The organism is Clostridium sp. cel8 (genome assembly GCF_014050525.1).
Taxonomy (GTDB): Bacteria; Bacillota; Clostridia; order Clostridiales; family Clostridiaceae; genus Clostridium_B.
The window spans coordinates 1-57671 of the sequence record NZ_JACGAG010000011.1; the positions used below are offsets into that span (position 1 = coordinate 1).

General features: G+C 29.7%; 54 protein-coding genes and 1 riboswitch (1 of these 55 running past the window's edge). Of the genes, 21 read left to right on the forward strand and 33 right to left on the reverse strand.

The genetic code is table 11. The annotated features are described in order from the left end of the window. Positions 1–227: 227 nt before the first annotated feature. Genes H2684_RS09765 through H2684_RS09775 form a run of 3 tightly spaced genes read left to right on the forward strand, consistent with a single transcriptional unit; the run spans position 228 to position 3765 of the window. On the forward strand, positions 228–1196 hold the full coding sequence (locus tag H2684_RS09765) for a glycosyltransferase family 2 protein (RefSeq protein WP_182089224.1): 969 nt from the start codon (positions 228–230) through the stop codon (positions 1194–1196). Continuing rightward, positions 1180–1599 (forward strand): GtrA family protein, encoded by a 420-nt coding sequence (locus tag H2684_RS09770; protein ID WP_182089225.1) that lies wholly within the window; start codon positions 1180–1182, stop codon positions 1597–1599. Before H2684_RS09765 ends, H2684_RS09770 begins: the two co-directional genes overlap by 17 nt. A gap of 12 nt (positions 1600–1611) precedes the next feature. Further along, a complete protein-coding gene (locus tag H2684_RS09775) occupies positions 1612–3765 on the forward strand; it encodes a glycosyltransferase family 39 protein (protein WP_182089226.1) in 2154 nt (717 codons plus the stop codon). Positions 3766–3844: 79 nt separating this feature from the next. Here H2684_RS09775 and H2684_RS09780 read toward each other — a convergent pair whose 3' ends face one another. The 8 genes from H2684_RS09780 to H2684_RS12435 all read right to left on the reverse strand — a co-directional run bounded on the left by H2684_RS09780 (position 3845) and on the right by H2684_RS12435 (position 12235). Then, on the reverse strand, positions 3845–4678 hold the full coding sequence (locus tag H2684_RS09780) for an HAD-IIA family hydrolase (protein ID WP_182089227.1): 834 nt from the start codon (positions 4676–4678) through the stop codon (positions 3845–3847). Continuing rightward, positions 4679–6058 (reverse strand): sn-glycerol-1-phosphate dehydrogenase, encoded by a 1380-nt coding sequence (locus H2684_RS09785; protein ID WP_182089228.1) that lies wholly within the window; start codon positions 6056–6058, stop codon positions 4679–4681. Positions 6059–6111: 53 nt separating this feature from the next. Then, a complete protein-coding gene (locus tag H2684_RS09790) occupies positions 6112–6969 on the reverse strand; it encodes a PTS system mannose/fructose/sorbose family transporter subunit IID (protein ID WP_182089229.1) in 858 nt (285 codons plus the stop codon). 25 nt (positions 6970–6994) lie between these two features. After that, entirely contained in the window at positions 6995–7753 is a 759-nt protein-coding gene (locus H2684_RS09795; protein WP_182089230.1) for a PTS sugar transporter subunit IIC, read from the reverse strand. 51 nt (positions 7754–7804) lie between these two features. Continuing rightward, positions 7805–8278, reverse strand: a complete 474-nt coding sequence (locus H2684_RS09800; RefSeq protein WP_182089231.1) for a PTS sugar transporter subunit IIB — start codon at positions 8276–8278, stop codon at positions 7805–7807. Positions 8279–8299: 21 nt separating this feature from the next. Continuing rightward, on the reverse strand, positions 8300–8731 hold the full coding sequence (locus tag H2684_RS09805) for a PTS sugar transporter subunit IIA (RefSeq protein ID WP_182089232.1): 432 nt from the start codon (positions 8729–8731) through the stop codon (positions 8300–8302). Positions 8732–9062: 331 nt separating this feature from the next. Continuing rightward, the gene (locus H2684_RS09810) at positions 9063–11681 is read right to left on the reverse strand and encodes a sigma-54-dependent transcriptional regulator (RefSeq protein ID WP_243159321.1); all 2619 of its coding nucleotides are present in this window, start codon (positions 11679–11681) and stop codon (positions 9063–9065) included. 431 nt (positions 11682–12112) lie between these two features. Beyond that, positions 12113–12235, reverse strand: a complete 123-nt coding sequence (locus tag H2684_RS12435; RefSeq protein ID WP_279286880.1) for a hypothetical protein — start codon at positions 12233–12235, stop codon at positions 12113–12115. A gap of 881 nt (positions 12236–13116) precedes the next feature. On the opposite strand from H2684_RS12435, the gene kduD reads away from it, so the two are divergent. Together kduD and H2684_RS09825 are read left to right on the forward strand one after the other, a co-directional pair. Further along, complete coding sequence (gene kduD / locus H2684_RS09820) at positions 13117–13899, forward strand: 2-dehydro-3-deoxy-D-gluconate 5-dehydrogenase KduD (RefSeq protein WP_182089234.1); 783 nt, start codon at positions 13117–13119, stop codon at positions 13897–13899. A 45-nt stretch (positions 13900–13944) separates the two neighbouring features. Further along, positions 13945–16077, forward strand: coding sequence for a DUF4962 domain-containing protein (locus tag H2684_RS09825; RefSeq protein WP_182089235.1), 2133 nt, complete (start codon positions 13945–13947; stop codon positions 16075–16077). Positions 16078–16169: 92 nt separating this feature from the next. Here H2684_RS09825 and H2684_RS09830 read toward each other — a convergent pair whose 3' ends face one another. From H2684_RS09830 to H2684_RS09860, 7 genes are all read right to left on the reverse strand, one after another. Further along, a complete protein-coding gene (locus tag H2684_RS09830) occupies positions 16170–17453 on the reverse strand; it encodes an O-acetylhomoserine aminocarboxypropyltransferase/cysteine synthase family protein (protein WP_182089236.1) in 1284 nt (427 codons plus the stop codon). Between the two features lie 122 nt (positions 17454–17575). Further along, positions 17576–17680: riboswitch (SAM riboswitch) on the reverse strand. 126 nt (positions 17681–17806) lie between these two features. Further along, positions 17807–18637, reverse strand: a complete 831-nt coding sequence (locus H2684_RS09835; protein ID WP_207719437.1) for a Cof-type HAD-IIB family hydrolase — start codon at positions 18635–18637, stop codon at positions 17807–17809. Between the two features lie 416 nt (positions 18638–19053). Then, positions 19054–20307, reverse strand: a complete 1254-nt coding sequence (locus H2684_RS09840; protein WP_182089237.1) for a PTS transporter subunit IIC — start codon at positions 20305–20307, stop codon at positions 19054–19056. A gap of 176 nt (positions 20308–20483) precedes the next feature. After that, positions 20484–20786, reverse strand: coding sequence for a PTS sugar transporter subunit IIB (locus tag H2684_RS09845; protein ID WP_182089238.1), 303 nt, complete (start codon positions 20784–20786; stop codon positions 20484–20486). Positions 20787–20857: 71 nt separating this feature from the next. Then, on the reverse strand, positions 20858–21328 hold the full coding sequence (locus H2684_RS09850; protein ID WP_182089239.1) for a PTS sugar transporter subunit IIA: 471 nt from the start codon (positions 21326–21328) through the stop codon (positions 20858–20860). A 68-nt stretch (positions 21329–21396) separates the two neighbouring features. Continuing rightward, the gene (locus H2684_RS09855) at positions 21397–22446 is read right to left on the reverse strand and encodes a 2-dehydropantoate 2-reductase N-terminal domain-containing protein (RefSeq protein ID WP_182089240.1); all 1050 of its coding nucleotides are present in this window, start codon (positions 22444–22446) and stop codon (positions 21397–21399) included. 588 nt (positions 22447–23034) lie between these two features. Then, a complete protein-coding gene (locus H2684_RS09860) occupies positions 23035–23994 on the reverse strand; it encodes a sugar-binding transcriptional regulator (RefSeq protein WP_182089241.1) in 960 nt (319 codons plus the stop codon). An 886-nt stretch (positions 23995–24880) separates the two neighbouring features. Between H2684_RS09860 and H2684_RS09865 the strand changes: the two genes are divergently transcribed. Both H2684_RS09865 and H2684_RS09870 read left to right on the forward strand, forming a co-directional pair. Continuing rightward, entirely contained in the window at positions 24881–25528 is a 648-nt protein-coding gene (locus H2684_RS09865) for a class II aldolase/adducin family protein (protein WP_182089242.1), read from the forward strand. Positions 25529–25590: 62 nt separating this feature from the next. Beyond that, positions 25591–26640: an alcohol dehydrogenase catalytic domain-containing protein gene (locus H2684_RS09870; protein ID WP_182089243.1), complete on the forward strand. Its 1050-nt coding sequence runs from the start codon at positions 25591–25593 to the stop codon at positions 26638–26640. Between the two features lie 114 nt (positions 26641–26754). On the opposite strand, the gene H2684_RS09875 is transcribed toward H2684_RS09870, so the two are convergent. Next, positions 26755–27111 (reverse strand): PTS glucitol/sorbitol transporter subunit IIA, encoded by a 357-nt coding sequence (locus H2684_RS09875; RefSeq protein ID WP_182089244.1) that lies wholly within the window; start codon positions 27109–27111, stop codon positions 26755–26757. 160 nt (positions 27112–27271) lie between these two features. Between H2684_RS09875 and H2684_RS09880 the strand changes: the two genes are divergently transcribed. Further along, a complete protein-coding gene (locus tag H2684_RS09880) occupies positions 27272–27886 on the forward strand; it encodes a histidine phosphatase family protein (RefSeq protein WP_182089245.1) in 615 nt (204 codons plus the stop codon). A 4-nt stretch (positions 27887–27890) separates the two neighbouring features. Here H2684_RS09880 and H2684_RS09885 read toward each other — a convergent pair whose 3' ends face one another. Beyond that, entirely contained in the window at positions 27891–28415 is a 525-nt protein-coding gene (locus H2684_RS09885; RefSeq protein WP_182089246.1) for a phosphatase PAP2 family protein, read from the reverse strand. 212 nt (positions 28416–28627) lie between these two features. Between H2684_RS09885 and H2684_RS09890 the strand changes: the two genes are divergently transcribed. Further along, positions 28628–29131, forward strand: a complete 504-nt coding sequence (locus H2684_RS09890; RefSeq protein WP_182089247.1) for a nitroreductase family protein — start codon at positions 28628–28630, stop codon at positions 29129–29131. 85 nt (positions 29132–29216) lie between these two features. On the opposite strand, the gene H2684_RS09895 is transcribed toward H2684_RS09890, so the two are convergent. Genes H2684_RS09895 through H2684_RS09915 form a run of 5 tightly spaced genes read right to left on the reverse strand, consistent with a single transcriptional unit; the run spans position 29217 to position 35256 of the window. Beyond that, positions 29217–30254 carry an aldose 1-epimerase family protein gene (locus H2684_RS09895; RefSeq protein ID WP_182089248.1) on the reverse strand — a complete coding sequence of 346 codons (1038 nt, stop codon included), beginning with the start codon at positions 30252–30254 and terminating at the stop codon, positions 29217–29219. Position 30255: 1 nt separating this feature from the next. Then, positions 30256–31803 carry an FGGY-family carbohydrate kinase gene (locus tag H2684_RS09900; RefSeq protein WP_182089249.1) on the reverse strand — a complete coding sequence of 516 codons (1548 nt, stop codon included), beginning with the start codon at positions 31801–31803 and terminating at the stop codon, positions 30256–30258. A gap of 48 nt (positions 31804–31851) precedes the next feature. Further along, positions 31852–33117, reverse strand: a complete 1266-nt coding sequence (locus tag H2684_RS09905) for a 2,4-dienoyl-CoA reductase (RefSeq protein ID WP_182089250.1) — start codon at positions 33115–33117, stop codon at positions 31852–31854. A 44-nt stretch (positions 33118–33161) separates the two neighbouring features. Then, a complete protein-coding gene (locus H2684_RS09910) occupies positions 33162–34250 on the reverse strand; it encodes a Gfo/Idh/MocA family oxidoreductase (RefSeq protein ID WP_182089251.1) in 1089 nt (362 codons plus the stop codon). A 13-nt stretch (positions 34251–34263) separates the two neighbouring features. Then, complete coding sequence (locus H2684_RS09915) at positions 34264–35256, reverse strand: sugar phosphate isomerase/epimerase (RefSeq protein ID WP_182089252.1); 993 nt, start codon at positions 35254–35256, stop codon at positions 34264–34266. A 286-nt stretch (positions 35257–35542) separates the two neighbouring features. Between H2684_RS09915 and H2684_RS09920 the strand changes: the two genes are divergently transcribed. The 4 genes from H2684_RS09920 (at position 35543) to H2684_RS09935 (ending at position 39745) form a co-directional block, all read left to right on the forward strand. Then, positions 35543–36433: a PAS and helix-turn-helix domain-containing protein gene (locus tag H2684_RS09920; RefSeq protein ID WP_182089253.1), complete on the forward strand. Its 891-nt coding sequence runs from the start codon at positions 35543–35545 to the stop codon at positions 36431–36433. Between the two features lie 163 nt (positions 36434–36596). Further along, positions 36597–37523, forward strand: a complete 927-nt coding sequence (locus tag H2684_RS09925; protein WP_182089254.1) for a sugar-binding transcriptional regulator — start codon at positions 36597–36599, stop codon at positions 37521–37523. A gap of 147 nt (positions 37524–37670) precedes the next feature. Next, positions 37671–38327, forward strand: a complete 657-nt coding sequence (gene deoC, locus H2684_RS09930) for a deoxyribose-phosphate aldolase (protein WP_182089255.1) — start codon at positions 37671–37673, stop codon at positions 38325–38327. Positions 38328–38488: 161 nt separating this feature from the next. Then, positions 38489–39745, forward strand: a complete 1257-nt coding sequence (locus H2684_RS09935; RefSeq protein WP_182089256.1) for a hypothetical protein — start codon at positions 38489–38491, stop codon at positions 39743–39745. Positions 39746–39823: 78 nt separating this feature from the next. Here the strand turns inward: H2684_RS09935 and H2684_RS09940 are convergent, their stop codons facing one another. Continuing rightward, the gene (locus tag H2684_RS09940) at positions 39824–40453 is read right to left on the reverse strand and encodes a flavodoxin family protein (protein WP_182089257.1); all 630 of its coding nucleotides are present in this window, start codon (positions 40451–40453) and stop codon (positions 39824–39826) included. A gap of 76 nt (positions 40454–40529) precedes the next feature. Further along, entirely contained in the window at positions 40530–41030 is a 501-nt protein-coding gene (locus tag H2684_RS09945; RefSeq protein WP_182089258.1) for a nitroreductase family protein, read from the reverse strand. Between the two features lie 130 nt (positions 41031–41160). Between H2684_RS09945 and H2684_RS09950 the strand changes: the two genes are divergently transcribed. Beyond that, entirely contained in the window at positions 41161–41511 is a 351-nt protein-coding gene (locus H2684_RS09950) for a helix-turn-helix domain-containing protein (RefSeq protein WP_182089259.1), read from the forward strand. A gap of 137 nt (positions 41512–41648) precedes the next feature. On the opposite strand, the gene H2684_RS09955 is transcribed toward H2684_RS09950, so the two are convergent. The 7 genes from H2684_RS09955 to H2684_RS09985 form a co-directional block, all read right to left on the reverse strand. Further along, a complete protein-coding gene (locus H2684_RS09955; protein WP_243159322.1) occupies positions 41649–43424 on the reverse strand; it encodes a methyl-accepting chemotaxis protein in 1776 nt (591 codons plus the stop codon). Between the two features lie 162 nt (positions 43425–43586). Further along, positions 43587–44858: a dihydroorotase gene (locus tag H2684_RS09960; protein WP_182089260.1), complete on the reverse strand. Its 1272-nt coding sequence runs from the start codon at positions 44856–44858 to the stop codon at positions 43587–43589. A 215-nt stretch (positions 44859–45073) separates the two neighbouring features. Beyond that, entirely contained in the window at positions 45074–45661 is a 588-nt protein-coding gene (locus H2684_RS09965) for a cytidylate kinase-like family protein (RefSeq protein ID WP_347707546.1), read from the reverse strand. 22 nt (positions 45662–45683) lie between these two features. Next, the gene (locus H2684_RS09970) at positions 45684–46418 is read right to left on the reverse strand and encodes an amino acid ABC transporter ATP-binding protein (RefSeq protein WP_279286881.1); all 735 of its coding nucleotides are present in this window, start codon (positions 46416–46418) and stop codon (positions 45684–45686) included. Further along, the gene (locus tag H2684_RS09975; protein ID WP_243159323.1) at positions 46415–47035 is read right to left on the reverse strand and encodes an amino acid ABC transporter permease; all 621 of its coding nucleotides are present in this window, start codon (positions 47033–47035) and stop codon (positions 46415–46417) included. The genes H2684_RS09970 and H2684_RS09975 overlap by 4 nt, the downstream gene beginning before the upstream one ends. Positions 47036–47092: 57 nt before the next feature. Beyond that, a complete protein-coding gene (locus H2684_RS09980) occupies positions 47093–47956 on the reverse strand; it encodes a transporter substrate-binding domain-containing protein (protein ID WP_182089263.1) in 864 nt (287 codons plus the stop codon). Between the two features lie 172 nt (positions 47957–48128). Beyond that, complete coding sequence (locus tag H2684_RS09985; RefSeq protein ID WP_182089264.1) at positions 48129–49013, reverse strand: LysR family transcriptional regulator; 885 nt, start codon at positions 49011–49013, stop codon at positions 48129–48131. A 196-nt stretch (positions 49014–49209) separates the two neighbouring features. Here H2684_RS09985 and prdC point away from each other — a divergent pair, with 196 nt between their 5' ends. The 7 genes from prdC to H2684_RS10020 all read left to right on the forward strand — a co-directional run bounded on the left by prdC (position 49210) and on the right by H2684_RS10020 (position 56542). Beyond that, positions 49210–50526: a proline reductase-associated electron transfer protein PrdC gene (gene prdC / locus H2684_RS09990; RefSeq protein WP_347707547.1), complete on the forward strand. Its 1317-nt coding sequence runs from the start codon at positions 49210–49212 to the stop codon at positions 50524–50526. A 20-nt stretch (positions 50527–50546) separates the two neighbouring features. After that, a complete protein-coding gene (gene prdA, locus H2684_RS09995) occupies positions 50547–52268 on the forward strand; it encodes a D-proline reductase (dithiol) proprotein PrdA (RefSeq protein WP_182089266.1) in 1722 nt (573 codons plus the stop codon). Further along, positions 52261–52446: a CBO2463/CBO2479 domain-containing protein gene (locus H2684_RS10000; RefSeq protein ID WP_182089267.1), complete on the forward strand. Its 186-nt coding sequence runs from the start codon at positions 52261–52263 to the stop codon at positions 52444–52446. Before prdA ends, H2684_RS10000 begins: the two co-directional genes overlap by 8 nt. 54 nt (positions 52447–52500) lie before the next feature. Then, positions 52501–53226, forward strand: coding sequence for a D-proline reductase (dithiol) protein PrdB (prdB, locus tag H2684_RS10005; RefSeq protein ID WP_182089268.1), 726 nt, complete (start codon positions 52501–52503; stop codon positions 53224–53226). A gap of 21 nt (positions 53227–53247) precedes the next feature. Then, positions 53248–54321 (forward strand): proline racemase family protein, encoded by a 1074-nt coding sequence (locus H2684_RS10010; RefSeq protein ID WP_182089269.1) that lies wholly within the window; start codon positions 53248–53250, stop codon positions 54319–54321. 31 nt (positions 54322–54352) lie between these two features. Continuing rightward, positions 54353–55567, forward strand: coding sequence for an acetylornithine/succinylornithine family transaminase (locus H2684_RS10015; RefSeq protein WP_182089270.1), 1215 nt, complete (start codon positions 54353–54355; stop codon positions 55565–55567). Positions 55568–55687: 120 nt separating this feature from the next. After that, positions 55688–56542, forward strand: a complete 855-nt coding sequence (locus H2684_RS10020) for an EamA family transporter (RefSeq protein WP_243159324.1) — start codon at positions 55688–55690, stop codon at positions 56540–56542. Positions 56543–56577: 35 nt separating this feature from the next. On the opposite strand, the gene H2684_RS12365 is transcribed toward H2684_RS10020, so the two are convergent. Both H2684_RS12365 and H2684_RS12370 read right to left on the reverse strand, forming a co-directional pair. Next, complete coding sequence (locus H2684_RS12365; RefSeq protein ID WP_182089271.1) at positions 56578–57198, reverse strand: hypothetical protein; 621 nt, start codon at positions 57196–57198, stop codon at positions 56578–56580. Positions 57199–57494: 296 nt separating this feature from the next. Continuing rightward, a protein-coding gene (locus H2684_RS12370; RefSeq protein ID WP_243159325.1) for a hypothetical protein crosses the window boundary here: on the reverse strand, positions 57495–57671 show its 3' portion. 204 nt of this gene lie beyond the right edge of the window; only the last 177 of its 381 coding nucleotides appear in the window; its start codon lies beyond the right edge, outside the window; its stop codon occupies positions 57495–57497.

A 57671-nucleotide genomic window follows, 5' to 3' on the forward strand; every position in this document is an offset into this window, starting at 1 on the left:
AAATTTTTAACTTTTATTTTTCAATCTATAATATTTCCTTTTTCTTGTATTTAATTTTTTAATTATGCTCATATCTACTATTATATAGGATACACTATATTTATTAAATTACATATATAATATTTAAATTTATTTTACATTTATTCATATTTATTTTAAGGCTTTTTTAAGGTTATACATTCAAAATAATAAATAAGATAAGACAATTTGAATTGAGGTGAATAAAAATGAAACAAGATATAATTTATTCCGTTGTGGTTCCACTATATAATGAAGAACTTGTTATCGATCATAGCTACTTTCGTTTAAAAGAGATAATGGACTCTACTTGTGAAAGTTATGAAATAATATTTATAAATGATGGAAGTTCTGATAAAACCCGTGAAAAATCAGAATATATATGTAGCAAAGATAAAAATGTAAAGCTAATTAATTTTTCAAGAAATTTTGGTCACCAATGTGCAATAACTGCTGGTATGGAGTATGCGTCAGGTAAGGCAGTTGTTGTAATAGATGCTGATCTTCAAGACCCACCTGAAGTCATTCTAGATATGATTAAAAAATGGAAAGAAGGCTATGATGTAGTTTATGGAAAGAGAGCTAAAAGAGAAGGCGAAAGCTTTTTTAAAAAATTTACAGCTCAAACATTTTACAGACTACTAGACAGTATTACTAGCATAAATATTCCTGTAGATACTGGGGACTTTAGACTTATAGATAGGAAAGTATGTGACACTTTAAACTCGCTGCCTGAAAAAAATAGATATGTGCGTGGACTTGTAAGCTGGGTTGGATACAAACAAACTTCAGTAGAATTTGTGAGACATGAAAGATTTGCAGGTGAAAGTAAATATCCTCTTAAGAAAATGATTAAACTAGCATTAGATGGCATAACATCTTTTTCATTTAAGCCTTTGTTTATTTCTGGATATTTAGGTTGTATTTCATTGTTTATAGGATTAATTTCATTAATATGGATTTTTATAAAGCATATAATTTCAAATTCTGCCATAATAAATTTTGGATTTCTACTTAGTATTAATTTAATGATGTTTGGAATAGTACTAATATGTATGGGTATAATTGGCCAATACATCGGAAGAATTTTTGATGAAAGTAAAAATCGACCAAACTATATAATTGAAAGTATAATAAATAAAGATAAGGTAAGTGATGAACATGAATCCTTTAATTAAAACAGTAGACTATATATTTAATGGAAATCTGAAATTATTAAGTCGTTTTTCTGCAACAGGAGTGTTAAATACAATTATAGATTTTTTAACTTTTTCAATATGCAATAGTATATTAGGTATATATTATACTTCAAGCCAAATAATTGGTTATAGCTTTGGAGTCATAAACAGTTTCATATTTAACAAAAAATGGACTTTTGAAGCAAATAATTCTAAAAAAGAACTTTATAGTGAATTGTTCCAATTTATAATAGTCAACATTCTTTCTCTGTCTATTACAATAATACTCATGAAACTACTAATAAATAATTTTAATTCTAATGTATATATAGCAAAAATAATCGTAACATTTGCAGCCCAAGCAGTTAACTTCTTATTATATAAGATTTGGGTATTTAATTAAGGAGGAAAATGTATGAAAAAAATAAAATTCACAAAAGAAAAAATCGCCATATCATTAATTTTAATACTATCTGCAATATTAAATTTCACTAATTTAACGATACAAGGGTATAGCAATCTGTATTATGCTTCTGGCGTAAAAAGTATGCTTTTAAATTTCACAAATTTCTTTTTTGTTTCCTTTGATCCAGCAGGCTTTGTATCTATAGATAAACCACCACTTGGATTTTGGATGCAAGCCATATCAGCAAAGATATTTGGTTTTAGTGGAGTAAGTATACTTCTTCCTCAAGCTCTTGCTGGCGTTATATCTGTAGGATTATTATACTATCTAGTTAAAAGATCTTTTGGACCTACTGCCGGAATATTATCTGCTTTATTTCTTGCTATAACACCTGTTTTTGTTGCTGCAAGTAGAAACAACACAATAGATAATCTGTTAGTTATGACTTTGTTATTTGCATGTATATTTTTATCAAAAGCAGCAGAAAGAGGTAAATTTAAATACTTAATAATAAGCTTGATACTTGTAGGCATAGGTTTTAATATAAAAATGCTTGAAGCTTATATGATAGCTCCTGCTATGTATATAACTTATCTTATATCAACTGCTGCACCTATAAAAAAGAAGATAGTTCATTTGATTGTTGGAACAATGGTACTTGCTGTTGTATCTCTATCATGGGCATTTGTAGTTGATCTTGTTCCATCTCAAAACAGACCTTATGTAGGAAGCAGCACAAATAATACTGTTACAGAACTCATATTTGGCCATAATGGTGTTGCTAGACTCAGTAGCTCAAAAGGCGGAGGCGGAAGAGGCGGAAATGGCCAACGTCCTGCAATGATGAATAAAGCTAAAACTTCTGATACTTCCACAGATTCTAAACAAAACTTACGCGCTAATGGTCCTAATTCTGCTAGTATCCCTAATGCTAACAGTGGCAATGCTGCTAATTCTAGTGGGATTCCTGGTCCTGGTAACGGTGGCGGTACTCCTGGCGGTGGTGGCGGTGCTCCTGGTGGTTCTTCTTCACTATCTGGAAATTTTGGAGGACAAACACCATCAGGTATTACAAGATTATTTTCTAAGAATATATTGTCTGATCAGATATGTTGGTTTATTCCACTGGCATTTTTAGGCTTTATAGCATCACTATTGGCTCAAAAATTCCGTTTACCTTTTAACAATAAAAAGAAATTAGATCTAGTGCTATGGATTTTCTGGCTACTTCCAGAGTTTATATATTTCAGTTTTACAACAGGATTGTTCCATCCTTATTATTTAACTATGATGGCTCCTCCAATTGCTGCACTATCAGGAATTGGAATAACATCTATGTGGAAATTATATAAGGAAGGTGGAATAAAGTCCTATCTTCTTCCAGTATCATTTATATTAGAAGGTATTTTGCACCTTGTTATGCTTTCTTACTTTATAGACAGTATATCAAGTACAATAACAATGATTATTATAACAGCTGCAGTATTGAGTTTTATATCATCTATAGGGCTTATAATCTATAAACTTGTAAAACAACAAGATTCTTTTAATGGTAAAAACTTTAAGTTTGCTAAAACCCTTACTGCTCTTGCACTTATAGGAATTCTAACAACCCCTGCAATAGGTTCAGCTGCTGTAATAAATCATGCAATCAATGGATCAATGCCAGCTGCAGGATTAGAGCTTTTGTCAGATGAAGTATCTAATGATTCATCACTTAGCATAAATACTAAGCTTATAGAATTCATCAAATCAAATGCTCCTAATACAAAATATCAACTTGTAGTATCTGACTCACAAAGTGCTGACAGTATAATACTTGGAAGCGATGTATCTGTAATAGCTTTAGGTGGCTTCTCAGGATCAGATAATATATTGACTTTAAGTGAATTTAAGGAATTAGTTAAAAATGGAGATGTTAGATATGTTCTCTCAAGTGGATCCAGCGGAAGAAGTTCTATAATGCAATGGGTTCAGGAAAATGGAAAAGAAGTTCCAAAGAGTGAATGGAGTAACACTTCAAGTAATACAGATAGTAGTACAAATACTACAGAAGAAGAATCAATTAATGCTAAGGATTCAAAAGCAAATAGATTTGGTAAAGACATGAAAATGGGAATGAATTCTCAAACATTATATGATTTAAAAGGTACAGTAAATTAAACAATAATAAAAATTAAAAGGATGCCTTAAAATGAATTATTAATCAAATTTAGGCATCCTTATTATTTATAATATTTTTCTAATATATCCTATTAAATATATCCTTTAATTGTTTCAAAGAATCAAATATAAGAGTTGGTTTTACATCGGATTTTTTCAAATCATCTTCTTTTGCTTCTCCTGTTAATACAAGTATTGTAATTACATTACTTCCTTTACCTATTGCAATATCCGTATACAGTCTATCTCCAACAAATGCTATATCATTTTCATCAAATCCTGTATCTTTAATAATGTATTTCAATGTATATTTAGATGGTTTACCAAAAAACTCTGGTTCCACACCTGTAGACGCAGTTATCATCGCACATATAGAACCACAATCCGGTATAAATCCATCCTCAACAGGACAATTAAGATCAGGATTTACTCCCAAAAACATTGCTCCATTTCTTATGAATTTACATGCTTTAGATACATTTTCATATGCTAAAGAAGTATCAAACCCAACTACAACTATATCTGCATTTTCTTCTACTAATTTTATGCCAGCCTCTTTAAAATCTTCTTTTAAATAATTATTTCCTAATAAAAATACATTTTTATGGGGAAATTTTTCTTTAATATAGTTTATTATAACTTGATTTGAAGTCAACATCATATCATTTTTTAAGTTATATCCCATGTTTTTTATTTTTTCTATATAAACTTTAGCATTTTTAGAAGAATTGTTAGTAAAAAATTTAAATTTTATATTATTTTTTTCTAGTAGTTTAAAAAAGTCTATAGAACCATAAATAAGTTTATTACCTAAATAAATAGTTCCATCTAAATCAAATATAAAGCACTTTATTCTCTTTAGTAAATTTACACTAGCTTGTTCATAGCCTAATATCTTACTTGTATCATTCATCTAATCTCTTACCTCATTTAAATATTTTTCTATATGATGTGCAAATTCTTCTAATAATCCAAGATCCGAAATCAGACTCAATACTGTATATCTAGTTCTTATTTCTTTTGACATCGTTAACGCATTGAAAATAGATTCATTTTTTATTCCAATTTCTTCAGGTAGAGTTGGAGCTCCCACTTTTATTAAAACTTCTTTAATTTCTTCAGTAGATGGAACGCCCTTCAATATTTTTTTGATTTCATCTTGGTGTTCCCTAATACTACTAATTCTTTTAAGTCTTTTTTCAATTGAAGTTGTTTCATCTTTTTTACTTATTTCAATAATACCACTTGCTGCTTCTTTAAAAATAGAATTAACTCTTTGTGTCCATTTATTTATATCAAAAGATTTAGCTTTAAATATAGCATTATCAAAGTCAATATCTTTATCAGATAACATCTCTCTCAATTTTGTAGTTATAACTGTATTAACTCCAACCTTTCTTCCATGAAGTATAGCTTTTTTATTTTGAAATAAAAACATCATTTCAAAATAGTGGGCCAAATGATGTTCAGAACCAGAAGCAGGCCTAGAATTTCCAACAAAACTCATTGCTATTCCAACTAAAATCAATGCTTCCATTAAACTTTTTATTGCTTGAGGTTCTCTGTTTTTTATTCCTTCTGCATTATTTACACACTTTTTTAAAGAATTTTCTACCATTTTGGCTGTAACACAACAATAATATTCTTGATTTATAACTTTGCTCAACTTCCAATCATTTAAAGCTGAATACTTACCTACTATATCTCCAAAACCGGCTAAAATCATATCTTTTGGAGATTTTCTTAATACATTTACATCACCAATAATTGCTTTTGGAACCGAAGCATTATAAGTTATTTTTAAATTTCCAACTATAAGTGCAGCACCATTTGATGCAAATCCATCCATGGATGGAGCAGTTCCTACAATAATTGATGGAATTCCTAACTTATTACTTACAAACTTTCCTAAATCATTTAAAGTTCCAGTACCTACTGTAACTATGGCATCTATATCTTCATCTATTTGTATAATTAATTTTCCTACTGCTTCTTCATCAGGAACAAGTTCTTCTTCAACTTTAAATATAAATTCCTTATATTTAAAATTATTCTTATATAAAGTTTCAGCAACTAATTTTCCTGCTGCTTCATAGGTATGTGTATCTGAAACTATTAATACTTTCTGAAACTTATACTTTTTTAATAAATCTGGAATTTTTTTTATAGCATATTCTTCGACTATTACATCTTCTAATCCAATTGAATGACTTTTTCCACATTGACACCTTAAATCATCCCTTAAAAAATCCTTCAATTGCAATTTATCTATATTTTCTATTGTCAAATTCATACTTAACACTTCCTTTTAATTGCTAAAAATATCAATTAATTTTTTAATGTGTTTTAAAATATACCTAACATACCAGTAACAACCCCTATAATTATAAGAATTCCCATTAATTTTATTGGTGATACACCTTTCTTTACCAAATGTAAAACCCATAAAGTTAGTACAAGAGGTATTAATCCTGGCATTAATTTATCTAATAGATCCTTTTGAAGACTAAAATTTACTTTTCCCATTTTAAAAGTTATAAAAGCTTGTAAATTTACAAATCTACCAACAAGTCCACCCATTACAAGAGTTCCTAAAATTGAAGCTGCTTCAATTACTTTATTAATTTTCCCACCTTTTAATATTTCTTCAACGGCTTTTTTCCCAAATTTATAACCATTCGTCCACATAGTAAAAGAAATAGTTGTCATTATAATATATTGGGCTATTAAAAATATTATAGGTCCTACTATATTTTGTGTATTAGTTATACCAATACATATAGCTAGTACAATTGGAGTAATGACTCCTTGAGTAAGAGTATCTCCTACTCCTGCTAATGGTCCCATAAGACCTGTTTTTATAGCATTTAAACTTTCATCAGTTATTGGTTTATTATTTGACTTTTCTTCTTCCATTGCTATGGTTATTCCATGGATAACAGAGCCACAAATTGGTTCAGTATTGAAAAACGCAAGATGTCTTTGCATTGCTAATTTTCTTTCTTCTTTAGATGTATACAACTTTTTTATAACTGGCATCATAGAATGTGCAAAAGCCGTAGCTTGTAATCTTTCATAGTTATAATTAGATTGTGCAAACATAAACCATCTAATCCAACTTTTAATTATATCTTTCTTTGTAAGCTTTTTTTGATTTTTAGTATTATCACTTTTATCATCAACTAAAACATTTACATCGTTCATAAAAATTCCTCCTTTAAATTAATTCTTATGCCTTTGCAGCAGAGTTTGTATTTTTTATAGATGTTATAGTTAGTGCAAGTACTATGCCTATTATAGAAATAATGACTATATCTAGTTTAAAATATACAGACATTAATATTCCAAGAACGAAAAATGGCATTGTAAACGAATTACCTATTAATTTTAAGTTCATTGCAATTCCAAGTGCAGGTAGCATAGCTCCTATTACATTAAATACATGTAACACATTAGGACTTAAAACTTTAAGCATTCCATTCATTGCATTTGGACCATAATAAGCTACTAACATTGCTGGAATAAAACTAAGTAAAAACAATACTATTTGAGGAGGAACTATATTTATAAATGCTACTTTATCAATGTTATCTTTCTCAACTTCTTTATCCGCCCAGTGGACAAAGAATGAATCAATTGTCATTTTACCTATCCATAGGACTGTTGCTATAGTTCCAAGTGGAACCGATATCGCCATAGCAGTTTTTACATCTAAATTAGATGCTATTGCTAATGCCGTTCCAATATAACCTGCAAATGATGGATCTCCCATTTGGGCACCTCCAGCAGATATAAATCCTAAATAAATAACATTTATTCCTGCTCCTATTAATGCACCTTCAAGCGGTTTACCCAATATTATTCCAGTTATAAATCCAGCAAGTAGTGGCCTGTTAAATGTAAAGAAACCAACATAAGTAAACCATGGACTCCATGAAATGTAATAAAAAATACCAATTAATATTGCTTGTAATAAAGTAATATGCATTTAATTTTCATCTCCCTTAACTTATATATATAAAATATTATCATTATTAAACTATAGTAATTTAGATACATCAATCTGCTTAGCATCTGGAACTATTTGAAGAAATATATTTACATTTTTATCTATAAGTTCTTTGAATGCAGCTCTTTCTTCTTCTGAAATTGAAATATTCTTATATAACTGTTTTCTACCATGTTTTGCACCCATACCTCCTAAATTCAATTCTTTTATAGTAACTCCTGAATTTATAAGAGAAACTATAGTTAGTGGTGTCTTCACAAGTATTATTACCTTCTCCCCAGTATCATCACTATTTATAACATTTACAGCATCCTTTACTGAAAGTACATCAACAGATATTGAACTTGGTGCTGCAGACTTCAAAACCATTTCCATAAACGAATCTTTTGCCACCTCATCATCTACTACAATAATCCTATTAGCCTTAGTAACTTTACACCATGCTGTAGCAACCTGACCATGAATTAATCTATCGTCTATTCTTGTAAGAACAATGTTTAACATAATACTTCAACTCCTTAACTTTTAATTATTTTTTAATAATTTAGAATTTATTTTAATTTCATGAAATAATTCTTTTATTCCTTGACTTCCACATTTTATACATGATTCGGTTAAATCATCTAAGTTACACACATCTCTAGTAGTAAATGCTTTTAAAAGCATTGGTAAATTAACTCCAGTTATGCATCTAAACTTTGTATTTTTAACTTTATTTGCACTAAAAGCTGCTGCATTATATGGACTTGCACCAAAAAGATCTGTAAATATTAGAACTCCATCCCCTTTATCAAGAGATACTATAGTATCTTTAACTTTTAAACGAAATTCTTCAATACTATCATTATATTGAAGCCCTAGAGAAACCGTTTGATTTTGTTTCCCTATAATTAGTTCCACTGTTTTCAAAATCTCAGCTGCAAAATTTCCATGCGTTATTACTAATATTCCAATCATTAAATCACCACTTTCTATATCTTAGTCTATATAAAGCTAAATATATATTTAACTTCAATAATTTAATAAGCAATATTTATGCCAAAATATTATATAAAAGTGTATCAAATTTTTTAAATATATTTTATATTGATAATCTGAAGAAATATAGGTAAATTTTTATTAATTTTTGTTTTATATATTTATTTCAATATAAATTATTTTTATGATAATAATTAATTTATTTAAACGTGTGTCAATTAATTATATATGTGTGTCATATATGTATCAAAAAAAATATACAGATGCCAACCTTTATATCTGTATATTTTTTTATATTATTTAATTGTATTTATATATCAAAATCTATATTTAACATTTCTATAATATATGCAAATTCCGAATCGGGAATTTTTATTCCAAAAACTTCTTCTACAATAGTAAATTCATCTTTTACTATATAAAAAAGTTCCTTATTTTCATTCTTTATAATCTCAACATTTTTATATGGAAGTATATCATTTCTTATAACTCTTTCAACCATACATGAACAATGAAATAAGAACTTTACGAATAATATATCGGATACAATTTTATTATAATGATTTGCTATGTTTACAATTACTTTATTTAATACTTGAGATATTTTCCTTACATCAAGGAAAGTAAGCATATCCTCAAGCATATTAACTATCCTATCCTGATATTCTAATTTTAAACCATCAATCTTGATTGGTGGATTATCAATCTTTATTCTTTGTCCTATCAACGGACTTACATTTTTAACACTATCAACCAATACATCTAAATTCATATTAGGTTCCATAGCCTTTCGTGCTGCTTCAATTACCATAGGAGTACTTACCATTTTTATATACCTTGTAGGTATACCAGTTCTATCTGTAATTATACTAGAAAATGTAGTTAATGACCCCATATCTACAAGAAGTAGTACTCCTTTTCCTCTATTAATCTTTTTGACAATTTCAATTGTCTTTTCTAAAATAACTTCTACTCTTTCTTCTAAGGGCATATCTAGTGCATAAATGCAATTATATCCTAAAAGTGTCTTTGCAACTTCAACCATACTTGTAGCAGTACTATATCCATGTGTTATAACTAAAACTTGTATGTTACCTTTAGATTTGCTTTCATTTACCCAATATATAAACATAGTCATAAATGCTATTTCATCTTCTGGAATTTTAATAGAAAATTTATCCTCAAGTTTTCGTTTTATATTAACCGCTATATTATATTCTCTTTCATGTTCCTTATAAGTCTTTTCTATATTAGGGTATATAGCAATTTGATTTAATTTAATTCTCTCTAATAACGTTTCTATATGCAATGCAAGACTATATATTATTTTAGGATCCATTTTATCAAAATTATATTTATTTTCTTTAAAAGATTTTTGGACAATGTCTACAATTTCCGGAGTAACTATTTTTGATAGTATCTCTTTTTTAAGTTTAACTTCTTGTGGTATTTTCTGAGAATTAAAACTATTAAAATATTCTTTTATCTTTTTATTTATATTTTGTTTAATCTGATTTGTAGTTAAGCCATTTTGATAAAATCTCTGCGCATCTTGAAGTATAGTTTCATATAAATCTTGTTTAATTTTACTATTGTCATATACAAATATATTATTTATTCTTGTATTAATTTTATCATTCTTTCCATCAAAAATTATATTACCAAAATCATTAAGATTAAAATCTTGTGCTAATTCATATCTCTTATCATCAATTGTAAGCAATCCATATTTAAATTTATTTGGTAATTGGGATATTTTTACTTCTACATAATTTTTATTTTCAGTAATATAATCTAAAAATGCATTTGCACATATAAGTTTAATATCATTCTTTAATTGTCCTATATTTCCTGGACATTTATATAAAAGCAATACTTTTAAAACTTCTTTAGAAACATTAATTTTTGCTTTTATTCTAAATGATTCCTCACTAAAAAACCTACATATAAATTCCATCCTTTCTTTTAAGCTCCTCTCTTCTAATCCTGGAACTCTTATTACTAACTGAATTCTTCTTAAAAACGTATTCAACATAACTGACTTAGGATCTTCAGTAGTAGCTGCAATTATAAGCACATTAGCTTTTCTCATATTTTCGGATTCCCCAAGTCTATTATAAGTTCCTCTATCCATTATTGAAAAAAGCATTTCTTGTCCTTCAGAAGGGAGTCTATGAACCTCATCTAAAAATAATATACCCCCATCAGCTTTATCTATTAATCCCCTTTTATCTGTATCTGCCCCTGTAAAAGCACCTTTTGAATGACCAAAAAGATGCGACAACAATAATTGAGGATTTTCAGCATAATCAGCACAATTAAAAACAACATAAGGTGAATTTTTATTTAATCTTCCTTTTTCTATAGCATATTCATACATAACTCGAGCAAAGGTTGTCTTTCCTACACCAGTCGGTCCAGTAAGCAATGTATGCAATCCATTAGGTGGATATAATATAGCTGCCATTGCCTGTTTTACTTGTGATTTCAAACTGCCATCAAACCCAATGAGTTCTTGAAATATTCCATATTTGTTTATATCACTAGTTTGAATTTTATATACGGTATTATGGTTCTTTTTTTTATCATGTTTAATAGTATTATGTCTTATAATTTCATTAATATCTTTTATTATTGGATTAGTAATATTTACATCAAATTTCTTCTCTAAACATTCTTTGTCAATATATAATACCGGTTTCCCATGTATTTTAACAACCTTTCCTTCCCTTACAAGAATATTTAACTCTCTACTGGCATTATTCCTATTTATATTTAATAGATTTGCTATATATTGTGTTTCAACTCCTACTTTATCTAAATCTTCAATTTTAATATTATTATGAAATATATCTTTACTTAATTCTTTTAACTTTAAATATACTTTTTTCTTTCTATTAAACTTAACCGTATTAGATATTTTTCTCATAAACATTCCCCTTTGTATATCTAATTTATAATATAGTAATCATAAAATGTATTATAATATTATTATACATTTGACATATATACTGTACTTTGAAAAAATCTATAATAATTCTATTTTACTATAAGTCACTTGGATTTTATACTAATTCAAATTTTCATAATTTTATCTTATGTAAAAAAACTATAATCTTTTAATTAAAATTATATATTAAAATTTACTGTATTAAATATAATAAATACGTTAGTATTAGTGTACTTAAAAATTCCATGGATATTTTCTAGATTTTATTCATTATTTCTTTTTGTTAAATTCATCTATTAAATAAGCTAAAATATCTCATTTTATATGACATTTATAGCTATTCTTACCATAAAATCTTATATACTCTAAGTTATATAAAACTTTTAGTACAGAAAATAGTTGCTCTATGTTTATCCTTCGCTTATATAAGCTACTGAATCAATGAATACTGAATTTTTATATCTAAGTTTATCAGTAAATGACTTAATGCTTTTTAATTTATACAGCATATCTGAAACCTGATTATTATACACATTTGCAGTAAGTTAAATAAAAAGATGTGTATCTCTTCCGCACTTAGCTTGACTATCGTATTTTAAACTTCTTAATGTGGCAGTATCAATAGCACAAATTCTTACTGATAGATCTATAAGTTCAATAAATATTGCATGAAAAACATAATATACATACTACTCAAGGGATACCAACATTAAACAAAACGTTGAATAATCATGAACTTGATATAAGTTTATTATATTTTTTAAAACTGTATCTTGTTTAATTTTATATTCGAGCTCTCTCAAACTAAATATGCTATTTTTTACTTCATATATCATACATACAACTACCTGTTTGTCAGGATATTTTTTTATCTGCCTTTGGATTTAGATTTTTTAATTTCAAATTTAGAAAACACAGTTTCAATTGATTCCTAAATTTTATACTTAAAGTATAATTTTAGTGAGCAAAGATATTACTAATTAATGATAAAAAAATAAGAGGAGATGCAAAAAACATCTCCCATATACATAATATATCCATTATAATATAAGTTAGCGAAACTATATAGAAATGGGTGATATTGATGTACAATTTAAGTTTAAAGGATAATAACATAATTTTCAATAATTTAGAGAAAAAAATAGTGAATAATTTAACTAATATATCTTATATTAATAAAAAAAAGCTATAATGCAGTTTTGATAGCAATACATAACAAGAAGAAAGCACACAAATTAATGCGAATATTAAATAAAGTGAAATCCTAGATATAACTTAACACAAACTAGAAACTTCAAATAGTTGAAAAATAGAATGCCGTTTTGTATAATAATATTAATTCGTAATACGAATTAATATTTCATAATACGAACTAATCAAAACTAATCCCATTAAGAAAGAGAGGAATCTTAGTATGAATGAAGATTTAAAGAATTTTTCAATGGACTTCTTTAAGCTAGATGGAAAGGTTGCCATAGTTACCGGGGGAAACACTGGACTCGGACAAGCATATGCAGTAGCACTTGCAAAAGCAGGGGCAGATTTATTTATAGTAGCACATAACCATGACTTTGATGAAACAAAATCACTTATAGAGTCAGAAGGTAGACTAGTTGAATTTTATAGAACTGATTTAAGCAAAAAAGAAAATATACAACCAGTTGTAGATGCCTGTCTTAAAAAATATGGGAAAATAGATATATTAATAAATAATGCAGGAACTATAAGAAGAGCACCTCTTCTTGAGTACAAAGATGAAGATTGGAAAGCAGTAATAGATATAAATTTAAATGCAGTATATCACTTAAGCAAGGCTGTAGCACCTATAATGGTTAAACAAAAGTCTGGGAAAATAGTAAACGTATGTTCAATGCTTAGTTTTCAAGGTGGAAAATTTGTACCTCCATATACAGCTAGCAAACATGGAGTAGCAGGACTTACAAAAGCATTTGCAAATGAACTTGCTAAATACAATATCCAAACAAACGGAATAGCTCCTGGATATGTAGAAACTGCAAATACTGCACCAATAAGAGCTGATAAAAATAGAAATCAAGAAATACTATCAAGAATACCTGCAAATCATTGGGCAAAACCTTCAGAATTAATGGGTACAATTGTTTTTTTATGTTCTAAAGCATCAGATTATGTAAATGGGCATATACTTGCTGTTGATGGTGGATGGCTTGTTAGATAAATAGGCTATTTAAATTCATAATTATAATTGTAAAGGAGAAATTAGATGGAAAAATATCTATTAATTAATGATATTGAAAAACTCCGTAACGAGAAATTATCCCTTAGAAAATCTCAATTTACCCGGCTACTAGAACAATGTAAATGGTATGAAAAACAACCTCTTTCAGATGAACATCCTAAAACAAGCATAACATACATGGGTATGGCAGCAGCTAATCTAAGTTTAGCTTATTTATTAACTAATCAAGAACATTATCTAACTGAAGCTAAAAGATGGATATTTACAGCCTGCAAGTATGAACATTGGGGGTATGGTTTCCTAGTTGATGTAGATTTAAGTGCTTCATGGCTTTTATTTGGATTTGGACTATCTTATAATTGGATCTCCAATAAATTAACACCTAAAGAAAAAAGTGAACTACTTAATAAATTGATATTACAAGGAACTAAAATATATAACTATGGTGAAGAAAATAAAGGAAACTGTTGGTCAACTGATTACTGGCAAAACCACAATTGGATTAATTATTCTGGATTATTAACAACAGCTTATGCTATAGCTCCGGAATATAAAGAAGCAAAGAAATGGATTAACACTATAAAAGATAATTTTAATAAAGTATTTAACTGGATGCCTTCAGATGGAAGTGATTATGAAGGTACAGGTTACTGGAGATACGCTATAAACTTTTTACTATCTGCAGCTGATTTAATTCGAGAAAATGAGGGAATCGATTACTTTAAAACACCTTTTATGCAAAATACATTTTATTATAGACTGTACCAATCAGCTCCAAACTGGGAAGAAAATATTAATTTTTCAGATGTCCATGACACAAGAAGCTCAAACTCCATATCTGCTTATTATAAAATAGCTAGTGAATACAATAATGGTTATGCTCAGTGGTTTGGAAATTTAGTAAAGAACAAATTTTTATTTAGAGAAGCATATGAAAGCAAAATATTTCCTGGAATTATGCCTGAAGCATTCCTAGAATATATATGGTATGATCCAAATGTACTAGAAAAGAATCCAAAAGACTTACCACTTACAAAGTATTTTCCTGATTTAGGACTTGTTGTTATTCGTTCCTCTTGGGATAAGGATGCTATACATTTCTCCATTAAAGCAAGTGAACCAGGTGGTAACTCACAGTGGAAAAAATCTTGGGAATTAGATTTACAAAATGGATGGAGAACCCGTAGTCTTACACACTATCATGTAGATTTTAACAGTTTTATTTTATTAGGCTATAATAGCCGTTTAGCAATAGATGAAGGCTTTCACAGGACTTCAGGAGCTAAATTTCATAATATGATTACTGTAGATAATACAGGATGTGTTGGGGAAAAGATTTGGGATAAAGGTACATTAAAAGATCCAGAATTATTTGATCTAAATTGTAAAGGAATTTATAATGTATGGAAAGATGTAAAAAGAGATGCCACTGCTTGTGTTGAAGACTACATTAGCAATAATGGATATACATTTTGCACATTAGAATCCAGTAAGTTATACTATCCTGAAATGAAATTAAATAGAAATGCAAGAAAGGTACTATATAGTGAGTTAGGTTATTTCATTATGTTAGATCAACTAAAAAGTGATATTGAACATAAGTACACTTGGAGATTGCATTCAGAACAATTTGCAGAAGATGAAAAAGATACTAACTCATTTATTATTAAAAATGGTAGCGGATCATTAAATATATATCCTATTTTACCGAAAAATGCAAAATATAATGTAGATCAAACAGTAATACATGAGATAATGACACCTCAAAGACCAGATGATATACGAGAAATTAAGTTAAAAACACTTTGTATAGAAAATAAAGATAAAGAAAAAAATATGTATTTTCTAAATGTTTTATATCCACATTCTAGTTTTGAATATGACAAGTTAAAAGTAAATCCTATTATAGGTGATACTTTTATAGGTGTTGAAATTATAAAAGGCCAAAAAGTAGAACAATTTATATATTCAACAGAAAATGCCATTGATTACAAGGGTATAAAGTCAGATGCAAATTGGATTTCAGTAATAAAAGACAATGGAAAAATAACTAAGTATGCAATATATCAAGGAACAAGTCTAGAAATAGATGGCAATTTTCTGTTTAAAAATCCTTCTAAATGTAACTATTTTAAAATTATAACAGAAACAGTTTAAATTTAGAATATGAAATTTATATAAATATACCGATATTCAGTATAAATATATTTATTCTGAATATCGGTATATTTTAATTTAAAAATTCTAAATCATATCTTTGCAAGTGCCTGGTCAAGATCTGCTATAAGATCATCTGCTCCCTCAACACCTATTGAAAGTCTTATAAGGTCTGGAGTTATTCCAGCTGCTCTTTGCTCTTCATCATTAAGCTCTGCATGAGTAGTACTTGCAGGATGAATTACTAATGATTTTGCATCTGCCACATTTGCAAGCAATGAAAATAACTTAAGATTGTTTATAAATTTCTTTCCTGCTTCAATGCCACCTTTTACTCCAAAGGTAAATATTGATCCTGCCCCTTTTGGAAGATATTTCTTAGCCAATTCTTTATATGGACTTCCATCAAGTTCTGGATAGTTTACCCACGCAACCTTAGGATGCTGACTCAAAAACTTTACTATTTTTCTTGTATTTTCCACATGTCTTTCAACTCTAAGTGAAAGTGATTCAAGTCCAAGAAGGAAATAAAATGCATTTTGAGGACTTAATGTTGCGCCTGTATTTCTAAGTAATTGCACTCTAGCTTTTGTAGCAAAAGCAACAGGACCAAGATCTGCATAAACCAAGCCATTATAACTCTCATCTGGAGTTGTAAAATCAGGAAATTTTCCACTTCCTGCCCAGTCAAATTTTCCTCCATCTACTATAATTCCACCAAGTGCAGCTCCATGACCTCCAATAAACTTAGTTGCAGAATGTACAACTACATCTGCACCATATTCTATAGGTCTTACAAGATATGGAGTAGCAAAAGTATTATCCACAATAAATGGTATTTTATTTTCATGAGCAATATTTGCTACAGCTTCTATATCAAGAACATTTATCTTTGGATTTCCTATTGTTTCAGCATAAACCGCCTTTGTTTTATCTGTAATTGCTTTTCTTATGTTTTCAGGATCATCAGGATCAACAAAAGTTACATCGATTCCTAATTTTTTCAATGTTACAGAAAATAGTTCATATGTTCCACCATAAAGAGTACTTGCTGAAACGATATGATCTCCTGCAGAAGCTACATTTAAAATAGAATATAATATTGCAGCAAGTCCTGATGCAGTTGCAAGACCGGCACTTCCCCCTTCAAGGGCTGCTACTCTTTTTTCAAATACGTCTTCTGTTGGATTCATTATTCTAGAATAAACATTTCCAGGTTTTTTTAAACCAAAAAGATCTGCTGCCTCGTCAGCATCTTTAAAAACAAAAGATGTTGTTTGATAAATTGGAACTGCTCTTGATCCTGTAGCTGGATCTGGAACCTGTCCTGCATGTACTTGTAGTGTTTCAAATGACAATTTTTTCTCTTTATTCATTATTAGCTCCCCTTTTTAAATTGAACTCCTTTCCCAATTTATTATGTGATGAAATGAACATAACATTTAGAAAAACAAAAACTTCTTACAGAGAAAATGTAAGAAGTTAAAATTCTTAATATTTCTCATCTTTCAGGTTTTACCTGCTGGAATTAGCACCATTAAATAAAATTTATTCAGGTTGCCGGGCTTCATAGGGCCAGTCCCTCTGCCTCTCTTGATAAGAAGTTCAATATTCAATTTATTGTATATTACTATACATTTTTTATAGCAAATTGTCAATAGTAATTTTAAACTACTCTAAATTTTTATGATTGAAAGATGATTAAGAATACATTATCAACTATATTAACTTATAAATTGTCAAAAAACAACTTATTAATCGCATATGCTATACCAGAGTCTTCATTTGATTTAGTTACATATTTAGCTACATTTTTTATAGCATCTATTGAATTACCCATTGCAATCGGTAATCCAACACATTTAAGCATATCTAAATCATTATAATTATCACCAAAAGCAATAAATTCTTTTAAATCTATATTAAACTCTTTAGATAAAATCTTAACTGCATTTCCTTTAGAAATATTAAAATTCATAATATCTAAAAATCCTGTTAATGAACTTATCAAAGCAACTTCATTAACAGTAGAAAATCTTTTTTTCATTAAAATAATTTGTTTTGGACTAGAAACTATAAGTATTTTTAATATATCCATGTTATCTATATAATTTATTATGTTTCTATTAACAAATTTAATTGGTATTTTCATATCTTCATCTAATATATTATTAAGATTATAGTACATTATACCCCTTAAATTTTTTTCCGAAGAATATAGCATTTTATAAGTACATATAATGAAATCTACATCATTTTTTATACAATATTCTATAACTTCCCTACAAATCTTTTTATTCATTATTTTTGAGTAAACTACTTTACCATCTTTTATATTCTTAATTAGTGCTCCATTATAAGATATAATATAATTATTTAATTTTAATTGCCTTACATAAGGTTTTAAAAAAAAATCAGGTCTACCAGATGCAATAACAACATTTATACCATATTCTTGCAACTTTTTTAACATTCTTTCATCATTATATGATATTCTTCCATTTGAGTTAAGAAGAGTTCCATCCATATCACATACACAACATCTATATTTCGATATCATTTTATTTCCTCCTAGTAACTTAAAACATTTTATAAGCTACATGAACATTCATGAACATTGTAGTAAAATCATCTCCCCATATCATATTTATAATGAATCTACAACTACTAATAACAAAATTGTTATTACAATCTTATTATTAGTAGTGTATATACCATCAGTTTTTATATTACAAACATTTCAATATAAGTTATTCAATTCATATCAATTTTTAACATTTATACCTCTTCTATTATTTGTTGTTTTTTTATTTTTGGAATATAATATCCACAAAAACCCTAAAATAACTACAATGGTATTAAATATATCTTGATAAATTATATAGAAATCTATTGCTTTATTCAAATAAGGACCAGACAACCACCTCATTATACTCTGTATCATAACTAAACAACTCCCACAAAAATAACATATTTTTAATGAACAATAAGTTGAACAGCCTTATATATTATATATGGCACTAAATGAGCTCCTCCGTCCAATGATGATATTTCTGCCGTTCCAGCTGGGAATTGAAAATTAACTGACTTTGCCATTATTGTAGAAACATGAGCTATATCTGTAGCTATATAAAGTATTCCAATTACAAATACAATTGATGTAATTATGGATTTTAATATATTTCCCTTAGAAGGAACAACTGCCCACACAACAAAAAATGGAAGCATCGCAAGATCTGTAAATGGAAGTATCCTATTTCCAGGAAGTATAGCTGCAATTAATAATGTTATAGGGGTCATAATGAGTGCTGTAGCTATTACAGTTGGATTTCCAACAACAACTGCACAATCTAATCCAATATAAACCTCTTTACCTGGAAATTTCTTAGCCATAAAGTTTCTTGCACTTTCAGAAAGTGGCAACAATCCTTCCATCAATATCTTGACCATTCTCGGTAAAATGAACATTACTGCAGCCATGTTAACTCCAAGTAATATAATATTCTTTAAATCATATTCTGCTAAAGCACCAATTCCAGCGCCAAGTATAAGACCCATAACCATAGGTTCTCCAAATATACCAAATCTTTTTTGTATAGTTTCTTCATCAATTTTAACTTTATTCAATCCAGGAATCTTATCTAAAATTTTATTTATTCCAAATCCAACCAGTGCCCATGATACTGTTTCAGTATGAGGGAGTGAAATTCCTGGCATCTCAAAAAAATCTTGAACATACGGTGCTGTAAAATCTGCCAGTTTTAATATTATTATTATAGTCAGAGCTGCAGAAATAAGTCCAAGAACTAAACTATTAGTCAAATACATGACAAGAGCTCCTGTAAATATAAAGTGCCAATAATTCCACAAATCAACATCCATAGTTTTTGTCCAGTTAAACGCTAACATCACAATATTGATTAAAAAACCAATTAAAAATACAGCTGGAACAATTGGTGTACCAAAGCTTATTGCAGCTGATATTGACCACCCAACATCCATTACATTTAAATGGAGTCCCCAATTTTTAACCATAGCTTGTGTAGCCGGTGATAAATTACTCGTCAGCAAACCTATAACAAGGTTTATTCCAGCAAATCCAATTCCTATTGTTAATCCGGCTCTAAATGCTTTAGATAACTTTTGTCTGAATATTAATCCTAATATAGTTATTATTACAGGCATCATAGCAGTAGGACCAAGATCCAATATAAATTTTAAAACTTCCACATATATTCCCCCTCATTAGTAAATTCAATAAATATTTTATTAAAATCGTTTTCAAACAATATATCAATTAAACTATTTCATATTGATATACAATTTACTATTAAAATTAAAGTTATTTATTGATACTTTTAATTAAATTATTCATTTTTATATTTAAAAACAAACCTAAGTTAACTTTACTCAATTGATTTTAAGTACTTTGCTATTTTATCTGCAAGACCATCCATACCTACACCTGTTAAAAAAGGAACAGCCAAAAATTTTTTTATTCCTTTAGCACTAGTATCACTTACTGGTGTAGTATGAACAATAATATCAGGCATAAAAGTATCTATTTTTGAAGCAACTTCAGCAACTTTACACTCTACTACTTCAACATTAAGTCCCCTTTCTTCTAAAAGCTGTCTGCATTTTTCAGCAGCAACAGTTGAAGTTGCAACTCCAGTACCACAAACTGATAAAATCCTAAATTTCTTCATTATTAAACCCTCCATATTAAAAATTATAATTTATTTTAAAAATATTATAGAAATATCTATTTCATATTAATTTAAACACTTAATTTATCATTTAAAAGATGTATAAGCTCATCTTTGTTGTTAGCTTGATATATTTTTTCCATAAGGCTAGTATTTTGAATAATTGACATTATGTTTTGTAACAATTTTATCTGTGCATGTCCATCATTCATAGCTAACATAAATATTACTTTAACACTTATTGTATCTGACTCATCTCCACCCATCATATTAAATTCAATTGGATCTTTTAATGTTGCAATTGCAATCATTGGCGATATAACATGTTCTGTATCAGTATGAGGTATAGCTATTCCATAACTTTCTGCAATCAATCCAGTTGGAAAAACTTTTTCTCTCTCAATTACACTTTTAGGATAGCTATCTTTTACATATCCATTGTCCAACAACATTTTAGATATCTTATTCAATGCACTGTACTTATCTTTTTCATCTAATCCGATTTCTACAACATTTTTATCAAGACAAAATTTACATACCACTTATAATCTCCTCCTAATTTTATAACATATAATAATATAAAATATGTGAGCTAAGCTATAAATTACTTTTAATATATTTTCTGTAATATATCTTTTATCATATGATATGCTGGTTTATCATTGTATACAATTTCATATAATGCATTCAAAAGCACCATATCTTTTAATGATAATTTATTTTCACTTTCTAATTGTTTAACTAGATTATATCCAAACTTTATTGCAGCATATCCTTCCACAGTTATATCATTTTTTTTCATTTCTTCTATTGCTTTACTTGAAACACAACCACCACCAATTACTTCACCAAAAATTTTATTTCTTCCCGCTTCTCCTGTAACTTCTAAATCACCTGCTCCAGGCAATCCTATCACAGATTCTGTTTCTCCTCCCATTGCATTTACTAAACTAATCATTTCACTTATAGCAATAGTAAATAATGCAGATTTAGTATTATTATGAGGGTATTCATTTTTTTTCTTAAAACCTTCTGCTATACCTAATGATATCGCATATGCATTTTTCATAGCTGCACAAACTTCTGTTCCAACGACATCAGTATTTGTTTCAATTCTATAAGTATCAGTAATCAATATATTCTTCATAAAATCAGCACTTTTTATATCATTTGAAGAATATGTCACAGCTGTAGGTGATTGTAATACTACCTCTATAGCTTTACAAGGCCCTCCAACTACTACAAAGTTAATTTTATTTTTTAATTTCTCCGGTAAAACTTCTTCAAGAACCTTAGGTAAAATAACTATTTTATCATTTTTATTAAATGCAAATCCTTTAGATACACTTCCAACTATCATACCTTCGTGTAAATATGGTACAACTCTTTTAAATATTTTTTGAAGTGCATCAGAAGTTATAGCCATTATTACAAGATCTGTATTATCCATTGCTTTATCTAATTCATCAGCATAAAATGTATTTACTTCCTTTGGGAGGTTACATTTATGTTTTTGGTGGGGCATGCCATTTCTTAAATTATGAATTATTTCATCATCTAGTTCTGTTCCCCATAAATTAACTTTATGTCCATTATTTACTAACGGAACAGTTAATGCACTTCCCATTGCTCCTGCACCAATAATTGTTACTGTAGCCATATCAACCACTCCTAACTAATATTTTATTAATTATTATTAATTATTAATATCTAACTCTAAATTTTATTTTTAGATCATAAATGAATACTGTTTTTTATTGTTTTTTATCATATTTGTTTCTTTATTTAATATTACTAAATTATTGTATTCTATTCAAGCTTATTATTTATCCTTTATAATAAGTATTATAGTTATTTCCCTTTGTTTTCTTTATCTTTCTTTTATTTTCATTATTTATCGTTTATCTTATTATAAAAATTACAAGACTCAAAAGTTCAAAAAGCAAAATTTCCTATTCCTATAACTGTGTTTTATCCATAATAGTTAATATCTATTTAGAATTCTTATCACTATTTAATAAGATACATTAGTTAAATTATTCACTATTTCTTTCATAAATTCACATATTTTATTAAATACATATTTATATATTTTTTTCTATAAGTCATTGAAATTTATATTATTATCGTTTAAACTTAAATTGTACATTAATATCATCCATTTTTATATAGTTTCGCTAACTTATATTATCTTAACTATCATTATAACTTTTTATCATTAAATAAATTATACAATTAAAATATATAATTAGTCATTATTTATTTCATATATATTCTTTGCAGTACTATAGTTTGTAATTAACACATCTATAAAATTTCCATTCAAAGCTCCTATTATAGCATCTATCTTATAATTTCCACATGCAACTCCAACTACAGTTTTTATCTTTTTTATATCATCTAAATTAATACCTATAACTCTCTTGTTAAATTTGAAATTTATAAATTCTCCATTTATATTGTAAAATTGTAGGCATATATCACCTACTGCACCTTCTTTTTTAAATTTTGTTATATCTTCTTTATTAAAATATCCACTTTTCATCATAGTAGATTTTTCCATTACAAGAGATCCAATAGCAACAATTGCAATATCTACATTTTTACCCATCATAAGTACTTCATTTATGCTTTTTTCCTTAATAAAATCATCTCTACTAACTGAATCCGAAACTACTGCTGGGACATGCAATAATTTAAATTTTCCATTACAAGCTTTTGCTAAATCCATTACTATCTGATTTGGATGTATTTCAATCTGTATCTGACCAATTCCACCTATAAGCGGAATAAATTCTAAATTCATTTTAGGATTTGGATTAATATATTTTGAAATATTCTTTATTGTTGTACCCATGGATACTCCTATTTTATTGCCTTTTTTTGCAATTCGTTCCAAATATTCAGCAGCACATTTTGCAGCAAGCTTTTTCTGCATATTTTCATCGTCATCATCATCAACTATAATAACTTCCCTTATTCCATATTTCTTCTCTATATTTCTCTCTAAATCTTCATAATTATTTTTTAAAGGATTTACTATTTCAATTTTCACTATTCCACGCTTTCTGCCTTCGTCAAGAAGTCTAGATACAGTAGGCCTTGAAACGCCTAGAATATTACTAATTTCATCTTGAGTCAATGAATCTTCATAATAAAGCTTGCAGCATTTAATTATTAAACTGGTTGTTCCTACAATTTTTCTCATGACAATTTTTTGACCTCCATTTATTATTGTTCGCTCTATTAAGTTATATGAAAATTAATCTTCTGGACACTAGAAAACATAATAAATTCAAGTAGAATCAATTATCCTTATAATCTCCTATGACTATGCATTATCATAATTTAAATATTAATAATACAGCTGATAAAAATTTATTCAAATCACCTTCTATAAAAAAAGAAAAAATTATCAAGTTATTTTTTCATAAAAATCTAACAGAATAATATTGTTTTGCCATTAATTGAACATTTGATAAGATACTGAAATTATATCATCAAAAAAATTACAATTCAAGCTTATATCAAATTAGGTTTCTGTCAAGTTAAAGTTGGCAATTTTATCATAAATAAATGTTTTTATATCTTTCTTTACTTTTTGAATAGCAATTACTACTATCTTTACTCACTAAAATTATAATTTAAGTAAAGAAATGAAAATTATTAAAAAAGTTTATTTAATAATAAATGAAAATTAAAGTATAAAATTATTAATAAATTACTAGATAATAATAAAAAATATAACTTCAATTTAAGTCAAAAAGAAATCCTAATAATTCTCTGGATATCTATTAAAATAAAATATTTTTGACTTATATAAAACAAAATATCACCTCTCAAATATAACCTATCTTTCTTATACTAGGACATCATCATCTTTCACCCATAATTTGTCATAATTCCAAATTTATTTGTTGACAAACTCAGAACTGAATGTTAATATAATATCAAAATTAGTTTTACATAAATCAAATATATGAACATATGTAAAAATAATTAAAACATTTATATTAATAAAAACTTTTATTTTATATTCAATTAATTTTAAAACTTTAAAATGAAATTTTATAAAAATGTGGGGAGAGATGCAAATGCTATTAGAAAATGAAAGAAAAAAAGTTATAGAAATTGCATTAGAAGTTCAAAAGCAAAGACTTGTTGCATTAACTTTTGGGAACTTTAGTGTTAGGGATGCTAAAACAGGTTATATTTGTGTTACTCCAAGTGGAATGAAATATGAAGAGCTTGTCCCAGATGATATTGTAGTTGTAGATGAAAATTGTAATATAATAGATGGAAAAAGAAAACCTTCAATAGAAGCTGGTATGCATTGTTCAGTTTATAGAAGAAGACCTGATGTAAACGGTATAGTTCATACACACTCTCCATGGGCCACTGCTTGGGCTTGTTGCAATCAAGAAATTCCATGCATTCTAGCAGAATTAGCTGGATTAGTAGGAGGTCCTGTAAGATGTGCTCCTTATAGACCAATGGGTACCAATGAACTTGCTGAAGTAACTGCTGAATCCTTAAAAAATGATGATGCAATACTTATGGCAAAACATGGAGCTTTATCTGTAGGTGCAAATATAGATATAGCATTAAATAATGCTATAGTTGTTGAAGAAGCAGCTAAAATAGCAATTGGTGCAAAAATAATAGGAAACATTTCTCCTTTATCTGATGAAGTTTGTAAGGAAGCCAGACAATCCATTATCGAAAAATACGGACAAAAATAATAAAAGTATCTAAAAAATATGTAAATATAAAAATTATTTGTATAAAATCAGGAGGGTTATAAATGAATGGAAAAATGAAAGCACAGATGTTTTACGCTCCAGGAGATGTAAGATTTGAGGAAATAGATATTCCTACACCTGGTGATAATGAAATACTTGTAAAAGTAAAAGCAGCCCTTACTTGTGGAACTGATCTTAAAACATACAGAAGAGGTCATCCAACTATAATAACAAAAACACCTTCAACATTTGGTCATGAATTTGCAGGGGATGTTGTAGAAGTTGGCAAGAATGTTACTAAATTTAAAATTGGTGACAGAGTTGTAGGTGCAAACACTGCTCCATGTTATGATTGTTACTTCTGCAAACGAAATATGTTCAGCCTCTGCGAAAACCTTCAATATTTAAATGGAGCATTTTCAGAATATGTTGTAGTTCCTGAAAGAATATTGAACTATAATTATTATAAAATTCCTGATGGGCTTGATTATAGAGAAGCTGCACTTGTAGAACCTCTTGGTTGTGCAGTACACGGAATAGATAGAACCCCAATAAAAGTTGGTGAAACAGTTGCAGTTATAGGAGCAGGTCCAATAGGTCTTATGTTTGTAAAACTTGCTACTTTAAAAGGTGCACGAGTAATTTCTGTTGACTTATCAGATTATAGACTTGAACAAGCTAAAAAATTTGGGGCAGTATATACTGTAAATGCTTCTTCACCAGAACATATAAATGAAGTAAGAAAACTTTCCCAAGAAGGAAAAGGTGTTGATGTTGCAATTGAAGCTACTGGATTTCCAGAAGCATGGGAAAATGCTATAAATATGATAAGGCCAAATGGACTTGTTCTTGCATTTGGTGGAACTAAAAAAGGAACTCATATATCAATCGACTGTCAAAAATTCCACTACGAAGAAATACAGATAAAAGCAGTATATCATCACACACCATATCATATACAACAAGCTCTACATCTTCTTGCTACAAAACAAATTGATGGAAGTATGTTTATAACTGGAGAATATCCTCTTTCTAAAACAATAGATGCACTTGAAAGTATTGGAAGACAAGAGGGCATAAAATATGCTATAATTCCAGAACTCGATAGGTAAAAATATATTATGTAAATGGGAGATGTTTTTTTGCATCTCCTCTTATTTTTTTATTAATTACTACTATATTTCCTCACTAAAATTATACTCTAAGTTGAAATTATAAATAAATTATTACATAAAAGCTATAGTATCTCCAACCTTTACTCTTGGACTACATTCACCTTTTAATACAATTTGACCTGGAAGTTCTACACTTTTCATTCCTGAAAAGTTTAATGTACAATGTCCTATTTCTATTATAGTATGTCTAGCTTCATCACCTATTGCAGTTATTTCGTAACTCTGTCTTCCTAATACAAGTTTATCCCCTACTTCTATTTCTTCTTTAAAGCTTCCAATTGTATGTAGTATAGAAACTTCAGCCAACTCTTTTGGGACTCCATTATTAAAAAGTACAAGACTATTACATGTATCTAAAAGTTCAAAAGCGAACTTACCTATAAACGTAATCTTAGATTCATATTTCATAAAAAATTCCTCCTAAGTATTTAAGTAACTGAAATTATATCATTAAGAAAATTGTAATTCAACATATCCATTGACTTAAAAGATAAAATATTCTAATATTTAATAGTACATTCTATTTGTCAATTTATTTAATATATACAAACATTTTAGGAGATGTAAAATGGAAACTGAATTATTATTGATAAGGCACGGACAAACTTCGTGGAACAAATTAGGAAAATATCAAGGATCCTCAGATATAGAACTTTCAGAAGAAGGCATAATTCAAGCAAAATATCTTAAAAAACACTTAAAGGGAAAATTTGATTGTATTTATACAAGCCCTTTAAAACGTGCTATAAAAACTGCTGAAATAATTGCAAGTAATTCAAAGAAGACTCCAATAATAGTAAATGATTTGCGTGAAATAAACTTTGGAAAATGGGAAGGCCTAACTTTAAAACAAATATATTCTGAATATAAAGATGAATATTTAAAATGGCAAAATGATCCTGGTAATGCTAGTCTTCCTAAAGGTGAAATAAGCCTTGAATATGCTTGTAAAAGGTCTAAAAATGCATTAATGAACATTGTTCGTAAAAATAAGCAAAAGAAAATTGTTGTAGTTGCACATGGTGGAATATTAAAAGCTGCATTAGTTGGATTATTTAACTTAGATCCTTTAATGTATCATAAATTTATACTTTCAAATACATCTGTAACTAAAATACTTCTCAATGATAACTTAGATCCAATTATATATAGCATAAATGATACTTCACATTTACCAAATTAGTTATTCATTTTTTATTAAATATGTAAAATACTATTCTGCTACAAATCAGTCCTAAAATTATACCACCTAAAATATCTGTAGGATAGTGAACATATAGATATATCCTTGAAAAAGCTATTAAAATTGCTAAAATGAATAAGCCTATAGAGTATTTTTTAAAATACCTTGATAAAGTTGAAGTAGCTGCAAATGCAGCTGTAGTATGACCTGAAGGGAATGAATAAGATTTTGGTTTTGAAATTAAGATATGTACTATATTAGATTCCTCAAAAGGTCTTGGTCTTTGAACTATATTCTTTATTATACCTTCACCTAATATAGCTCCTAAAACTACAGCTGCTAAAGTTACAATTCCAGCTTTTCTATTTTTTTTACTCATTATAAGGAATAATGATATTGCAATCCATATAATACCTGTATTTCCAAGCTTAGTTGTGAATATCATTATCTTATCCATCATACTACTATACATATTATCTTCTATAAATTTAAATATAAAACTATCAAATTCATTAATTAAAACTTTCATATTTTACTCCATAATATATTTTTTAAACAATTATATCATAAAATATATTATAAATGAAAATACATGTATCTAAAAATTTTCAATAGAATAACGTATATTTTTACAACAAAGCAGGAAAAACTTTTAAAAAAGAATATACCAGATTACTCATAGAATCTTATATCTATGAATAACTAAAGTTTTTAAATAAAAACATATTGGAGGTAATTCTAATGGAAGAAATATTTATTCGTAGAAGTATACGCAAATTTAAGAATATACCAGTAGAAAAAGAGAAAGTTAATAAATTACTAAGAGCAGCTATGCAAGCTCCATCAGCAGTTAATCAACAACCTTGGGAATTTATTGTAGTTGAAGATAAAGAAGATTTAAAAAAATTATCTCAGATATCTCCTTATTCAAAGCCTATTGCAAATTCACCTGTTACATTTATTCTACTTGGAAACCAATACAATATGATAGCTCCAACAGCTTGGACTCATGATATGGGAGCTGCATCTGAGAATATGTTACTTGAAGCAGTACACCTTGGACTTGGAGGAGTATGGTTTGGAGTAGCAACATCAGAAGAAATATCTAAAAATCTAAGTAGATTATATAATCTTCCCGAATATATAAAACCTTTTGGATTAATTTCTGTAGGATATCCTGATGGGCAAAAGAATGAATTTGTTGATCGTTATAGAGAAGAAAAAGTTCATTATGGCAAATGGTAATATGATAGTTACTTTATATATAATATATAAAAAGGCTGTGACATAAATCCACAGCCTAAATAAATTTTTATTATTTTATTTAATTTTACAACTCATTAACAATAAATTGAAATTCAGTTGTATAATTCTCACCTGGCTTAAGCGTTTTAAGCTGACCTCTCTTTCTAGCTTCTGCTCTTCCTTCTGGTAACCATGTTCCTGGTTCAATTCCAACTACATAATCACCTTCACCTATCTGTTTCCATTCAGAACAGTATGGTAATGTATTTTTCCTATATTTAAGTACAATTTGAATACCACTATTTAGAAGATCAGGATTTTCTATAGTAGCATAAGCATAACCATCCTTATCCTCTACTGGATTCAAATAATACAATTGTTCAGTAAAGCCTGATATAGGTTTATCAAATAAATTCCACTCATCTATTCCCTCTTCAGCTCGCGGATCTCGTGATTTTACACTTTCAGAATCAATTAGTAATTTTGTATTCTTATCAATAATTGGGAAGCCAAAATTGCAATGATACATAAGCATAAATGGTGACTCTTTAAATCCTTCATTAACAACGGTATCCTCAATTTTTATACAATTGCTTCCAAGTTCCGTCGTAATCTTTCTATTTAAAACCATATTATCACCAAACATGGAACTTTCCCTCATCTGTCCTTCAATAGTAAAGATAAGATCATTACCTTCCCATTTTGTCTTATAAGAACAATTCTGCGCTGGTGTATTTGATATACGTCCATGAAGTCCAAGCTCTTCGCCTTGATCATTACATGGTGCTCCCATATATGTTAAGCCACAAGTTGTTGTAAGCCCACATGTAAAATTTCTTAAAAATCCAAGTCCATCTTTTTCAAAAAAGAATGGAGAACTTATTCCTGATTTTGAAATAAATGAAAGTGGAATTCCCTTATATGATGCCCAAGTAATATCTAAACAACGAGATGGCACTACTGAAAATTCAAGTCCAGAACCATTAACTACATCTAGTCCACGCATTCCTTCTGCTCTACCTGACTGAAAGCGATAATCAACTATTCTAGCTATCTGAGAAATGTCACCAACACGTTTCATAATTTCATCGCGAGTCATTTCATGTCCAAATAAAGTACTCATTTTATTCCTCCGATAAATTTAAATTCATGAGAACATCGCCTAAATCACAAAGCATATCTGTTGCATAATTATAAACATCCATTAATTTATCATATTTTTTAACATTATCTTCTATTGGTGAAACCTTCTCTTCAATGTGATGAAGCTCATCAATTTTATCAAAATCTTTCCAAATTCCAGTTCCAACTGCCGCACAAGCCGCTGCCCCTAACGCTGCCGCTTGCTCATCAATATTAGACTTTAATACAGTCATTTTATATATATCAGCATAAATCTGTCTCCAAACAGCACTTTTACTTCCTCCACCAACTAAAAGCATTTCATCACCGATTGGAGTTAATTTCCTTAACTCATCAAGACAACTACGCAGTCCCATAGATATTCCTTCCATACTTGCTCTAATAACATCAGCTCTAGTATGAATTAAATCCAATCCTAAAAATGCACCCCGTAAATTGTAACTTTTATTCATTGGCATTCCTCCGCCAAGGCTTGGATTAAACATTAAACCATTTGAACCTACTGGTGACTTACTGGCCTCTTTTGTCATTAAATCGTATTCATCTTCTCCAATTTCCTTTGCTGCATTTACAAACTCGTGGCAAAGTTGGTCACGCATCCATCTAAATGCGGTTCCTCCTGCTGTTACACATAAAGCAGAGGCAAAATAATCTGGAACTACATGTGCAAATACATATGGGCGTACTTTTACATCTAAAACTGGTTTTTTAGATGAAACTGCAATCCAAGATGATGATCCTAAAGAATTATAAACTCTTCCTTCTTTAAATGCTTTTGCTCCAAGGGCCATACAAGAATTATCAACACCACCGCTAACTACAAGAAGATTTCTTGATAGACCTATTTCATCTGCCACTTCCGGCTTAATTTTTCCTACAATTCCTGTAGACGGAATCACTTCTGGGAAAATATCTTTTGGAAGTTTCATTGCATCAATTAATTCATCTGAATATTTCCAATTTTCAAGATCCCATACACCTGATCCTGATGCATATGAAGGATCTGTACATATTCTTCCTGTCAATCTGTAGTTTATATAATCCTTTGTACCAACTACTTTATAAATTTTATCGAACATATCTTTCATATTATCTCTATACCACATTAATTTAAATGCTGTATAGAAAGCTGCTGTAAAACCATTTCCAGTTGTCATGTACCATTTCTTTTCATCATAGTTTTTAAAAAATTCACTTGCTTGTTTTACTGCACGTCCATCAGACCATATGGGAGAACTTGGATTTAACAGTTTTCCTTCTTTTGATATGCATACTGCACCTAAACTATGACCTGAAATACCACAGCATGTAATTTCATCTTTTGAAACTCCTGTTTGTTCAATAAGCATTTTTGTACTTTTTACAATTGCATTCCACCAATCAAGTGGATGTTGTTCATGCCATCCTTGTGCAGGATAATACGTATTATATGAAATAAAAGTTTTTGCAAGACAATTTCCATCTTCATCATATAAAGATGCCTTACTACCACCTGTACCTAAATCCCATGCTATAACTTTCTGATCCATAATTTCACCTCCGCTAACATTTAAAAATCAATTTCTTGAAATATAATATTATTCATCACCAGTTACTACTCTCTTAAGTCTACCTTTTTCAGCTCTAACCTTTTTAAGTAGATCTACATATTTTTTATTGTATACAGCGCATCCAACATGGTTCTGACGAATCATAAGTTCACTGCATCCATTACAACATGTACACCAATTAATCTCATCTTCCCTATTTTCCATATACTTTTTAGGAAGGAATGGATCTGCAAATGACTGACGTCCTAAAGCAATCATATCAAAATGATTATTTCCAACCATATAATTGCCCCAGTGGAAAAGATTATTCCATTCAGGTTTTACACCTCTCAATTTATTGTACTTACCATTACCAAGTATAGATAATCCCCCACCAACTACTAGAGTTTCTGGTTTAACATTATCCTTTAAAATTTTAGCCATAGTCATATGCATATATACATCGTCAGCTGTTACAGAATTTGGAGTCATTAAATCCCAAGTTACAGATGGATTTCCCAATGTTTCAATGAAAAAACTAGCTCCTCTTTCTTCACATCCTTTTACTAAATCAATTGATTCTGTAAGATCAATTAGTGGACTATCTGGGCCTGCATGTCCCTGACCACCTGGCATTCCTTCATACATAGTAACTTTAGCACCAACTAAGAAATTGTCATCATTTACAGCCTTTCTAATTTTCTCAATCATATCAAAAGCAAAACGACTTCTATTCTCCCAAGATCCACCATACTTCCATTTTCTATCATTGTAAGGACGCAAAATCTGAGATCCTAAATATCCATGACAGAACTTAACATCTACACCGTCCACACCTATGTCATATAAAAACTTTGATGCTTTTACAAATGAATCAATTACACCATCTATATACTCTTCTCCTATAACTTCTCCACCAAAACCATATAACGGCTTAACACATACACGGTGTGAGAATGTTTCAGCAGAAACTTCACCTGAATGGTTCAACTGAACTATAAAAATAGGATCTGGATATTTCGTCTTTAAATTTTTAACAAATTTTTCCCATGCTTTTCTATTTTCAGGATCATCAACATCTAACATCAATTGAGTCTTACGAGCACGAGTATCAAACTGCAGTGTTATAGATTCCATAACTATTACTCCTGCTCCACCTGCGAAAAGGTTTTCATAACGTTTTAATGAATCCTCTGTAAATATGCCTTTTTCATCTCCATCACAACATTCCATTGGCTGTATGCAGAATCTATTTTTTGCTGTTAAATTACCAACTTTAAATGGCTGTGCCAAAGGTGTATTTTTATTATCCATATATATTCCTCTCCCACTTATTTATTAAATAATAATTTTATATTTTATAACTTTACCCAAGAATGCTTCTTATTACTATCCCAACAGGAATCAAGCCAATGCATAATACGAACACCATCTTGAATATTTGGATAATATCCTGCTTTTTCTCCTTCAAGATCTTTTAAGAATTCTTCATATATATTAGCGAATGCATAATATAGTCCTTCATGATGCCCTGCTGGAAGACGTCCTGAACTTGAATAAGGCATTTTATATTGACGACCTTTTGAAATCAACATAGTTGGGTAACCTTCTAGTGTCATATTAAATACTTCTGCCTCTTCATTACGCCATTCAATAGAACCTTTAGTTCCATAAATTCTAATACGAATTCCATTATCGTTACCATGTGCAATTTGAGATGCCCAAATAATACCTGTTGCACCATTGTTATATTTTAATAAAACGCTTGAATTCGTATCTGTTTTATATCCACCTACGTTATCCAATTCACAGCAGGCTTCTGACATTTCAAGCCCTGTTAAATAATTAACTGTAAATGCAACATGACTTCCAATATCTGCTAGACTATTCATTTTTCCTACTAACTTTGGATCAGTTCTCCAAGGTGGCATACCTGTATTTCCTGCAAGCCAATCTTGAACATATTCTCCCATTATCATTACAATATCTCCAAGATCGCCTCTCTTTATTATCTCACGCGCATGCTGTAATGCTGGATACCCAGCATAGGTAAATGTTACACAAAATTTTAATCCTTTTTCTTTTGCAAGTTTCTGAAGCTCCAATGCTTGACTTTCATCTGTTGTAACTGGTTTATCAGATGAAACATTAATTCCAGCATTCAAGAATGCCTTTGCAATTTCATAATGAAAAACATTTGGAGTAGTAATTACAACAAAATCAATTCCATCTTCACGTTTTCCCTCAGCTTCTGCCATTTCAAATGCAGTTGCATAAGTTCTCTCACTGGAAACTCCTCTATATTCAGCTGCCTCTGCATTTTTTTCAGGATGTCTTGAAAAGCATCCTGCAACTAATTTTGCTCTGTGAGTAGCTTCAATTCCTCTAATATGCACATCCGATATAAATGCACCTTTCGATGCACCTACTATACCAAATTTTAGCATCTTATCAACTCCTTTATTTTTCAGCTTTTGCCATATTATCTGTATTGGCCCAAGTGAGTTCTCCTGCTTTTTCACGAATCATAACTTTCTTTAAAAAGTCAACAGCTTTTGTAAGCCCTTCAATATTATTCATATAAGTATCTTCATGTTCAATACTAATTGCACCTTCATATTCAGCATCTACAAGTTCAGACATAATTTTCTTCCAATAAAACTCATCATGACCATAACCAACTGTACGGAATGACCATGCTCTCTTTGTTCTTTCTGAATAATTTTTAGCATCTAATCTACCATTTACAGCAATATTATGCATAGATTCAATACTATCTTTTGCATGAAAATGCTTAATAACATGTCCTAATGTACGAATTGCAGTAGGCACATCTACACCTTGCCATACAATATTGGAAGGATCAAATGTACAACCAATTGCCTCACTACCAACTGCATTGTAAAGTTTCAACATTGTTTCAGGATTATATACAACGAATCCTGGATGCATCTCTATACACATTGTTACATTATGTGCTTCAGCAAATTTAGCTTTTTCTTTCCAATAAGGAATAACTACTTCATTCCACTGCCATTTATAAAGTTCTTCGAACTCTGTAGGCCATGGCTGAACAACCCAATTTGGATAATGTCCTCCTGGTTCTCCTGGACATCCTGCAAAAGTAACAACATTTTTTACCCCAAGTTTTTCAGCAAGAAGAATTGTATCATTTAAATTTTTATTAACAGCTTTATTTGCCTTTTCATCTGGGTGTACTGGATTTACATGACAATCCAATGCACTTATACCCATATTATATTTTTCAAATAACTTTTTAAATTCACTAATTTTCTCAGGTTCTGCAAGTAACTCAGCTGGCTTACAATGTGCATCTCCAGTAGCTCCACCACATCCTATTTCCATAGTTTCTACTCCCATAGAAGAAAGTAGTTTAATTGCCTCCTCAAGACTTCTATCACTTAATAAACAAGCCAATACACCAAGTTTCATAAAAGTACCTCCTTTAGTTATTTAAAATATTTTATTGAAAAGCTTTACTTGTTAATTTATAATTATAGTAGCATCAAAAAATAAGATTGAAAATACAGAAAAAATACCAGTAAAATGCGCAAATATTATCAGTATTTATTGTTTTAATATAAATTATAGATATAAAGCCTTAAAATCCCTCATAATCATAATCAATTATTATCTTACATGTTAGCATCTTATCAAAAATTAATAAAAGCCTGCAAAAACATTGAATTTAAAATTAACTTATGATAGGAGGAAGATTATGATTAATAATGAATATGAAGAATGGACTTTTTTACCTAAAGTATTAGACAACGTATCCACAAATATTACTTTTGAAGACTTTATATCTAATAATAAAATTTTACTTACTATACTTGACACAATTCAAGATGGTATTTCTATTCTCAGTCCAAACTTATATATAAAATATGCAAATCAAGCAATGATTCATTGGTATAATACAAAACATTTCTATAAAAATATTAAATGTTATAAATTTTTTCACAACAGAAATACTATATGTAAAAATTGTCCTACTATGAGATGTCTTCACACTAAAAAGCCTCAACAATCAACAGTTGATTTTTATTCAGATAATACCTTTAAAGGTTACCTTAAACTCTATTCTGTTCCTATTATAGGTAAAGATGGAAATGTAATGTTTGTTATAGAATATATCCGAAATATTTCCTTATTGAAATCAGTAGAACGTAACTTACAGGACTTAAAAATTAAATATGCACTATTAATGGCCTATAATAACTTGCTTACAGAACAATTACATGAAAAAAACAAAAAAATTGAAGAAATAGAATTGACAATACAAAAAAATATTGATAAATATATTAAGCCTTATTTTGAATACCTAAAACAAAAATCATCTAAAGAAGATATAAAAATTATTTCTTCTATGATAAAATGCCTCTCATCCCCACTTAGTAAAAAAACTAATCCTTTAATCAATACTCTTTCCTCAAGAGAGCGTGAAGTTGCTATGCTAATAAAAGATGGATATTCATCAAAGCAAATTGCGGCAAAATTATTTATTTCAAAACGTGCAGTAGATTCTCATCGTCAAAACATACGCAAAAAGCTTAAATTAAGTACTCACGAAAATCTCCAATCATATTTAAAAAACAATTTACAATAAAATTAATAATACATGTATTATGTAGTTTTATATTACTGTAATTTAAAAATTAGATTATCTTATATATTGACAAAAAACAATAAAAAGCATAGAATATAAGCAAGATGTTAATAATAACTTATAATGTTCAAATGAACAAAGATTATGATTAGAGGAATAGGCTATGCTAAAAAGACTATTAATAAGAATATCTCATATGTACTATAATGAAGGATTAACACAATCTCAAATTGCAAACAAATTAAACTTATCAAGAATGCAAGTTTCTAGATATTTGCGCAAATCTAGGGAAACTGGTATTGTTAAAATTATTATTGATTATAGTGGATTGTATTTTAAATTAGAATCTGATATTACTAATAAGTATAATTTAAAACAAACAATCATTGTTGACGATACTATGAGTAAAGATATGAAAGAAAATATTGCACAAGTAACTGCAAATTATTTAAAAAATTTTTTTAAAAAGAATTCAACAGTGGCTCTTGGATGGGGAAGTACACTTAGTAGACTTCCTAAATATATGGATGATATGTCTAATATGAATTTATTATTTACACCAATTATAGGCGGACATGGAAAAAGCAATTTTGATTGGCACGCATCGACAATTGCTTCTAATATAGCAAAGAAAACAGGTGCTAAATCTTTATCTCTGTTAGCGCCTGCACTAGTAAAAGATAAAAGAGAAAAAGAAATATTAATGAATGACATTCAAATTAAAGAAGTCATTAATCAATCTAAAAAAGCTGATGTTGCAATATTCAGCCTAGGATTTCCGTTAAATCCGAATAGCAGCATTAATAAATCTGGTTACTTTTCTAAAAAAGATTTAACTCAATTAAAAAATGAAAATGCAGTATGTGATATTGTTTCAATACTGTTTTTAAATCAATACGGTGAGAAATGTTGTTCTAATATTACAGATAGAAGTATCGGCATAAATGAACAAGATTTAAAAAATATACCAATTAAAATATGTATAGTTGAAGGACTAGAAAAAGCAAACACTACAAAAATAGCATTAAAATGCGGATATGTTGATATTTTAATTACAGATAAAAATATAGCAGACTTTTTAATGACTTAAAACTAATTCTTTTTATTATTTACTTAATTAATTTCATAAATTTATAAAGAAAAATATTTTAATTATCAAAATATTATTAATATTTTAATATATTGATACAACAAATATTTAAATTATAAAAAATTAAAACGAAGGGGAGAATTAAAAATGAAATTAACTAAGAAAGAGTTTTTAGCACATGTTGACCATTCACTATTAAAGCCAGAATTGACAAAACAACAAGTAATAGAGGGATTAAACTTTGCAAAAGAAAATTCTTGTGCTTCAGTTTGTATAAATCCATGCAATTTGGACTTAGCTTATGAAATACTGCATGATACAAATGTTAAAATAGGTACAGTTATTGGATTTCCATCAGGAGCACATACTACATTTTCCAAAGTTGCTGAAGCAAAAGATGCTTACTCAAGAGGTGCAGTTGAATTGGATATGGTTATTAACATAAGTGCATTAAAAAGCGGAGATACAGAAAAGGTGAAAAATGATATTAAATCAGTAGTTGATGCTACACCTGCAATTGTAAAAGTAATCTTAGAGAATTGTTTCTTAACAAAAGAAGAAATTGTACTAGGCTCTAAGCTAGTTGAAGAGGCAGGAGCGGCATATGTAAAAACATCCACAGGCTTTGCTAAATCTGGAGCTACTGTAGAAGATGTACGTTTAATGAGGCAATCTGTTTCTGATAAGGTTAAAGTAAAAGCTGCTGGTGGCATTCATACTTTTGAAGAGTGCATGGCACTAATGGAAGCAGGTGCAGACCGTATTGGAATTAGTAGGACAAAAGATATTATAAGTGAAATTTAATATAAAAAACAAAGATCACTATTTGTAATAAACATAATATTTCATAATAACTATTTTATTTAGAAAATTTAAATTGTTGTGACAAAAATATAGGTATATCAGTTGTTCAACCTAAATGTCACTGTTTACCAAGTGGAGAGGTTGTTACAAATCCTTGTTATGTGTCTTCTCTCAATAGGTCTTTTTGGACATATAAATTAATAACAGATTGTGACGCTGACACTGTAGCTATAACTTCTTTTGCTATCCCAATATGCGAAATAATAAAAAAAGAACTGCTCACCGTATCTGAAAAAATTGACGGTTGCGGTGAATGGACATCTGTACCCTACACCCTATCTAAATCAGATAAAATTTTTGGTGACGCACCTGAAGGATTCCAATTTGTAATAATAGATACCAACAATAGATACACAAAAGGCGTTTCTGTTGCTTACAGGTTGGAGCTAAAAGGGAACTTTCCTGTAGCTACACAACCTATTTCAATAAATACAAATTCAATTATAACGGTTTTTGATTGTAATGGAGGATTCTTAGTTCCTGAATGTAACCCTCAGGGAAAACTGTCTATAAATAAAGATGCCAAAACTATTATTGAAAATAATCAATCTATCATTGAATATTCTCTAGAAATAAGCAATATAGGTAATGCTACATTAGAAGATGTAGTTCTATCGGATATTCTTTTTCTACCTACTCAGCTTACTTCAGGGAATATTAGCACAAGCCTTGAAAAATTAAATATTATTACTAATAAGCCTGGCCAAATTACAATAAATGGATCTTTAGGGAAATTAGAACCTGGTAGTGAAATAATAGTAACCTATAATGTACCAATAATAGGTATATCCAACCCTGGATCATATATAATTAATAATCTTGCAACTGTAACTAGTGAAGGTACTGAAGCTACAGCCACATCTTCAACTACAATAGACGCCGTTCAATTAGAATCTAATAAATGTTGCAATGTATTAGAAAATGGCGTAGCTGAATATATAATTACTATAGCTAATATTGGTGATTCCCCTAGCACCCAAGTTAATATAGTAGATACTCTAGTAATTCCTACAGGAGTAATAGTGAAATTTTTAGACTTTTCAGGTTGTACTGTTGTATTTGCAAATAATGAAAAACAAGTTCCAACTAACGTTAATATGCAAGGACCTGCTGACATCAAAATAACTTGTGATAAAATAAATATACCTCAAAATTCTAATTCACAAAAAATTATACGCTTTGAATTAATATCAAGTTCTGTGTATGGAGAGACTCTTATTAAAAATGAGCTAGATGAAGTTAATCCAACTATACCAGATTCTCAAATCTTTTTAGGAACTGGTATATTACCTTCAAGAGCTGATTTAAAAGTAACATTATCTATTGAGTGTATGAATCCATGTAATAAGACTTCTTAAAATTTTAAAAAACAAGAAAAGTGATTCATTTTTTAAAAGTAATGAATCACTTTTCCTACATATTATTTATTGATTTTACTATCTTATAAAGTTTGTAAATACTTTATCTTCTTTCTCTTTTTCTAGAACTTTTCCTTTGCCATTTTCAACTAATTTCATAAGCCATGCCATATTTTTTCCTAATACCCGCATTATTTGTTTTCCCTCTTCATCTTTCATAGCTTCCCCTGGAGCTGTTCCATGTATTACATTCCAATAATTTGAAGTTGGAATAAGCATTTCAGCATAGTTAAGATAATTATTAAGTTGATTAAAAGTAGGAATTCCTCCCGAACGCCTAACAGCAACTACAGCTGCACCTACTTTATGCCTTAATAATCCTCCACCTACAACATAAAATGCCCTGTCCAAAAATGATTTCATTGCTCCACCTATAGCAGAAAAATGAACTGGAGATCCTAGTATTATTCCATCAGCTTCTATCATTTTTTCTATCCACTCATTCACTGGATCATCCTTAGTTATACACTTGTTTTGTCCAGTTCTAACACAATAATTACATGCAAGACATCCCTTTATAGATTTATTTCCTACATGAATTATTTCAACTTCTATTCCCTCTTTTTCCAACTCATCTGCTACTAATCTTATAGCGTGATATGTGTTACCTTCTTTTCTAGGACTTCCATTAAAAGCAACAACTTTCATATACTCTTCTCCCTCATATATCAATTTTATTTTTATAATTATTTGCAATAAATCACATTACCAAAATACTAATTTATTACCACCTATCACAATGTATTCGTTCTTTATTAAATCTATCTACAGCTTTCTTTTGTTCATCCGGATATCCAATAGGTATTACGCATAAAGGAATTACACTACTTGGTAAGTTCAAAATATCCTTTATTGCATTTGTTCTTTCTTCCTCTGGATAAACACCAAGCCATACAGCACCTAATCCCTTATCCTCAGCAGCTATTAATATATTTTCTGCAGCAGCAGAACAATCTTCTATCCAAAACCCCTTAAATATTTCTTTTGATTCATCTCCACATACTACAATTGCAACATCTGCCTGTAACAACATTTTTGAATATGGATGTACTTCAGTTATTTTTTTCATAACTTCTTTATCTCTTAACACAACAAATTCCCAAGGTTGTTCATTTCCAGCAGAAGGTGCCGCCATAGCCGCTCTTAATAGTTCTTCAACAATGTCATCACTTACTTTAGCATTTTTATACTTTCTTATACTTTTTCTATTTAATATTGCATCCATATATACAATCCTCCTAATTGATATTGCAAATAATCTATGTTAATATTATAGTCAATAAGTTAATTTATAACAAGTACATACTATTTTGTATTATAGTACCTAAAAAGATACTATAGGAAGGATGAAAATTATGAATTCCAATTGTTCTAATTTGAAATTTAAAAATAAAAATTATACATGTACCTTTGAAATTACAATAGACTTGATAGGTGGAAAATGGAAACCTCTTATTATTTGGCATTTAGGAAGTAAAGGAACTCAGAGATTTAGTCAATTAAGAAGATTAATTCCACAAGTAACTCAAAAAATGTTAACTCAACAATTAAGGGAATTAGAATCAGATAATTTAGTGAATAGAAAAGTTTATCCTCAAGTTCCCCCAAAAGTTGAATATTCATTAACTAATTTGGGTAAAACTTTAATGCCAATTTTAAGTATGATGTGTAAATGGGGAGAAGATTATTACAATTCTTCAAATTAAATAATTTAATATGGGTAAAGATATTAATCATTCTTAACTTATTCATCTATTTATATTCTTACCCATATTATTTTACCATATCAACAATTAAATAATAGGTTTTCTACTGTTAAATCTCTCCTTTTAGAAGTTTATGTTTATATCTTAAACTTCTGTATCATTTCATTAAGCTTTTGTGCAATCTCTGCCTGACTTTCTGCCGTTGCTGCTATTTGTTCCATAGCTTTTACATTTTCATTTACGCTAGACTTTATTTCAAAGGATCTTTCACTGGTCGTTTGTGAAACTTCAGCCATATTTTGAATAGCCTCATTTACTTGTCCTACTGTTGCTGTAATTTCTTGTGACATAGAAGCTATTTCTTCTGACATTTTACTTACAAATTCTGAATCACTGTAATACTTATTCCCAGTTTCTCTATAATCACGAAATTGTTTATATACATTTGTCTTTATAAATTCTAATATTTCCTTACCTGCATCTACACTACCTTTAAATGATTTTTGTACTTTTAAAATTGTGTCTTGAATACTTGTAACTGCCTGTGCTGACTGTTCTGCAAGTTTTCTTACTTCTTCAGCAACTACAGCAAAGCCCCTTCCATGCTCTCCTGCTTTAGCCGCCTCAATAGCTGCATTTAATGCAAGCAAATTAGTTTGCTCTGATATACTGTATATTGTATCTGCCATAACTTTTATTTCATCTACTATTTTAGCATCTTCAATTGCCTTTTCCATCTTATTTTCTTTATCCAGATAAAGTTCTCTTGTCTTTTCTATGGCAATTTTAGTATTATCTTTAACTTGTTTTGCTCTTTCTTTAGAACTATTTGCATTATTACTACCTTCCACAGCTCTTTCAGAAAGCATATTTACGCTTGAATCCACTTCTTCCATTGATGCACTTATTTCTTCTGAAGAAGCACTTGATTCTTCCATACCATTTACAATAGAAATTACAGCTTGGTCTATTTCTTGTGATTTAGATGTTAATTCTTCAACAGTTGCTGACAATTCTTCTGATGATGCACTTATTTCCTCTGAATTTTTCATAATTAACTTAATTAAATCTCTCACATTTTCTTGTGCTTTATTTAAATCGTTACCAGTTTTTCCAAATTCATCATTCCTAATTACTTCAATAGGTGTAGAAAACTCATGTTTTGCTAATCTTCCAGCAAACTCTTGTATTTTTTTTAATGGATTTTCTATTTCTTTACTCAACCTAATTGCAAGAAGAACTGATAAAATCAATGAACATATAAGCAATATTACGTCCATTATTATACTATCTCTCAAATCTTTATTAATAATAGCTTTTTTAGCATCAACTATCTTATTAATATCATCAACATAATTTCCTGTTCCTATTACCCAATTGTATGGTTTATATATTTTACTATATCCTCTTTTAAGACTCGCTTTTGTTTCTCCCTCCTTTGGAAACCAATATTCAGTATATCCGCCATTTTCTTTTTGGCCATTTTTTATTATCTGTTTAACAAAATATTCACCTTTTGAATCTTGTGTATTTAACCTATTTGTACCTTCTGTATCAGAACCTAAAAGTACTACATTTTGTCCTTCCACAGTATCCGCCCAAAAGTATCCATCTTCTCCATAACTTAAATTTCTTAATAAATCTGCACTTTCTTTCTTCGCTTGATCAATAGTCATTTCTCCAGCTTTAACTTTATCGTTTATTTTGTCTATCATAGATATTGCAATTTCTACTTCTTCCTTAATTTTAGCATCATAATCATCATTTAAAGTTTCTGATTCCATAGTTATTAGTTTCTTACTTGTATTAAAATTTTTATAAACCATTCCAGCACTGATAACTATTCCAGTTAATAATGCTATTAATGATATCATTATTATTAATAGATATCTTATCTTTTTTGTTTTTAACATTAATGCTCTCTCCTTTCGTCTTGCATAAGTTATGTGTATTATATTAATTTTATCATAATCTTTACTATTATTCCATTTTTTATATCACTTAAAAGAGCAGTTCCATCAGTTTTTACTCCAACTTTTCTGCTCTTAAAAAGACTTTTTTATTACAACATATTTTTATCTTTTATCCTCATATACAATTGTTCCTTTATATATTGTGTTTTTTACTTTACCATATAATTTCTCACCTATAAAAGGGGAATTACATGACTTAGAAGAGAAATCTTTTACTACATATTCTTCTTCAGGATTAAATATTACAATATCTGCTCTATGTCCCTCTTTTATATATCCTCTATCAAGTTTATATAATTTTGCCGGATTTAAAGTAAATTTTTCTATAACATCCATATAGCTTAAATACCTCGGTTTAACTAATTTAGAAATTGCAAGTGAAAGGGCAGTTTCAAGTCCTATCATCCCACTTGGTGCTTTAGAGATTTCTCTTTCTTTCTCAACTTTTGAATGAGGAGCATGATCTGTAGCTATTATTTCAATTGTATTATCTTTAAGTGCTTCTATTATAGCCTTCCTATCACTTTCGGTTCTTAAAGGAGGATTTAATTTAGCATTCGCCCCTTTTTTTAAAATTTCATCTTCTGTTATGCTAAAATGTTGAGGTGTTGCCTCCGCAGTTACATTAGCTCCCATTTTTTTTGCCCATCTAACAAATTCAACAGATAAGCTAGAACTTATATGTTGAATATTAATTTTAGCCTTAGTTGATACTGCAAGTGCCACATCTCTTGCAACAAGTACATTTTCTGCCTCACATGGAGAACCTTTTATATTTAACATACTGGCTATTTTACCTGAGTTTATCCCACTTTCGCTTATTAGATTTGGATCTTCTTCGTGGAAACTCAGTACTACATCAAGTTCTCTTGCCAAATTCATAGCATCAACTGCTACTTTTGAATTCATAATTGGCTTTCCATCATCAGAAAATCCTATAGCTCCAGCTTTTTTTAGTTTTTTCATATCTACAATTTCTGTTCCACTCATATTTTTTGTTATTGAAGCTACTTGGAGTACCTCAATTTTTGCCATTTTAGCTTTATTAAGTACGTAATTCAAATCTTCAGTATTATCTATAACTGGATTTGTATTTGCCATGCATATAACTGTTGTATATCCTCCCCTTGCAGCCGCATTTGCGCCAGTAAATATATCTTCTTTATAAGTAAACCCTGGATCTCTGAAATGGCTGTGTATATCTATAAGACCAGGTGCAACTATACAAGAGGATGCATCTATAACATTGTCTACATTAGTTTCATCTATATTTTTATCAATTTTTACTACATTCTCACCATCAATTAATATATCTAATTTTTCATTTAACTTACTCAGTGGGTCAATAATGTGTCCGTTTTTTATAAGTAACATTTGAAACTCTCCTTAATATATTCATAAACTATTTTACGTCTATTATGTAGAATTTTTGATATGATTTATTAATATTAATAAATCATATCAAAAATAATTATTGTATCTTATCAATACTTTATATAATAACATTATCCACATCAACACAAAAAACAGATTAATATGAATTATATCATATTAATCTGTTTCAATTATCTACTGTATGACAGTCAACATCAGGATATTTCAAACCTTTTTTTTATTATTTCCGCTAAAATTTGTGACGTGCCATCTACCCCAAGCAAACTGCTGTCAATCATAATATGTCTATGCTTTATATCATCTAATGAATATCCAGCATAATTTCTATAGTAATTTTCCCTTGCTTTGTCCACTTCTCTAATCATTTTATGTGCTTCTTCTGGTTTCATATTTAATATATTTACACAATTATCAAAGCGTTTCTCTTTAGGCGCATATATGAATATATTCATGCAATTGCTATAATCTTTCAAAATAAAGTCAGCACATCTTCCAACAATAATACATGACTTTCTATCTGCTAAATTAAGAACAATCTGACTTTCGGCTTTAAATATTCTATCTTGATTATTTTTTGAAGAATCTCCTAAAGGGAAAAGCATATTGAAAAAACTCAATTTATCTCCAGTCTCTTCATGTTTACTAATAGTGGATACAGGAAGATTTAACTTTCTCGACGTTTCCTCTACAATATCTCTATCATAATATTCAATTCCAAGTATTTCTGCCACTTTCTTTGCTATTGGTCTGCCCAAGCTTCCAAATTGTCTATTAATTGTCACACAATATTTCCCCATATATACATCACCCCACTATTCTTGCAAGAAAAGTTTTCGTACGTTCATTTTTAGGATTTGTGAACATTTCTTCAGGGCTGCTTTCTTCAACAATATATCCATCAGCCATAAATATAACCCTATCATCTACATCTCTTGCAAATTCCATTTCATGAGTTACTACAATCATTGTCATACCATCGTCTGCAAGTTTGCGCATAACAGCAAGTACATCTCCAACGAGTTCAGGATCCAATGCAGATGTGGGTTCATCAAAAAGTAGAACTCTTGGATCCATTGCAAGTGCACGAGCTATAGCCACACGTTGCTGCTGACCTCCTGACAGTACTGATGGCATCACATTTGCCTTATTTGCCAATCCAACTTTATCCAATAGTTCAATTGCCTTTTTTTCAGAATCATGTTTTGATCTCTTCTTTGTTAAAACTGGGGCAAGAGTTATATTTTTCAAAACACTCTTCATAGGAAACAAATTAAATCTCTGAAATACCATCCCCACCTCTTCACGATATTTTCTTAAATCATTGCTATCCGAGCATATATCCTTACCATCATAATAAATATTTCCACCAGATTGAATTTCCAATTGATTTATACAACGGAGTAATGTACTTTTACCTGATCCAGATGGCCCAATAATACATATGACTTCTCCCTCTGAAACTTCAAGATTTATATCTTTTAGTACTTCTAAGTCACCAAAATTTTTAGATAAATTTTTAATCTGTATCAAACTACTCATACTCTAATTCTCCTTTCAATCTGTTTTTGAATAATAATAAGAATTGAAATTATCACTAGATAAAACAGCGCACCTGCAGTATAAGCCTCTATCGTATTAAAAGTTACTGCAGCATAGTTCTGAATTTGCTTTGTTATCTCATTTACAACTATTACTGAAAGTATTGCTGTATCCTTAACCGTAATGATAAATTGATTAAACAAAGCTGGTAACATTGACCGAAAAGCAGGCGGAAGAATTATATGCCATAATGTTTGAAATGGCGTCAGTCCAAGTGATAATCCTGCTTCTCTCTGTCCGGGATCAATTCCTTCTAAAGCACCACGCACTATTTCTGCAATAAATGCACCTGAATTTAAAGATATTACTATAATCCCTGCAACATTACTTTGAATATCATATCCAACGATTTTAGGCACAACAAAGTATACATATAAAGCTTGTACGATAAGAGGTGTTCCACGGATAATCCATAAATATAAATTTGCAATAGCTTTTCCAATTACATTCTTAGATTCAAGAGCAAAACCAGAAGCACATCCCAATAAAAACCCAAACAAAATCCCCAATATTGAAACTTCAAGTGTCACTTTCAATCCATTGAAGAGCATTGGCATTAATACCTGTAGAAAACTCAAATCCATAATATCATCCTTCCTTAGTCATTAAACCCATTACTTGCACCATTTTTGTTCAATTTTATCAAGTGTACCATCCTTCTGTAATTGTTGAATTGCTGCATTCAATATACTCATCAACTTAGGGTTCTTTTTAGCAGCATTAAATGAAACAGCTATTGCATATGGTGACTGATCTTGTGCAAATTCTTCACCAACCATTTTAAGTTTTGAATCCTTTTTGTGTGATATATAGTAAGCAGTACCTGGTACATCGTAAACCAAACAATCAACCTTTCCATCTTCAAGTGCCTGATGAGCTGTTGTTATGGAATCATATACTTTAAGGCTACTTGTTGGTACTCCGTTATTAACTAGATACAAATTACCGATAGTCCCTTTTTCTACGGCAATTTTATATTTACCGGTCTTTATACTGTCAAGCCCTGTTATTGACTTTGGACTAGTTTCTTTATTGACAATAACTGTAAGTCCTGCTTCGTAATAAGTATCACTAAAATTCATTACTTTTTTTCTAGTGTCTGTTGCAGAAAGGGCTGCCATAGCAATATCTAATTTACCTGATCCAACTGATGTAGTTAGTGGACTATAATCCATAGCTTGTATATTTCCATCAATTTCAAATCCTAACAATTCCTGCAGTGATTTAAGGAGATCCATGTCAAATCCTATTAAAGTTTTACCGTCTTCATCATAGTAGGAAAAAGGAGCATAGGTACCAGAAGTTCCAATTTTAAATGAATATCCTTTCAATGAATCCTTAAGTTCTCCAGTATATACTTCTGTAGAAGATCCATTGTCTTTTGTAGAACTTGTACTATCTTTTGAAGTACTACTACCACACCCTGTTAATGATGCTATAAATATTACAGTAATCAAAGTTATTAATAATTTTTTCATTTCTTTTCCTCCCCTATAAAATATTTTGAATTTTGCAATTTATGAAAGTAGTTTTTCATATAATTCATAAATTAATGTTTTATACACAGTACCATCTATTTAGAATTTTGTCAATAATGCCTTGCGTTTTTTATTAATTTATTAAAATAATTTCTTAACTATTACACTACTATCAATCGTTGAAAATACAAGTCGATACAATTTTTTGTGTGTACTTAATAAATTTTTTAGAAGCAGGTGAAATATGTTCAAGTGATTTTATTCCAATTCCTAAATTTCTAGAAAAATATGGATCAAGTGGAAGAGCTGTAATTAAATTAGACCATTTCTCAATAATTAGTTTAGGAAGTATGCTTATACCAAGATGATTTGCAACCATTGAAATTATTGCATGATCATCCGTTGATGAGAATCTAATATTCGGAACTACCTTTGATTGAGTCAATGCAAGATGTATATCATAATCAATACCTACTGCAGACATAATAAATGGCTTACCTTGAAAATTAGAGATTGAATAAGTTCCACTTTCAGGAATTTGAAAATCTTTTGGCAATATTGCCATAAGTGGATCCTCACGAAGCGGTATCCAATCAAACTTTTCTGAATTTCTATTACTACACAGTCCAAAATCCACAGTATTATTCTCAATCCATAGTTCTATTTCATCAATACCACCCTCTTTCATGTGTACATCAATACAAGGAAAGTCCTTTTGAAATTCATATATGATCTTTGGAAGCCAATTTATAGAAATACTTGAATATGTGCCAATAGTTATAGATCCTATATTCAATCCATTCAGTTCATTAATTGTCTGTTCCAATCTAGAATTTTCTGATAGCATTTCTCTAACTAGTGGTATAATTCTCTCCCCGTTATTTGTAAGTGATACTCCTCTACGCGTCCTTATAAACAAAGGAAAACCCATTTCCTTTTCTAAACTCTTTATTATGTGACTTACTCCAGATTGTGTATATCCCAGTCTATTTCCGCTTGTTGTAAAATTACCTGTTTCTGCTACATCTACAAGAAGCTCGTATTTTTTTAAATCCATTGTACACTTCCCCTCTCTATAAAATAATTAGACATGAAAAAATGTAATGTTTACTATAGAAAATTGTAATTTTACTATTCTCATATAATGCATTATTATAATATAAATAAGTTAAAAAAACAAACAATAATTAAACTATTTATCAAAAATACAGGTATATTTTTAACAATATAATAATTTTTAATCCAAATTTAATATAGAAAGGAGAAACTCAATGCAAAACTATAAGTTCTTAATGAAGCAACATATAGGACAGCTTTCAATTCCTATAGTGAAACAAGGCGACATAGTAAAGCGTGGCCAACTCATAGCAAAAAAGGTCCAAGGAGTTATAGGTAGCAATATTCATTCAAGTATAAACGGCAAGGTAACTAGCATAACAGATGAATATATAGAGATTAAAAGAGATTGCCAAGTCAATACAAATGAATATATAAAATTAAACGGTAATACTCCTCTTGAACTTATAGAAGAATCAGGCATTGTGGGCTTAGGAGGAGCTGGATTCCCAACTTATATAAAATTATCAAAAGCACTAAATCCAGGTGGAATTCTAATAGTAAATGCCGCTGAATGTGAACCAATTTTGACTCACAACATCCAAATGATAGAAAAAAATGGAGAAAAAATAATCCAAGGAATACAGATTGTTATGGATATAGTTCATGCACAAAATTCCATAATAGCTATAAAAGAAAAACATAAAAAAGCAATAGATTCATTAAAAAAATATATTCCAAGCAATAAAATTAAAATTCATCTATTACCAGATATATATCCTGTTGGTGAGGAACGGTCTATTATAAGACAAGTTAAAGGAACTGTTTTAGATGTTAACCAGCTTCCATTTTCAGCAAATGCAATTGTAATAAATGCAGAAACTATCTATAGAATTTATGAGGCCATAGAATATAAAAAGCCGTTTATTGACAAAGATATTACAATAGCAGGTAAACTAAACGGCGATTTAATTCAAGTATTTGAAGATGTTCCTATTGGTTCAAAAGTAGGTCAATTAATAGAAGATGCTGGTGGGTGTTCATCTGAATATGGTGAGATTATCATGGGAGGACCATTTACAGGCAAAAGAACATCTATTGATTCTCCTATAGTCAAAACAACTGGTGGAATTATTGTTACAGAAACTTTTTTGAAAGGTCCTGATAAAATAGGACTCCTTGTATGTGCATGTGGAGCAGATAGAGAAAGGCTTATACAGATAGCAAAAGATATGGGATCAGAAGTTTCAGGAATTGAATATTGCAAGCAGGCACAAAAGGTGAAAAATGGATATAAATGTGAAAATCCTGGAAAATGCCCCGGTCAAGTACAAAAAATACTTTCCTTGAAAAAATCAGGTGCAAAAGCATTGTTAATTAGCAACTGTAGCGATTGTACAAATACAGTAATGTCCTGTGCTCCAAAACTCAATTTACCTGTTTATCATTGTACTGATGGTGCACTTAGAGCAGTAAATCATAAGTTAATACGAAAATTAAAGAAAAAATATTAATAAAATTGGAGGTAACAAATATGTCAATTACAAAGGAAACAATACAACAACATTTAAAAGAGCCAGCAGTTTTCTGCTGTCAAAGGCAAAAAGGTCTTATAATAGGTCCAGAAGATCTTGAAGATCCAACAATATTTGATGATATAGTTGAATCCGGGCTCATGACTTTAAGCGATGATGGACTTACTATTGAGCAAGTACTTGGAAGAAAATTAATAGTAGATGCAGATGCACTTACTCCAATTACCAAAGATATGATTGACAGCATCAACGAAACTTCAGAAACTCCTGAACCATCTATTGATAAAGAACCTTCAAATCAAGAAGAAATTCCAAATAGTAAAATGTTGCATATTGAAATTTCAAAACTTGAAGGCTTAAAACTTGATATACCTGCAGATATGGGAATACTTCCAGGTGTGGCATCATCACTTGAACCACCTAAAGAAGATAAAATCATAAGAACTCTAGTTAAAAAATATTACAAAGTCAACGATGTTAAACTTGGATCTAAAACATCCTTTGAAAATGGAGTATTGACAATCAATGAATCTATTGTTGACAAAGCAATTGAATCTACTCCATTAATAAAAGATTTAAAGATAGATATTATTACACCTGAAAACAGACATGTCTTCACAGAAACTATAATGGATGTATGTCCTATTGCTACAAAAGTAGAAGGAAAACTTGGAGAAGGAGTATCACATGTATTAGATGGCGCTGTATTTATGTTGACTGGTGTTGACGAAGATGGTGTCCAAATTCATGAATTTGGTTCTTCTGAAGGTTATCTAGATGAAAAAATGGCTTTTGGAAGACCAGGATGTGCCGATGAAAATGACATTATAATTCGTGTTAATGCAGTCATTCAGCGAGGTACAGGAATGGAAAGAAGAGGTCCTTTTGCTGCTCATTCCGCAGAAGATGTGATTATTCAAGATGTTAGAAATGCAATTAAGAAAGTATCTGATCCTATAGAAAAAGAAAAAACATATCATGATGTAAAAAAATATGGCAAACCAAGAGTTGTTCTAATTAAAGAAATTATGGGGCAAGGGGCTATGCACGATAATGTTCTCTGTCCAATAGAACCAGCTGGTGTACACGGCGGTCAAAAAAATGTGGATCTTGGAAATGTTCCTGTTATGATGACACCAAATCAAGTGCGTGACGGTGCAATCCACGCTCTAACTTGTATTGGACCTGCAACAAAAGAAATGACAAGACACTATTTCCGTGAACCATTAGTTGAAGGCCTGGCAGAAGATGAAGAATTAAATTTAGTTGGTGTTATATTTGTAGGAAGTCCTCAAGTAAATGATGAAAAGAGTTATGTTTCAGAACGTCTTGGAACATTAGTAGAAAGTCTTGATGTAGAAGGTGCAATAGTTACAACTGAAGGCTTTGGAAATAATCATATTGATTTTACATCTCACATTGAACAAATTGGCATGAGGGGAATACCAGTTGTAGGCGTATCTTTCTGTGCTTACCAAGGACAACTTGTTGTAGGAAATAAATATATGGATGCAATGATTGAAATCAACAAAGACAAAGAAGGATTTGAAAATGAAGTTGCAGGATGTAGTTCTATTACAAAATCAGATGCAGATAGAGCTATACTTATGCTAAAAACAAAGATGGCAGGAATACCTATTAAACCAGCTAAACATAAATGGAATCCTGAAATTATAGAAAATAATCAAAGGATTGTTGATGAGGTGCTTAAAAATGATTGATCAAAAGCCAATACTAACTAAGGGTAAAATTGTTACAGTAAATGATACTGCAATCAAAGTAGATATACAAGGCAGATTAGGTGTAATTTGCGTACCTCTTAGATGGGTATTTACAGAGAAAAAACTTGAACCCGGTCAGACAGTTGAATTTTACTTCAGCTACATGCAGGTTATATAACTATATATTAATGTAAGAAAAATAAAAATGTATTATATTAAGGAGGAAAATAAAATGAAACTTACAACAGCTACAGGATTAACATCAGAAATATTTGTTCCAATTACTCCAAAGCCAGTTTGGACACCACTGAAAAAACCTCTAAGTCAATGTAAAGTCGCATTTATAACAGCTGGAGGTATCCACAAAAAAGACCAAGTACCTTACGATACATCAGGTGACTATACTTATCGTGCAATTCCATCAGATACTCCAACTTCACAACTTATGGTTACTCACGGTGGATTTGATAATTCAGATATAAATAAAGATGTAAACGCAATGTTCCCGTTGGACAGACTGCATGAACTTGTAAAAGAAGGATTTATAGGAAGCTTAGCAGATGAAATGTATGGCTTTATGGGTGGCGGCGGAAATGTAGATAAATTTAAAAATGAAGTCGGTCCAGAAATTGCTTCTAAACTAAAAGCTCAGGGTGTAGATATTGTACTATGCACTGGAGGATGTGGTACATGCCATCGTTCTGCAACTATTGTAACAAGAGCTTGTGAAGAAGCAGGCATGTCCTGTATTGTAATTGCAGCACTACCACCAATTGCTAAACAACAAGGAGCACCACGTATTGCAGCAGCTCATGTACCAATTGGTTCAAATGCAGGTGAACCGAACAATATCGAAATGCAAACAGGTATACTTAAAGATTCTCTCAAATGCGTAGAAGAATTTACTCATTTTGGACAGTCGAAACTACTACCATATGAATACAGACACAATGTTTAATTGACTAAAGGAGATGTGACTATGTTACATGAACTCTCAACACAATATTCATTAAATTTGAAAAAATACAACAAAACATTTCTTGCGGTGGACTCTCATACTATGGGAGAACCCACAAGAATTATATTAGAGGGTTTTCCAAAGTTAAAAGGTAGCACTATGATGGAGCGTAAAAAATTTCTGGAAGAAAATTACGACCACTACAGAACAGCTCTTATGTTAGAACCAAGAGGTCACAGAGATATGTTTGGAGCTGTAGTTACAGAACCTACTAGTGAAGAAGCTGATCTTGGTGTAATATTCATGGATAGTTCAGGGTATTTAAATATGTGTGGACATGGTAGTATTGGAACTGCAACTGTAGCAGTAGAAACCGGTATGGTTGAGGTTAGGGAACCTTATACAAATGTAATACTAGAAACACCATCTGGAATAATTAGAGCTAAAGTAAAGGTGCAAAATGGAAGAGCTGTAGAAGTCAGCATTTTAAATGTTCCATGTTTTTTGTATAAAGAAAACCTTGAATTAGATGTTACTGACTATGGGAAAATTAAATTTGATATAGCCTTTGGTGGTAGTTTTTTTGCACTAGTTGATACAGAAAAAATAGGAATTCCAATTAAGCAAGATAATTTGCCTTTATTAACAGATCTTGCTATGAAACTTATAAAAAAAATAAACCAATCAATTACTATTAAACATCCATATCTAGATATACACAATGTAGATTTGGTTGAATTCTATGGAAAACCCAATAATGTAACTGCTAATTTAAAAAATGTTGTAATCTTTGGTGACTCACAGATAGATCGCTCACCTTGTGGTACTGGTACCAGTGCTAAGTTAGCTTGTCTTTATAATAAAGGGGAAATACATTCTGGAGAAAAATTTGTTTATGAAAGTATTACTGGTTCTACATTCACCGGAGTAGTAACAAAAGAAGTTGAACTTGCTGGAAGAAAGGCAATCATTCCACAAATTACAGGGAGTGCCTATATTACAGGATTCAATAGATTAATATTAAATGATTATGACCCTCATGAATATGGATTTCTTGTTGGAAGAAAATATAGCAAAATAAAACCAAATCTATAAAAAATTTATATAAACAAAGGAGATTGTTATTATGGATTTAGAACATAGTATGTTAACTGCCGAAGATGTAAAATCGCTAGTAAAAAAATATATGATTGAAACTTATGAACGTTATGATTTCGTCTGCGAACGTGCAAAAGGCATGTATCTTTATGACGAAAAAGGACAAGGCTATTTAGATTTCTATGGAGGCATTGCAGTAAACAGTGCTGGCAATTGCAATGAAAAAGTTGTTGCTGCTGTAAAAGATCAAGTTGAAGATGTAATGCATACATTCAACTATCCATACACTATTCCTCAAGCACTTTTAGCAGAAAAAATATGTACAACTATCGGTATGGATAAAATTTTTTATCAAAATACAGGAACTGAAGCAAATGAGGCAATGATTAAAATGGCTAGGAAATATGGTGTAGAAAAATATGGTCCAAATAAATACCATATTGTAACAGCTAAACACAGTTTTCATGGAAGAACCTATGGTTCACTAACTGCTACAGGACAACCTGATAATGCATGCCAAATTGGACTTAAACCTATGCTTCCAGGCTTTTCTTATGCTGACTTCAACGATCTTGAATCTTTTAAATCTCTAATAACAGATAATACTATTGCAATTATGGTTGAACCAATTCAAGGTGAAGGTGGTGTTATTCCTGCTACTGATGAATTTATGCATGGTATAAGAAAACTATGTGACGATAATAAATTACTACTTTTAATAGATGAAGTACAAACAGGGTGGTGCAGAACTGGTAAAGTTATGGCTTACATGAATTATAATATAAAACCAGATATTGTTTCTATGGCTAAAGCTATGGGAGGCGGAATGCCAATTGGAGCTATTTGTGCAACTTCTGAAGTATCTAAAGCTTTCACTATGGGATCTCATGGTTCAACTTTTGCTGGTAATCCTGTATGTTGTGCAGCTTCACTTGCTGAAATTAATGAGCTTTTAGATAATAATTTAGCTGAAAATGCTGAAAAAGTAGGAAATTATTTCATGAATAAGTTAAAGACACTTCCTCATGTAAAGGAAGTTCGTGGTAAAGGACTAATGATAGGAGTTGAATTTGATTCACCTTTAGGCCTGGATATAAAACACGGTTGTTTTGACAGAAAATTACTAGTTACCTTGATTGGAAATTCCGTAATTCGTATGCTTCCACCTCTTATTGCAACTAAAGAAGATTGTGATAAAGCCTATGAAATTTTAAAGGCATCTGTAGACGCAGCTTATAAATAATTTTTTTACAAATATAAATTATCTATATATAGAAGTATTATATAGACTTGTCTTAATAATACTTCTATAATAAATTTTATATAAAAGGATGTGTTTATTATAAATAAATTGATAGGTTTTTTGTGTTTATTTTTAGCAGCAAGTATATGGGGAGGGCTATATGTAGTTAGTAAGTATCTACTAGAATTTATACCATCTATTACGTTGATATGGATTAAATATTTTATTGGCTCTATAGCGTTATTTCCAATTTTAATGATATCAAATTATAGAAAACCAAATAAAGTTACTATTAATAAGAAGTGTTGGTTTCTTATATTAAAAATAGGGTTTATAGGCTACTTTTTATCCGTTTCTCTACAATTTATTGGTACAAATTTATCAGACGCTCATACAGGATCTTTAATTACTGCAAGTTCACCTATATTTGTAACTTTATTTGCAAGATTTATACTTAAAGAAACTATTACAAAAAAGAAATTAGTTTCACTAATTATATCAACAATAGGGGTTATAATAATTGTAGGACTTGATAGTCCTGGCGGTAATTATTTTCTTGGAAGTATATTACTTGTAGGTGCTGCTATAACATGGTCACTTCTTTCTGTATATGTAAAGATTGCATCTAAATATACTGACTCTATTAGCATAACTTCATATGCAACCTTAATTGCACTTATATTTATTACTCCTATTATGCTTTTTCAGAACAACAACTTTAATCTTATACTCACTAATAGATATCTTTTATGGGGAAGTATTTACATTGGTGTTATGGCTACTGCTGTAGCATATTTCTTATGGAATAAAGGCATTGAACTAGTAGACGCAAGTACAGGATCGTTATTTTTATTTTTTCAACCAATCACAGGTTCAATTCTAGGATGGCTGTGCTTAAATGAACAGTTAGCCATAAACTTTTTTGTTGGAGGAATTTTGATAATATTGGGACTTGTTATAGCTTCTAGAGATTGAAAAGTCTTAAACATTCATGACCTTGTTTTTAAATATCACTTTTTTGAATATCCTTTTAAAGCGCATGAACCTAATGCAACACACATATACCCTTTTTCTATCATACTAAAATTAACTACCCCTCTTATTATAACTTCATCTCCATTTGTCTTAAGATTAAGTGCTTCAATCCTGTCTGATTCTTCCTTATTATTTATCCAACAATATGCATCATTTTTTTGGTCATTTACATATACTATAATTAAATAATTATCACCATCTCTTTTTGTACCATCAACCTTACCAGTTAACTCCAAATATTTATGTCTATATTTATTATCTGCTGCAACTTTATCATACATAAATTCATGAACAAATTTGTCTGCTGAAATTTTTATAAATTCATCATCTGGCTTAGCTAATAGTTCTTTTGGAGTTATTGCAAACAATTTCCCTGTATCAATATCTCCATTCTCTGTTCTTGGTCTTGTATCTTTTGTAACATTTGTATCATTCATAGTAGTTATATCATTTTCAGTAGTTGAGTCATTTTCAATTACACTTGTACTACTATCATTATTTTCACTTACTGTGGCTATTTCTTCATTATTTACACTACCTGAAGATACATTTTCTGCTCCACAGCCACTTAGTATTGAGCAAAATACACATAACACAATTGCTACTAAATTTAAAATTTTTTTCTTACCATAATATTTTTATCTCCTTTTTAATGGTTTGTGTCAAGTTAAAGTGGGCAATTTTATTTTTTAATTTCTCCATTATAAATTCAGTTAAAATTTTATCCTCAAAGGATTTAGTCCGCAGCCCGAAAGGGCGCATTTATTCCATTGACTTTTTATCTAGAATTTTAAGACTATCTATAAATAAGTTCAGTAAAATTTCTTTCTCTAAATAAGCTCTGTATTGCCTTTCTAGCATTAGTCATGACACAACCTGTAAATGGTATACTTTATTTATCCTCTGAAATAACACCGTAACATACTTCATTTATTACATCGTATATTCTTTTACTTGCTTTTTCAGCTAATATCTTAGCTAAATTATTCGCACCTCTAATAGACCAACTCATTTTTCTTCCTTTCATTCTCTGAGCAAGTATATCACAAATATTATGTTCCATAGTGCC

Bases quoted from the DNA above. Each gene is read 5' to 3' on its own strand.
- H2684_RS09765 (WP_182089224.1), top strand. From the start codon at position 228: ATGAAACAAGATATAATTTATTCCGTTGTGGTTCCACTATATAATGAA.
- H2684_RS09770 (WP_182089225.1), top strand. From the start codon at position 1,180: ATGAATCCTTTAATTAAAACAGTAGACTATATATTTAATGGAAATCTG.
- H2684_RS09775 (WP_182089226.1), top strand. From the start codon at position 1,612: ATGAAAAAAATAAAATTCACAAAAGAAAAAATCGCCATATCATTAATT.
- H2684_RS09780 (WP_182089227.1), bottom strand. From the start codon at position 4,678: ATGAATGATACAAGTAAGATATTAGGCTATGAACAAGCTAGTGTAAAT.
- H2684_RS09785 (WP_182089228.1), bottom strand. From the start codon at position 6,058: ATGAATTTGACAATAGAAAATATAGATAAATTGCAATTGAAGGATTTT.
- H2684_RS09790 (WP_182089229.1), bottom strand. From the start codon at position 6,969: ATGAACGATGTAAATGTTTTAGTTGATGATAAAAGTGATAATACTAAA.
- H2684_RS09795 (WP_182089230.1), bottom strand. From the start codon at position 7,753: ATGCATATTACTTTATTACAAGCAATATTAATTGGTATTTTTTATTAC.
- H2684_RS09800 (WP_182089231.1), bottom strand. From the start codon at position 8,278: ATGTTAAACATTGTTCTTACAAGAATAGACGATAGATTAATTCATGGT.
- H2684_RS09805 (WP_182089232.1), bottom strand. From the start codon at position 8,731: ATGATTGGAATATTAGTAATAACGCATGGAAATTTTGCAGCTGAGATT.
- H2684_RS09810 (WP_243159321.1), bottom strand. From the start codon at position 11,681: ATGAGAAAAATATCTAATACGGTTAAGTTTAATAGAAAGAAAAAAGTA.
- kduD (WP_182089234.1), top strand. From the start codon at position 13,117: ATGAATGAAGATTTAAAGAATTTTTCAATGGACTTCTTTAAGCTAGAT.
- H2684_RS09825 (WP_182089235.1), top strand. From the start codon at position 13,945: ATGGAAAAATATCTATTAATTAATGATATTGAAAAACTCCGTAACGAG.
- H2684_RS09830 (WP_182089236.1), bottom strand. From the start codon at position 17,453: ATGAATAAAGAGAAAAAATTGTCATTTGAAACACTACAAGTACATGCA.
- H2684_RS09835 (WP_207719437.1), bottom strand. From the start codon at position 18,637: ATGATATCGAAATATAGATGTTGTGTATGTGATATGGATGGAACTCTT.
- H2684_RS09845 (WP_182089238.1), bottom strand. From the start codon at position 20,786: ATGAAGAAATTTAGGATTTTATCAGTTTGTGGTACTGGAGTTGCAACT.
- H2684_RS09855 (WP_182089240.1), bottom strand. From the start codon at position 22,446: ATGGCTACAGTAACAATTATTGGTGCAGGAGCAATGGGAAGTGCATTA.
- H2684_RS09860 (WP_182089241.1), bottom strand. From the start codon at position 23,994: ATGAGAAAAATTGTAGGAACAACCAGTTTAATAATTAAATGCTGCAAG.
- H2684_RS09865 (WP_182089242.1), top strand. From the start codon at position 24,881: ATGCTATTAGAAAATGAAAGAAAAAAAGTTATAGAAATTGCATTAGAA.
- H2684_RS09870 (WP_182089243.1), top strand. From the start codon at position 25,591: ATGAATGGAAAAATGAAAGCACAGATGTTTTACGCTCCAGGAGATGTA.
- H2684_RS09875 (WP_182089244.1), bottom strand. From the start codon at position 27,111: ATGAAATATGAATCTAAGATTACGTTTATAGGTAAGTTCGCTTTTGAA.
- H2684_RS09880 (WP_182089245.1), top strand. From the start codon at position 27,272: ATGGAAACTGAATTATTATTGATAAGGCACGGACAAACTTCGTGGAAC.
- H2684_RS09885 (WP_182089246.1), bottom strand. From the start codon at position 28,415: ATGAAAGTTTTAATTAATGAATTTGATAGTTTTATATTTAAATTTATA.
- H2684_RS09890 (WP_182089247.1), top strand. From the start codon at position 28,628: ATGGAAGAAATATTTATTCGTAGAAGTATACGCAAATTTAAGAATATA.
- H2684_RS09895 (WP_182089248.1), bottom strand. From the start codon at position 30,254: ATGAGTACTTTATTTGGACATGAAATGACTCGCGATGAAATTATGAAA.
- H2684_RS09900 (WP_182089249.1), bottom strand. From the start codon at position 31,803: ATGGATCAGAAAGTTATAGCATGGGATTTAGGTACAGGTGGTAGTAAG.
- H2684_RS09905 (WP_182089250.1), bottom strand. From the start codon at position 33,117: ATGGATAATAAAAATACACCTTTGGCACAGCCATTTAAAGTTGGTAAT.
- H2684_RS09910 (WP_182089251.1), bottom strand. From the start codon at position 34,250: ATGCTAAAATTTGGTATAGTAGGTGCATCGAAAGGTGCATTTATATCG.
- H2684_RS09915 (WP_182089252.1), bottom strand. From the start codon at position 35,256: ATGAAACTTGGTGTATTGGCTTGTTTATTAAGTGATAGAAGTCTTGAG.
- H2684_RS09920 (WP_182089253.1), top strand. From the start codon at position 35,543: ATGATTAATAATGAATATGAAGAATGGACTTTTTTACCTAAAGTATTA.
- H2684_RS09925 (WP_182089254.1), top strand. From the start codon at position 36,597: ATGCTAAAAAGACTATTAATAAGAATATCTCATATGTACTATAATGAA.
- deoC (WP_182089255.1), top strand. From the start codon at position 37,671: ATGAAATTAACTAAGAAAGAGTTTTTAGCACATGTTGACCATTCACTA.
- H2684_RS09940 (WP_182089257.1), bottom strand. From the start codon at position 40,453: ATGAAAGTTGTTGCTTTTAATGGAAGTCCTAGAAAAGAAGGTAACACA.
- H2684_RS09945 (WP_182089258.1), bottom strand. From the start codon at position 41,030: ATGGATGCAATATTAAATAGAAAAAGTATAAGAAAGTATAAAAATGCT.
- H2684_RS09950 (WP_182089259.1), top strand. From the start codon at position 41,161: ATGAATTCCAATTGTTCTAATTTGAAATTTAAAAATAAAAATTATACA.
- H2684_RS09955 (WP_243159322.1), bottom strand. From the start codon at position 43,424: ATGTTAAAAACAAAAAAGATAAGATATCTATTAATAATAATGATATCA.
- H2684_RS09960 (WP_182089260.1), bottom strand. From the start codon at position 44,858: ATGTTACTTATAAAAAACGGACACATTATTGACCCACTGAGTAAGTTA.
- H2684_RS09970 (WP_279286881.1), bottom strand. From the start codon at position 46,418: ATGAGTAGTTTGATACAGATTAAAAATTTATCTAAAAATTTTGGTGAC.
- H2684_RS09975 (WP_243159323.1), bottom strand. From the start codon at position 47,035: ATGCCAATGCTCTTCAATGGATTGAAAGTGACACTTGAAGTTTCAATA.
- H2684_RS09980 (WP_182089263.1), bottom strand. From the start codon at position 47,956: ATGAAAAAATTATTAATAACTTTGATTACTGTAATATTTATAGCATCA.
- H2684_RS09985 (WP_182089264.1), bottom strand. From the start codon at position 49,013: ATGGATTTAAAAAAATACGAGCTTCTTGTAGATGTAGCAGAAACAGGT.
- prdA (WP_182089266.1), top strand. From the start codon at position 50,547: ATGTCAATTACAAAGGAAACAATACAACAACATTTAAAAGAGCCAGCA.
- H2684_RS10000 (WP_182089267.1), top strand. From the start codon at position 52,261: ATGATTGATCAAAAGCCAATACTAACTAAGGGTAAAATTGTTACAGTA.
- prdB (WP_182089268.1), top strand. From the start codon at position 52,501: ATGAAACTTACAACAGCTACAGGATTAACATCAGAAATATTTGTTCCA.
- H2684_RS10010 (WP_182089269.1), top strand. From the start codon at position 53,248: ATGTTACATGAACTCTCAACACAATATTCATTAAATTTGAAAAAATAC.
- H2684_RS10015 (WP_182089270.1), top strand. From the start codon at position 54,353: ATGGATTTAGAACATAGTATGTTAACTGCCGAAGATGTAAAATCGCTA.